This window comes from Nitrincola tibetensis (assembly GCF_003284585.1).
GTDB classification, from domain to species: Bacteria; Pseudomonadota; Gammaproteobacteria; order Pseudomonadales; family Balneatricaceae; genus Nitrincola; species Nitrincola tibetensis.
This window is the reverse complement of the sequence record NZ_QKRX01000012.1, coordinates 56,418-114,088: the sequence shown is the minus strand read 5'-3', so window position 1 is coordinate 114,088 and position 57,671 is coordinate 56,418. Positions and strand designations below refer to the sequence as shown.

Here is a 57,671-nt window from a genome sequence, read left to right as displayed (position 1 = left end):
CCATGATAGCCATCCTTAATCACGGTAATGTCTATGTTGACGATATCACCATTTTTAAGTTTCTTGTCATTTGGGATGCCATGGCAAACCACTTGATTGACTGAAGTGCAAATTGATTTAGGAAAACCATGATAATTAAGAGGTGCAGGGACCGCTTGTTGCGTATTGACAATATAATCATGGCAAATTTGATTGAGCTCATCAGTGGTGACACCCACTTTGACATAAGGCTCGATCATTTCTAGAACCTCGGCCGCTAGGCGCCCCGCTATTCTCATTTTCCCTATTTCTTCAGGCGTTTTAATGGTAATGCTCATGGTGCTACAGATGCTCCGAATCTCACAGACATAAAGTTGCTAATACTCTATTGTAGCTAAATTCAGGAGTGAGTGATAACTCTTCATTAGGACGATGGCCTTAGTGATGGGGTTGCATGATTTTTTGAATTGAAATTTAGTGCAGGCACTTTAAAAAAAAGCCATCTTGTGCTATAAAATGCCCTCCCAAAAATCGTGCGTAAAGCACATTTAACACACACACTTATCGGCACATACTTTCTGGGTGCTGCGCTTGCAGTGGAAAGATGGGATAGGTGGAGGTTAAACCCACTTTTACAGGAATAGATACAATGGCAAAAGTTTCAATGCGTGACTTGCTAAAAGCAGGTGTTCACTTCGGTCACCAGACTCGTTACTGGAATCCAAAGATGAACAAGTTTATCTTTGGCGCGCGTAATAAAATTCATATCATCAACTTAGAGCATACTCTGCCTGCGCTTAACGGTGCGTTAGATGTTGTGCATAACATGGCATCCAACAAAAACAAAATTATGTTTGTTGGAACCAAGCGTGCAGCGAGCAAGGTTATTAAGGAAGAAGCGCAACGCGCGGGCATGCCTTATGTTAACCACCGCTGGTTGGGTGGTATGTTGACCAACTATAAAACAATCCGTCAGTCGATCCGTCGTCTGCGCGAATTGGAAGCGATGTCACAAGACGGTACTTTCGATAAGTTGACCAAGAAAGAAGCATTAGTGCGTACTCGCGAAATGCAAAAGCTTGAATTGTCAATCGGTGGTATCAAGGATATGGGCGGTTTGCCTGACGCGCTGTTCGTTATCGATGTTGATCATGAGCGTATTGCTATCAACGAAGCTAACAAACTGGGTATTCCTGTTATCGGTATCGTTGATACGAATAGCAATCCAGATGGCGTTGATTACGTCATCCCTGGTAATGACGATGCGCTGCGCGCTATCCAGATCTACGCACAGTCTGTTGCAGATGCGTGCATTGAAGGTCTTGGTCAAAACGCAGGTGCGGTTAGCGAATTCGTAGAAGTCGAAGAGCAGGCTGCTGAGTAATCAGTTTGTCACACTCGCAGGATTAACTTGATTGATTCGCAAAGAGGGGAGCGCGGCTCCCCTTTTTTCGATTCAGATAAACGTAAAAATTTGAGAGGAAATCGACATGGCTAACATCTCTGCAAGCCTGGTTAAAGAGCTTCGTGAGCGTACTGGTTTGGGCATGATGGAGTGCAAAAAAGCACTCGTTGAAGCGGAAGGCGACATCGAAAAAGCGATTGACGATCTTCGTAAATCATCAGGAATGAAAGCAGCGAAGAAAGCAGGTCGTACTGCGGCTGACGGCGTTGTCGCAGTTAAGGTTGCCGATGACAATAGCTACGCTGTTGTGTTGGAAGTGAATTCTGAAACTGACTTCGTTGCTCGTGATGACAACTTCCTTGGCTTCGTTGAAAGCGTGTTAGCGAAGGCGTTTGCTGATAAGCAAACCGATATCGAAGCATTGATGGCAGGTGATCTTGAATCAGCTCGTGAAGCATTGGTTCAGAAAATCGGTGAGAATATCAGCGTTCGTCGTGCCTTTTTAGTTGAAGGCGCCGTTGTTGACGCGTACGTTCATAGCAATAACCGTCTGGCTACTGTTGTTTCATTAACGGCTGGTGATGCAGAAATTGCGCGCGATGTAGCAATGCACGTCACGGCTGTAAACCCACGTGTTGTTCGTCCTGAAGATATGCCTCAGGAAGAACTGGATCGTGAAAAAGATATTATTATGGCTCAGCCGGATATGGAAGGTAAGCCACAAGAAATCAAAGAAAAAATGGCTGTTGGTCGTATCAAGAAATACCTTGCTGAAAACAGCTTGGTTGAGCAGGCATTTGTTAAAAACCCAGAGCAGACTGTTGGTCAATTGGTAAAAGCAGCTGGTGCTGATGTTGTTGCGTTTGTACGCATCGGTGTCGGTGAAGGTATCGAAGTTGAGAAAAAAGACTTCGCTGCTGAAGTTGCAGAGCAGCTAAAAGGCTGATCGTGTTCAGTAGTCCTCGCTCGCAGGGCTGCTTCTGTCGCGCTGAAAAAATCAGCGCGACGTCTTCGTTTTTCTTGTACACTACCTCATCTTATTAGAGCGGAGAAACTACTCATGCCCAGCGCAGACAAACAATCAAGATATAAACGTATTTTGCTGAAACTGAGTGGTGAAGCATTATTGGGCGAAGAGAATTTTGGTATAGACCCAAAAGTGTTGAACCGCATGGCGCTAGAGATAGGTCAGTTGATTGGTATAGGTGTTCAGGTTGGTATAGTGATTGGAGGGGGAAACCTTTTCCGTGGAGCGGCACTGAATGCAGCTGGTTTGGATCGTGTGACAGGTGATCACATGGGAATGTTGGCGACGGTTATGAATGCTCTGGCGATGCGTGATGCGCTTGAACGTTGTAATATTGCTACCCGAGTGATGTCAGCTATCCCAATGAGCGGTGTGGTTGATCATTATGATCGTCGTAATGCGATGCGTTATCTGCGCCAAAATGATGTGGTTATTTTTGCTGCAGGTACCGGAAATCCGTTCTTTACGACGGATTCAGCTGCGTGTTTACGCGGAATTGAAATTGAAGCGGATGTTGTTCTTAAGGCGACAAAGGTTGACGGTGTCTACACCGCAGACCCGATGAAAGATCCAACCGCCACTCGCTATTCGCACCTGAGTTTTAATGAGGTGTTAGAAAAACAATTAGGTGTAATGGACATGACGGCGATCTGTCTCACTCGCGATCACAACATGCCTGTACGTGTGTTTAATATGAATAAACACGGTGCTTTGGTGAATGTGGTTATGGGTGGAGATGAAGGTACGTTGATTGATGCTGGTCCTGAAGCAGGAGGTTCAAATGATTAATGAAATTATCCGCGATGCCGAAGTTCGTATGAAAAAGAGCACGGAGTCGCTTGTAGACAATTTTAAAAAGATTCGCACAGGTCGTGCGCATCCAAGCATATTGGATAGCATTCAAGTGCCCTATTATGGCTCGCCAGTTCCTATTCAGCAGGTTGCAAACGTAATGGTTGAAGATGCGCGTATGCTCACCATTATTCCTTGGGAAAAGAAAATGGTGCCAGAAATCGAAAAGGCCATCATGAAGTCGGATTTGGGTATTAATCCGAATACGTCGGGTGATGTTATTCGAGTTCCAATGCCTGCATTAACTGAAGAAACCCGTAAAGGATATACGCGTCAAGCGCGTGCAGAAGCAGAGAACGCTAAGGTTGCTATCCGTAATATCCGTCGAGATGCAAACTCAAGCTTTAAGGACTCTCTCAAGAATAAAGAAATAAGCGAAGATGATGATCGACGCGGTCAAGATCAAATTCAAAAACTAACCGATAAATATGTGGCTGAAGTGGACGCATTACTGGCTCATAAAGAGTCAGAGTTAATGGAAATATAACAACTATTTATGGACGCGAGGTGTTAAGCCTCGCTGACGTCTACTATGTCTAATCAAATGACTCTTACATCGATTCCGAATGCGAGTGTACCTCGTCATATCGCTATTATTATGGATGGCAATAATCGTTGGGCAAAGCAGCATCGCTTGCCTGGATTGGCTGGTCATAAGGCGGGTGTAGCAAGTGTGCGTAGTGTAATAGAAGGATGTTTAGAGGAAGGTGTAAGTGTTCTAACCTTGTTTGCATTTAGTAGTGAAAACTGGAAACGTCCTGAGCCTGAGGTCAGTGGGTTGATGGAATTGTTTTTTATCTCTTTAAATCGAGAAGTTAAAAAACTGAACAAACATGGTATACGTTTGAATATCATTGGCGATCGTTCTCGATTCTCAATGAAGTTACAAGAAAAGATGAAAGCGGCTGAAGCGTTGACTGAAAATAATACGAAGTTGATTCTAAATGTCGCTGCCAATTATGGTGGTCGCTGGGACATAACAAATGCTGCAAAATGTATTGCAGAGCGTTGTCTTGAAGGTCAGATGACTCCATCTGAAATTAACGAAACCACTTTCCATGATTTTACTTCACTAGCCAATTTCCCAGATCCCGATCTTTGTATACGAACGGGTGGGGAAAAACGAATCAGTAATTTTTTGATCTGGCAAATGGCCTATGCTGAGCTTTATTTCAGTGATTCATACTGGCCAGATTTTGATAAACACCACTTATCAAGTGCAATTAAGGACTATAGCCAGCGTCAGCGTCGATTCGGTAAAACCGGTGAGCAGATAGAGGCTAATCACATTGCTTAAACAACGACTCATTACAGGCCTTATTTTAGGCGTAGGGATTTTGGCCACTGTCTGGTGGGCGCCGCTATGGCTGTTTTCTTTGATAGTGGGGGCGGCAACCGTATACGGTGCTTGGGAGTGGTCAAACTTTTGTCGCTTTAAGTCGGTTGGGCGTGTTGCTTATGTCGCCATGTTGGCAATCTTAATCGTATTGTTATTCGTAGGAATGGATGATGCGCTGGCTGCCATTATTACAATTTCTGCAGTTGCTTTTTGGTTAGGGGCTTTGGTGTTAGTGTTGCGCTACCCCTCTGAAATCAAATGGCGAGCACGTGGGCATAAGCTCATTATTGGGATGTTTGTCCTAATACCGGCTTGGTTGGCTTTGGTGCGCTTGAAAGAGATGCCCAATGGAGAAATGTTGATACTGCTATTGCTTCTCTTGGTTTGGGGGGCCGACACCGGTGCTTATTTCGCAGGTCGGGCGTTAGGGAAACATAAGTTGATGCCCAATGTAAGCCCAGGGAAAACCATTGAAGGGTTTGTTGGTGGTTTGGCTGTTTGTATGTTTATTGCGCTCTCATTCTCAATATGGAACGAACTAACTGGAGCTGCGTTGGTCTATTTGGTGCTCTTGTCAATTGTGACCGCCATGGCCTCGGTTTTAGGGGATTTGTTCGAAAGTATGTTTAAGCGAGAGCGAGGGATTAAAGATAGTGGTACATTGCTTCCTGGGCATGGAGGGGTTTTAGATCGAATTGACAGTTTGACGGCCGCCGCTCCTGTATTTTTATTCGGGTTACAAATGGCACCCCCTTTTTAAATGTAAATAATTTGAGAGACGGTTAATGGGCGTATTGCAGACACTTTTAGCAACCTTAGTCACGTTGGGAATACTGGTGACTATTCACGAGTGGGGCCACTATTGGGTCGCTCGGCGTTGTGGTGTTAAGGTGCTGCGTTTCTCTGTTGGTTTTGGTAAACCCTTGTTTAGCTGGAAAGGTCGCGATGATACCGTCTATGCGGTTGCTATGATCCCGTTGGGTGGATATGTCAGCATGCTGGATGAGCGTGAAGGGAATGTTCCATCTGAGTTGAAAAATCAAGCATTTAATAACAAACCTGTTATGCAGCGCATCGCGATTGTTGCGGCTGGCCCCATTGTGAATTTATTGTTTGCTGTGTTGGCTTACTGGTTTTTATTTGTAGTTGGGACTCAAGCCATTGTTCCTAAAGTGGGCGATGTGCGCCCTGGTTCACCGGCTGCAATGGCTGGCATAAATTCGGGTGAAGAAATTCTGAGTATCGATGGGCATAAGGTTGTTTCCTGGGATCAGGTTAACCTTCGGTTGGCAGCTAGGATAGGCGAAACTGGGCGAGTGGTTGTGACGGCGGTTGAGCCCGGTCGCAGCGAGCGAGTATACCAAGTTGAGTTAAACAACTGGCGTGTAGATCTTGAGCGTGAGTCACCGGTTACTGCAATGGGTTTTATGCCTTGGCGTCCTGATGTTGCGCCTGTTTTGGGGCAGTTGTTAGACGATGGTCAGGCTGCGTTATCGGGTTTGAAAACAGGGGATCGCATTGTTGCGGTTAATGATGAATTGATTGAAAGTTGGCAAGTGCTTGTTGAGAAGGTGCAAGCAAGCGCTGGTGAACGCCTAGATGTGTTGGTTGAGCGTAACGGCGAACGTCTGCACTTTGAGGTTGTGCCAGCTGCCCGTCAAAGCGAGCAAGGAGTTGTAACGGGATACATAGGTGCGGGTGTGGCAGCAACCACCTGGCCAGATGATATGATTCGAGAGGTTCGTTACAATCCAATTGTTGCATTTAAAATGGGCGTTGAAAAAACAGGTCAGATGATAATGCTGACCTTAGACTCCATTCGAAAGATGATTGTCGGTGTTATTTCTGTAAAAAACTTGAGTGGACCGATTACCATTGCTAAAGTGGCGGGGGATTCGGCAGCATCAGGTTTGGAAACCTTTATTAGCTTCCTTGCTTACCTTAGTATCAGTCTCGGAATCTTGAATTTACTTCCAATACCGATGCTAGATGGCGGTCATCTGATGTATTATATGGTTGAACTGATTAGAGGTAAGCCCGTTAGTGAGCAAGTGCAGATGTTTGGTCTGAAGATAGGGATGTTCCTACTTTTCAGTCTTATGGCGCTCGCAATCATTAATGACATTGCTCGTCTTTAACGCATAGAGACTACTTTAACTGAAACTATCAAAAAGAATTTTTGGCATGAAACGCACGCTCACATTGTTTTTAGTTTCGCTCCTTTGGGTTGCACCTGCTCACTCAGACAATGTCTTTGTGGTCAATGATATTCGAGTCGAAGGATTGCAACAGGTCGACGCAGGCAACGTCTTCCGTAATTTTCCTATCTCTACAGGAGATCAAGTAGACGGTCCCGCCCTTGCTGCCGCGACTCGTCAGCTTTTTCGTTCAGGATTTTTTGAAGATGTGCAGTTAGTGCGTGAAAATGACGTGCTTGTACTTGTTTTGCGTGAGCGGCCTGCCGTTGCGATTATCCGTATCGAGGGCAATAAGGCTATCAAGGAAGAGCAGTTGCGCGAAGGTTTGAAGCAGTCAGGCCTTCAAGAGGGCGATATCTTCCGCCGTGCAACACTCGATCAAATCGAACTTGATTTAATGCGCGTTTACACCACGCAAGGTCGTTATGGTGCCGATATTACCACTGAAGTAGAAAACCTTCCGGGCAATCGTGTGGCATTGAATATTAATATCACCGAAGGCCGTGTCGCTAGCATTAGCCATATTAATATAGTCGGTAATACCGTCTTTACTGATAAAGAGCTGACCGATCTATTTACACTTCAATTACCGAACTTTTGGTCGTTTTACACTAAGTCTGATCAGTATTCACGTGAAAAACTCTCGGGTGACCTAGAGCGTCTTCGCTCCTACTACTTAGATCGTGGTTATATTAACTTCTCGATTGATTCGACTCAGGTCTCTTTATCACCGGATAAGCAAGACGTATTCATCACGGTTGATATCAGCGAAGGTGAGCAATTTAAAGTTGCCGATGTTGTGTTTGTTGGGAATCTTGTTGTATCAGAAGATGTGCTTCAATCCAAGTTAAGCATGACAGAAGACGATGTATTCTCGCGCAGAGAAATGACCGACTCGCAAGAGCGTCTCGTACGCTTGCTCGGCGATCAAGGCTACATGTTTGCTAATGTGAGCCCTATCCCCGAAGTTAATGACGATAATACAGTGTCGATTCGCTACTTTATCGAACCTGGTAAACAAACTTATGTACGTCGTATCGGTATACGGGGTAACACACGTACCGCTGATGAAGTGATTCGTCGTGAAGTCGAACAGATGGAAGCCGGTGTGGTATCAAGTGCTGCTATCGAACGTTCGCAAACCCGAATCGAGCGTACTGGGTATTTCCGTTCAGTAAATGTTGAAACGCGTCCAGTTGCAGGCACCGATGACCAGATTGATTTAGAGTTTATCGTTGAAGAGCAGCAGTCAGGACAGTTAAGTGCCAGCGTCGGCTTTTCGCAAAGTGAAGGGATCATCTTACAACTGGGTGTTTCGCAAGAAAACTTCTTGGGTTCAGGTAAAAGTGTTGCGTTTAATGTCTCTAACAGCTCAACATTAACTGAATATAGCTTTAACTACTTAGATCCGTTCTTCACGGTAGATGGTGTGAGCCGCGGGTTTAACGTATTTTATAGAGAAGAAAACTTTGACGAAGATGATCGCGGTGATTACAACACGGATTCGTTCGGTGGTGGTATTACCTTTGGTTATCCTATAGATGACTTTCAGCGCTTGAGCTTCTCAGGCGATGTAGAGTTCCTTCGTCTTAAAAATAACTTAGCGCTTCAGGGTACAGAGGTGTTTGATGTTATTAATCGCTTCACTCAGGACAATGGCGATGAGTACCTCAACTGGAAGTTGACAGCAGGCTGGAGCGACAATCGTCTGAATCGAGGCTTTTTCCCAACGAAAGGTCGTTCGCAAGGAGCTAGTTTGGAGGTTTCCATTCCGGGTAGCGATCTCGATTATTATCGTGCCCAGTACAACAACCGTTTTTACTGGCCAATCAATAGTGATGAAACCTGGATTGCCTCGTTGAGAAGCCGTGTTGGTTATGCCGATTCCTATGGTGATAAAGACTACCCCTTCTTCAAAAACTACTTTGCAGGTGGTTTGACCTCTGTGCGTGGTTTTGAAGCGAATAGCTTAGGCCCTCGTTATAGCCGTGGAAATGTGAGCAGTGCTCAGCGTTCAATGGGCGGTAATGTATTAGTATCGGGTAGTGCTGAATTGATTTTTCCAATGCCCTTCTTAAAAGATAAGACTGCATGGCGTCCCTTGGTGTTTATGGATGCGGGTAACGTATTTACAACCAAATGTTTGAAGGGGGCGACTCAAAATACATGCAAAGAGGGCGTTGATTTTGGAGATTTGCGTTATTCAGCAGGCGTTGGCTTAAGCTGGCTTACTCCTGTAGGTCCCTTATCAATCTCGCTGAGTAAGGCATTAAATAGTAAATCTGGTGACGAAACGGAAGTGTTCCAGTTCGCGCTAGGTCAGTCATTCTGATTTAAGGGGAAGCAATGAAAATTAAAGGTACTTTACTACTGTTGATGCTTGTGTTCAGCAGTCAGGTGTTTGCGGATAGATTTCGTGTCTTGGGAGTGCAAGAAGCATTATTGAGCTCTAAAGCAGCTGAAGATTTTAGGGCGTCTATGGAGCGAGAGTTTGCTGCCGAAGAGCGTGCTTTGATTGAGCTAGAGCGCCAAGCTGTCGCAGTTCGAGATCGTATTCAGCAAAATCAAGGCCTTATTCCTGATCAGGAAATGGAACAGCTTCATTTGCAATTCCAAAAAGCATTCACCGAGTATCAAACACGTGGTGAAGCGATGGCAGAAAAGCAAATTGAGCGTGAGCAAGAGTTCCTGTCATCTATGCGTCCTAAGCTGGATCAGGCAATTCGCTCGTTGATAGAAAATGAAAATATTGATGTTGTGTTTGCAAAGCAAGCAACTGTTTATGCCAGCGGTACCATCGATATCACACCTCGTGTGATCGAAATCTTAAACAGACAGTAAGCGACAACTGATGACATCAGAGGTCGGCTTTTCTCTGCAGACTCTTGCCTCTATTGTTGAAGGGAAGATTCAGGGTGATCCAGCGATGATAATCAATGGATTGAACACCCTGAATCTTGCTGGCAGAGGTGAGCTTTCTTTCTTTTCGAATCCTAGGTATATCCATCAGCTTAGCGAGAGTGAGGCTGCTGCAGTTTTGGTATCAAGCGATTATGCCCACCTAGTCAAGAATACGGCGCTGATTGTAGCGGATCCTTACCTAGCCTTTGCAAAACTGACACATCACTATGATTGGCGTCGGCCAGCTCAGCCTGGTGTTTCATCTCAGGCTATTGTGGATCCAACAGCCGTTATTCACGAATCAGCGCAAGTTTGTGCAAATGTTGTGATAGAAGCGGGTGTTAGTATTGCCGCCAACGTCTACATAGGTCCGGGCTGTGTGATAGGTTCTTATTCAACAGTAGGGGAAACTTGTCGCTTAGAGGCGAATGTCACTCTGTACCCTAATGTTCATTTGGGGCAGCGAGTGTTAATTCACAGCGGAAGTGTTTTGGGTGCCGATGGATTTGGCTTTGCACGAGAACAAAGGCAATGGATAAAAATCTGCCAGCTCGGTGGTGTTAGAGTCGGTGATGACGTTGAAATAGGTGCAAGTGTTACGATTGACCGAGGTGCCTTGGCTGACACAGTCATAGAAAAAGGTGTCAAGCTCGATAATCAAATTCAGATTGCTCACAACGTTAGAATAGGTGAGCACACCGCAATTGCAGGCGGAACGGCCGTTGCTGGCAGTACTCGTATAGGGAAATATTGCACGATTGCCGGAATGTCAGGTATTACAGGACATCTAGAAATAGCGGATAATACGCATATCACGGCCATGACGTTGGTCAGTAAATCAATCAATAAAGCAGGAGCTTACTCATCTGGAACGGGTCAGGAGCCTCATCAGCAATGGAAGCGAAACGTAGTGCGTTTCCGGCAGTTAGATGAGCTGGCTAAACGGGTACGTAAGCTTGAACAGACACTAGCAGAAGACAACGAATAAGGTTTAATATCAAATGATGGATGTAAAAGAAATCCGTAAATATCTACCGCACCGCTACCCATTTTTGTTGGTGGATCGTGTGCTTGAGCTAGTGCCTGGTGAGTCTATTGTTGCAATTAAAAATGTAACCGTGAATGAGCCCTTCTTCAATGGACATTTTCCTGAGCATCCCGTTATGCCAGGCGTGCTCTTGGTTGAAGCCATGGCGCAAGCGGCGGGTATTTTGGGTTTCAAAACGATGGATAAAACGCCAGAAGATGGATCCATTTACTATTTTGTTGGTGCGGATGATTTACGCTTTAAGCGCCCTGTTGTGCCTGGAGACCAGGTTAAATTAGAAGCACAGGTTTTGTCTGAGCGTCGCGGTATTTGGAAATTTGCAGTTAAAGCAACAGTTGATGGAGCTATCGTCTGCAGTGCAACGATTTTATGCGCAGATAGGAAGGTGTGAGTTTGATTCATCCGACGGCAATTATCGATCCGAGTGCAAAGTTAGCAGTCAACGTTAAAGTTGGACCTTGGTCCTACATTGGGCCTGATGTTGAAATTGGCGAAGATACGCAGATTGAGTCACATGTTGTTATCAAAGGTCCAACGCGTATTGGCAAAGGCAATCGTTTTTTTCAATTCGCCAGTATTGGGGAAGAGTGCCAAGATAAAAAATACCGTGGTGAGCCTACGCGTTTAGAGATTGGAGACTTCAATGTCTTTCGGGAAGGCTGCACGGTTCATCGTGGCACAGTTCAAGATCAAAGTTTGACCTTAATCGGCAGTCATAACTTACTCATGGCCTACGTGCACGTTGCGCATGATTGCAGGGTGGGCGACCATGTTATCCTTGCCAATAATGCAGCGCTTGCTGGGCATGTGAAAGTTCAGGATTATGCGATACTTGGCGGCTTTACGGCCGTACATCAGTTTTGCCAAATCGGTGCACATGTAATGTGTGGTGCCGGAACCGTCGTTTTAAAAGACATTCCCGCTTATGTTATGGCTAGCGGCAATTCTGCAACCCCTCATGGCATTAATACTGAGGGCCTAAAGCGCAGGGGATTCAGTAGCGAAACCCTTGCCGAAATACGCAGAGCTTATAAAGTGATCTATCGACAAGGTTTGACCTTAGATGAAGCGATTGCACGTCTTCAGTTAAGCGCTCAGGCAGAGCCTGCGTTGAATTTGTTGATTGATTCTTTAGAGCTGTCAGAGCGAGGAATCATCCGTTAGGGATGTGGTAAAACTAGTGAATTCACAAAGGGTTAAAATTGCTATCGTCGCAGGAGAAGCATCGGGAGATATTCTTGGTGCGGGTCTTTTGCAAGCACTAAAATCTCATTTTCCCTCTATGGACGTTGAGGGGATTGGGGGGGATTTGATGCTTGCGCAGGGTCTACACAGTCTCTATCCAATGGAGCGTTTGTCCGTGATGGGGCTAACGGAGGTTCTCGGGCGTTTACCTGAGCTTCTAAAACTGCGAAAGCGTTTGGCTGAGCACTGGAAGCAAAACCCGCCAGATGTGTTTATTGGAATAGATGCCCCCGATTTTACCCTAGGTCTTGAAGAGCAATTGAAAGCTGCAGGTATTGCAACCGTTCATTATGTCAGTCCTTCTGTTTGGGCATGGCGTAAAAAACGCATTTTCAAAATTAAACGCAGCACAGATCTGATGCTAACTTTACTGCCGTTTGAAGCTGCATTCTACGAAGAGCACCAGCAAAGAGTCGCGTTTGTTGGGCATCCGCTTGCTGATGACATCCCTCTGGTTCCTGATGTCCAAACTGCGAAATCTCAATTGAATATTGCATCAAGTAAGCGTGTCGTGGCCTTGTTGCCAGGGAGTCGGAAAAGTGAAGTGTCGCAGCTTGCGAGAGTGTTTTTGCAAACAGCGCAGGCGCTTCATAAGCATGACCCCGACCTTGTTTTCTTGTTGCCTGCTGCCAATCAAAAGCGATATCAAGAGCTGAAAACCCTCATAGCTGAAGAGTTTGCTGAGCTGGATGTCCAATTGCTGCTCAAGCAGTCCCAAATAGCGATGGAAGCCAGCGATGCTATCTTAATCGCTTCGGGTACGGCCACACTGGAGGCGATGCTTTACAAAAAACCGATGGTTGTTGCCTATCGCATGTCATCTTTAACCTATTGTATATTATCAAGAATGATTACGAGTCAATGGGTATCATTGCCCAACCTTTTGGCACAACAGACGTTGATTCCAGAGCTACTGCAGCAGAAGGCTACACCTGCTTTGATGACTGAGGCACTTTTGAATGCGTTAGACAATACAGGGTATCGGGAATCACTTGTTGATCGTTTTACCGAAATACATCTCCGTCTTCGTCAGGGAGCGAGCGAAAAAGCGGCAGATGCAGTCTTATCCTTGATGCACGATAAAGGTCTGATGCCTGCGGATCTTGAGGTTCACAATGTCTAGAATTGCAGGAGTTGATGAGGTAGGTCGAGGCCCTTTGGTCGGCAATGTTGTTACAGCGGCTGTAATATTGGATCCGGAGCGCCCGATTATGGGTCTGCGAGATTCTAAGAAACTCACCGAAAAAAAGCGAGAAGCGCTGTTTGACGAAATTTGTGAAAAAGCGCTGTGTTATGCAATTGCGTGTGCTACACCTGAGGAAATTGATACGTTAAACATCTTGCAGGCAACAATGTTGGCCATGACTCGGGCCGTTGAAGGGCTTTCGATGGCACCTGATCTTGTACTCATTGATGGCAATCGCTGTCCAGATTTGCCCTACGAGAGCAAAGCAATTGTGGGTGGCGATGACCAAATTCCAGAAATCAGTGCAGCATCCATTTTGGCTAAAGTGGTGCGAGATCGTGAAATGCAAGAATTGGATGGCCGTTATCCCATGTATGGGTTTGCGCAGCATAAAGGCTATCCAACTAAGGCACATCTTATGGCGCTGAGTGAGCATGGCCCCATCGCAGAGCACCGTCGGAGCTTTAAGCCAGTACGTGTCCTGCTCAAATCATAATGCTGAGCGCCTTGCTCTATTCGCTTTAACTTTGATTCACGTGTTCAATACGGGAAAATCGAAATGTCTACACCCTCTTTTGTGCACCTGCGCGTCCATACGGAATATTCGCTTTACGACGGTTTAGTACGCATCAAAAAATTGGTCGCCCAAGCACAAGCAGCTGGCATGCCCGCGGTAGCCGTTACGGATCAAACAAACCTCTACGCGCTAATTAAATTTTATAAGGCTGCTTTAGGGGCCGGAATCAAGCCCATTTGCGGTGTCGATTTTTGGGTGGTTAACCCTCAGGATGATCGAGCAGATCCCTTTCAATTCACCTTGCTGATTAAAAATCGTAAAGGCTATAAAAATTTAATGGAGTTGGTATCAAGGGCCTATTCTGAAGGACAAAATTTATTCCCCGGTAGAGCGGTTGTTCGCCGAGAGTGGATTGCGGAAAAAGCAGAAGGTCTGATAGCACTATCTGGTGCAACGAAGGGTGATGTTGGACGCGCCGTTTTGGCGGGTAATTCGGCATTGGCTGAAGAGTCGCTTCAGTATTGGATGAGCATTTTTCCGGATGCCTATTATCTAGAAGTGCAGCGTACTGGTCGTCCAGGAGATGAAGAATGGCTTCATGCCAGTGTAGCACTTGCTAATCAATATGCCTGTCCGTTGGTTGCTACCAATGAAGTCATGTTCTTGAAAGCAGATGATTTTGAAGCGCATGAAGCAAGAGTCTGTATTAACCAAGGGCGAGCACTCGATGATGCCACACGTCCCAAAGATTACTCGGATCAGCAGTACTTTAGAAGCGCGGATGAAATGGCGCGTTTATTCTCTGACCTGCCAAGCGCAATAGAAAACACCCTTGAAATCGCACGTCGTTGCAGTATCGACGTTGAGCTAGGAACCTACTATCTTCCCGAGTACCCCATTCCCGAAGGGATGACGATGGATGACTATTTTAGAAAAGTCTCTCAGGAAGGGTTGGAAGAGCGTCTTTCGTTTATCTTACGAAAGGACGATCCTGAGTATGATTCCAAGCGGCAAGTTTATTTCGAACGTTTAGATTTTGAGCTGAACATCATTATTCAGATGGGATTTCCGGGTTATTTTTTAATCGTTATGGACTTCATCCAGTGGGCAAAAGATAACGGTATTCCTGTCGGCCCTGGTCGTGGTTCGGGTGCGGGTTCACTGGTTGCCTATGCTCAAAAAATCACAGACTTGGATCCACTTGAATACGATTTGCTTTTTGAGCGCTTTTTGAACCCAGAACGTGTTTCGATGCCCGACTTTGATATCGATTTTTGCATGGATAATCGAGACCGGGTTATAGATTATGTGGCAGAAGCCTATGGACGTGAAGCCGTTTCGCAAATCATTACCTTCGGAACGATGGCGGCTAAGGCGGTTGTTAGGGATGTAGCAAGGGTGCAGGGTAAACCCTTTGGCATGGCAGATCGGCTATCAAAGCTAATTCCATTTGAAGTGGGCATGACGCTGGAAAAAGCCATTGAGCAAGAGCCTGCTCTTAAAGAGTATATTGAATCGAGTGAAGATGTTGCCGAAATCTGGGAAATGGCGCTAAAGCTTGAAGGGGTTACCCGCAACGTAGGCAAGCACGCTGGTGGTGTTGTCATCGCGCCGACCAAGCTGACCGACTTCTCTGCGACCTATTGCGATGAAGAAGGGCAGGGCCTGGTTACACAGTATGATAAAAACGACGTTGAGGAAGCGGGGCTTGTCAAGTTTGACTTTTTAGGCTTAAGAACGCTGACCATCATCGATTGGGCGCTTAAAACCATTAACACGTTAAGGCGCAAACAAGGGAAGGACGACTTACGGATTGAAGGAATCGACCTTGAAGATCAAACGGTCTTTAAGTTATTGCAACGGGCAGAAACGACCGCTGTGTTTCAGCTTGAGTCGAGTGGGATGAAAGACTTGATTCGTCGTCTTCAGCCTAGCCGGTTTGAAGATATTATCGCGTTGGTTGCTTTGTTCAGGCCCGGTCCTTTGCAATCAGGCATGGTAGACGATTTTATCAACCGTAAGCATGGTCGAGCGGCGCTTGCGTGGCCTCATCCTGATTATCAATTGGACAGTCTCCAGCCAGTACTTGAGCCTACCTACGGTATTATTCTTTACCAAGAACAAGTCATGCAGATTGCCCAGGTTATGGCGGGCTATTCGCTCGGCGAAGCTGACTTGTTGCGCCGTGCAATGGGTAAGAAAAAACCTGAGGAGATGCAAAAGCAGCGTCAGTTCTTTTTGGATGGCTCGGCTAAACAGGGGATAGATGCAGGGCTTGCCGGAAATATTTTTGACTTGGTTGAAAAGTTTGCAGGCTACGGTTTTAACAAGTCACACTCTGCAGCCTATGCTTTAGTGTCCTATCAGACGGCTTGGTTGAAAACCTACTACCCTGCGCCATTTATGGCGGCGGTTCTCTCTTCAGATATGCAAAACACTGACAAGGTTGTTGTGTTTATTGAAGAGTGTCGACAGATGAAATTGACGCTACGCTTACCGGATGTCAATACCAGCGAATTTATGTTTACGGTAAATGAAGCGGGCGACATTATTTATGGTCTAGGTGCCGTAAAAGGGGTGGGTGAAGGGCCAGTAGAGGCCATCGTTACGGCGCGTCAGCAGGGTGGCCCTTTTGCCGATATTTTTGATTTTTGTGCTCGCGTAGGTGCTAAAAAGTTAAATAAACGAGTGATGGAAGCGCTTGTGCGCTGTGGTGCATTAGATAGTTTAGGGAAAGTTGGACGTGCCGTATTATGGAATGCGATCAGTCCAGCCCTTCAAGCCGCCGATCAGGCCGCGCGTAATCAAGATGCGGGTATGTTTGATTTATTTGGAGAAGTCGAGGCGGAAACCCCGAGTGATCCGTATGCCGATTATCAAAAGGTCCGTGAGTGGACAGATAAAGAGCGCTTGCTTGGTGAAAAAGAAACCTTGGGGCTATATGTAACAGGGCACCCGATTGATGAGTATGAAAAAGAACTATCGCGTATGATTAGTAAGCGCTTGGTTGAAATTCAACCACAAAAGGGACGCTCACAAAAAATGGCAGGCTTGGTTGTTGATCTACGTTTAAAGAAAACGAAGAAAGGCGATACTCTATGCTTTGTAACACTCGATGATCGTAGTGCGCGTATGGAAGTCACGCTCTTTGGTGATGCGTATGAAGCCGCTAAAGCCTTTGTTGCCAAAGATAAAGTACTCATTATTGAAGGTGAGGTTGCTAATGATGAGTATAATGGCGGCATTAAAGTGCGTGGGCAAACGGTAATGAGCATCGTGCAAGCCCGAGCTAAGCAAGCACTAGCATTGCAAGTTTGTTGTGATGAGCGGGTGCTGCATCGTCAAACGCTTCAGTATTTGAAAACACAAATGGAGCAAAATCGATATGCTCCTGTGCGAATTCCTGTTCATCTTCGTTTCTCGCGCGATGATGCTGAAGGCGTACTCGTGCTTGGAACTGACTGGCAACTGGAGCCAAGTGATGAGCAATTGCTTGCGCTTAAAGAAATATTTGGTAATGATGCGGTCGAATTGCGTTGGCCGTAAGGGACAGTATTAGACTGGAGATCAGATGAATCTGCAGGTAAAATCCTAAAACTGTTTAAATTTTTCAACCTTAATTAATGTAGAACTGAAGCGCATGAATCCTAACTACCTCGATTTTGAACAGCCCATCGCCGAGCTGGAGGCCAAAATCAATGAGTTACGCCATGTTGGTGCCAATAATGCGGATCTCAATCTGTCAGAAGAAATTGATAATCTGCAGGAGAAGAGCCGTAAGCTGACTCGCTCAATTTTCTCTGATTTGAGCGCATGGCAAGTGTCACAGCTATCTCGTCACCCTCAGCGTCCTTATACCTTGGATTACATTGCGCTGGCGTTTGATGATTTTGATGAAGTGCATGGTGATCGGCATTTTGCTGATGATGCCGCAATCGTCAGTGGTATAGCACGTCTTGATGGTGAGCCTGTTGTTCTTATCGGCCATCAAAAAGGGCGTGATGTGAAAGAGAAAGTGAAGCGTAACTTTGGTATGCCTCGCCCAGAAGGCTACCGAAAAGCCTTGCGTGTGATGGAAATGGCCGAACGCTTTAAAATGCCACTGTTTACGTTCATTGATACGCCTGGTGCGTACCCTGGTATTGATGCTGAGGAAAGAGGGCAGTCTGAAGCCATTGCCTTTAATCTTGCGCGCATGTCACGTTTAAATACACCCATCATCTCTACCGTTATCGGTGAGGGCGGTTCGGGTGGTGCATTGGCAATAGGTGTTTGCGATGAGTTGCTGATGTTGCAGTATGGTACCTACTCAGTTATTTCACCTGAAGGCTGTGCCTCTATCCTTTGGAAAAGCGCAGAGCGCGCACCCGATGCCGCTAAAGCCATGGGGATTAACTCTGAACGCCTTCATGAGCTGGGCTTGGTTGATCAAATCATTCCTGAACCCTTAGGCGGAGCCCATCGTGATCCTGCCGAGATGGCGAAGCGGGTGAAAGAAGCACTACAGTCCAGTTTAGCTCGACTTCGCTCGTTAGATCAGGACCAACTCCTAGAGAGACGTTATGCTCGTTTAATGTCCTATGGGGCAGATAAACTCTGATTTTTGGGTTGTAGAGTATGAGCCCAGTGGTTGCTTTGCAGGCGTTAGCCAAGGCAAATCCTGATATCAGGCGCTGGGTGATTGCGTACAGTGGTGGTTTAGACTCAGAAGTTTTGCTCAGTGCTGCCACTCAAGCCTTTCCTGTTTCGACGCTCCTAGCTATTCACGTTAATCATCAACTTCAAGAAAATGCAGCGGGCTGGTCTGAGCATTGCCGCAAGCGTTGTGCTGAACTTAATGTTGCGTTTGTAAGCGTGAGTGTCTCACCGCTCTCGTCCTCAGAGCTAGATGCACGAAATGCACGTTATCAAGCATTTGCAGATCATGTGTATGAGGGCGATGTGCTGCTAATGGCTCATCATGCCGATGATCAGGCCGAAACACTGTTATATCGGCTTGTGCGTGGGGCTGGTGTGCGTGGTTTGGCTGCGATTCCATTTGAGCGGTCTTTTTGTTCGAGTAAAATAATACGTCCTTTCTTATCGATGTCGCGAAAAGCGCTTGAAGCTTGGGCGTATGAGCAGCGCTTGACTTGGGTCGATGATCCATCCAACAAGCAAGATGATTACGCACGAAATTATATTCGGCTGCGAGTGCTACCTGAGTTGCAAAAGCGTTGGCCTCAAGTGGTGGGGCGGCTTGCTAAAACGGCAAGTTACATGTCAGAAGCTGACAAAGTCTTAGTTGAAGTAGCGCAAGGTGATTTGCAAACCCTATTAGGTAAGTGTGAATCCATCGACGTTTTATCCCTGTTGCGTTTATCCATTCCTCGCCAACACAATGTATTGCGTTATTGGGTTAAGCAGCAAGGGGGGGAATTAGATGAGTCGAGTCTTCAGACCATAAGGAAGCAGTTGCTGTGTGAGCGTCCTTCATCATCGGCCTATGTTCAAATTTCCAAGACTCATCGGATTGGCTGTTATCGGCAGAATTTGTTTTATTTACCCCTTTCTTTGCCATCTATTGAGGTGTTTGAGCGTCAATTGGATTTGGTAGCAGGGACTTATGCTCTAGAAACGGGTATTCTAACCGTCGAAGGTGAAAGCTTGGATATCGGTTCTGTAAAGCTCGTCTATCGCCAAGGCGGTGAAAGGCTGCGGCCACTTGGACGAGGGGGATCGGTTAGCTTAAAGCAGTTATTACAAGAAAAGGGTATTCCACCGTGGTGGAGAGAAAATTGGCCCTTATTGATGATGGATACTACGCTAGTAGCCGTGCCAAGTGTCTGTTTTACAGATAATTGGCCAAATGAATGCAATCTTCGCTTGATATGGCATCCTTTTGGATTGTCTGAAGAGCCTTTTTTTGCTACTGTGTAATACCATCTTTACCCCTCCAAACATCATGATTTTTACAGGTTTTGCATGACGCGCTATATATTCGTCACCGGCGGTGTAGTGTCCTCTTTGGGCAAAGGTATTGCTTCAGCCTCACTGGCAGCCATTCTTGAAGCACGTGGCCTAAGGGTTACTATGTTAAAGCTCGATCCATATATTAATGTGGACCCGGGTACTATGAGCCCCTTTCAACACGGTGAGGTGTTCGTTACTGATGATGGCGCTGAAACAGACTTAGATCTGGGTCACTATGAGCGTTTTATTCGGACAACGATGACTCGCCGTAATAACTTCACAACAGGTCGTGTTTATCAACATGTTCTGAAAAAAGAGCGTCGTGGTGATTACCTCGGCGGTACTGTGCAAGTTATTCCTCACATCACAGATGAAATTAAACGACGTGTTGTTGAGGGTGCAAGCGGTGCTGAGATAGCACTGGTTGAAATCGGCGGAACGGTTGGCGACATAGAGTCACTGCCATTTCTAGAAGCGGTTCGCCAGCTTAGAATCGAAGTAGGGGCTGCAAATGCAATATTCATGCATTTGACACTCGTTCCTTATATCGCCACAGCTGGAGAAACGAAAACTAAGCCGTCTCAGCACTCTGTCAAAGAGTTGCGTTCGATTGGTATTCAGCCTGATATTTTGGTTTGTCGCTCCGAGCAGCCTTTGCCTGTGTCGGCAAGACGTAAACTGGCGATGTTCACCAACGTTGAAGAGCGTGCTGTTGTTTCCTTACCCGATGCAAAATCTATTTACACCATTCCTCAGTTGTTGGCTGAGCAGGGCGTGGACGATATTGTGATCGATCGCTTTCGTTTAGACTGTCCTCCTGCTGACTTGAGTGAGTGGGATCGTGTTTCTGACAGCTTCCTAAATCCTGATGGTGAAGTCACCATTGCGATGGTAGGTAAGTACATGGAGTTGTTGGATGCTTATAAGTCGTTGATCGAAGCTATTACGCATGCAGGTATCGCGCTGCGTCATAAAGTTAAAATACAATACATTGATTCTGAACGTGTTGAGCGTGAAGGGGTGGATATATTAAAAGGCGCCTCCGCTATTTTGGTTCCAGGCGGCTTTGGCGAGCGTGGAGTCGAAGGTAAAATCCTTGCGGCCCGCTATGCTCGAGAAAATAAAGTGCCTTATTTAGGTATTTGTCTTGGAATGCAAGTGGCTGTTATTGAGTTTGCCAGACATGTTGCAGGCCTTAAAGGCGCGAACTCAACCGAGTTCAATAAGCAGTCCGCTCATCCAGTGGTAGGATTAATAACAGAGTGGGTTGATCTTGATGGTAACGTTGAGCAGCGAACCGCTGATACTGATCTAGGTGGAACCATGCGTCTAGGTGCGCAAGTCTGCCATCTGATCCCAGGTTCTAAATCTGCAGAAGTATATGGAGCAACCGAAATTCGTGAGCGCCATCGTCATCGTTACGAAGTCAACAATCACTATGTTCCATTATTAGAAGCTGCTGGATTGACGATTGCTGGCCGTTCTGCAGATGGAGAGTTGGTTGAAGTCGTTGAGGTTCCAGACCATCCATGGTTTGTTGCGTGCCAGTTCCACCCGGAGTTTACTTCAACTCCACGTTATGGACATGGCTTGTTTACAGGGTTTATTAAAGCCGCTCTGGAATACCAGTCGCAGGATTAATTTTCAGTTAAAACAAAAACCGGAGAAAGATACATATGGCAAAGATTGCTGATATCAAAGCGCGTGAAGTGCTTGATTCGCGTGGCAACCCAACAGTTGAAGCAGATGTGATTTTAGCGTCTGGCGTTGTGGGTACTGCTTGTGCTCCTTCTGGAGCGTCGACAGGGTCACGCGAAGCGCTTGAGTTGCGTGATGGTGATAAGTCACGCTACATGGGCAAAGGTGTCTTAAAGGCAGTTTCTGCTGTGAATAACGCTATCCGTGATGCTTTGCTGGGAATGGATGCAGCTGAACAGCGTGCCATCGATAACAAAATGCTTGAACTCGATGGTACGGAAAATAAATCCGTTTTGGGTGCAAATGCTATTCTGGCCGTTTCGTTAGCTGCGGCGAAAGCGGCTGCTACAGAGAAAGGCATCCCACTCTACGCGCATATCGCTGAAATAAATGGCACGCCAGGCCAGTTCTCCATGCCTGTACCTATGATGAATATTCTCAATGGCGGCGAGCATGCTGATAATAACGTTGATATTCAAGAGTTCATGGTTCAGCCAGTTAATTTCACTTCGTTTAGTGAAGGCCTTCGTTGCGGAACGGAAATCTTTCACTCATTGAAAGCCGTTCTTAAAAATCGTGGTTTGAGCACAGCGGTTGGTGATGAGGGTGGTTTTGCACCTAACTTAGGCTCAAATGAAGAGGCTTTAGTTGTCATACGTGAAGCGATTGAAAAAGCTGGTTATGAACTGGGTAAGGATGTCACACTTGCGTTAGATTGTGCCGCTTCTGAGTTTTATAAAGCAGGTCAGTACGACTTATCAGGCGAAGGTAAAATCTTCGATTCATCAGCCTTTGCTGATTATCTACAGTCTTTGTCAGAAAAATACCCAATCGTTTCGATTGAAGACGGTATGGATGAGTCTGATTGGAGTGGTTGGGCTGACCTAACCCGTAAAATTGGCGATAAAGTGCAACTTGTTGGTGACGATTTATTTGTTACCAATACTAAGATCTTAGCTGAAGGTATTGAAAAAGGCATTGCTAACTCAATCCTGATTAAGTTCAATCAGATCGGTACTTTGTCTGAAACCCTAGATGCAATCCGCATGGCAAAAGCGGCGGGCTTTACGGCTGTTATTTCTCATCGTTCAGGTGAAACTGAAGACACTACCATTGCTGATCTTGCTGTAGGGACTGCAGCAGGACAGATTAAAACGGGTTCTTTATGTCGCTCTGACCGTGTTGCCAAGTACAATCGCTTGCTGCGTATTGAAGCTGAGTTGGGTGATAAGGCTGTTTATAAGGGCCTCGCTGAGATTAAAGGACAAGCTTGATTTATCCTGGGATAAACCGAAAAGGGAAGGGGGCTTAGCCCCCTTTTCTGTGGTTATTTAAATAGACTGAGGTCATTTGTGTTTCGTTGGCTGTTAATAATACTGGTGTTGATGCTAGCAGGATTGCAGTACCGCCTGTGGCTCGGAGATCCCAACCTGCGTCAGGTGTGGTATCTTGAGGAGCAAATACAGAAACAAAAACGTGAAAATCAGCAATTGACTGAGCGTAACCATCGTCTAGAAGCAGAGGTTGCTGATCTTAAGTCAGGCTTACGCGCGATTGAAGAGCGCGCTAGAAGCGAAATGGGATTGATCAAAGAGGGTGAAACCTTTTTTCAGTTAATTGAACCTCGCCCAGAACAGGTGCGTAAGCGATGAGCCTTCTCCCGCAGTTATTATCTAAACCTGAAGCTTGGTTGTGGGGAAAACCCACTTCGGCTGCACGAATCCGAGAGTTGCCCAGTGATTTTTGTGTTGAAGAAATATTAGGATTTGAACCTGATGGAGAAGGAGAGCATGTGTTTGTTCTTATTCAGAAAACAGGTGAGAATACGGAATGGGTAGCAAGGCAGTTAGCAAAGTTCACAGGTACCAATCCCCGCGACATAGGGTATGCAGGTAAAAAAGACCGGCATGCAATTACCCAGCAATGGTTTAGTTTTAAGCACCCTATTAAAGCTCCGCCCATTAGGTGGTCCTTGTTCGAAACGTCAACAATTAAAGTACTTCAGCATACTCGGCATGGCCGTAAACTTAAAACAGGAGTTTTGCAAGGCAATCGTTTTGAATTGTTGTTGCGAAATGTGACAGAGCCTTTAGCGCTAGTCGAGCGCTTCAAACACATACAGAAAGACGGGGTTCCCAATTACTTTGGAGAGCAGCGTTTTGGTCAGGCCTATGGCAATATCACTCAAGGTGAAGCCTTATTGGCTGGAGTTCTAAAAGAAAGACAAAGCCATAAGCGCGGACTGTATATTTCGGCTTTACGCTCTGCGCTTTTTAACCAAATAGTATCTGAACGTGTTCATCATCGTCGCTGGGAAACTGTTCAGGTCGGCGATGTGCTGATGTTGGCCGGAAGTCAAAGTTGCTTTGTGATGGAGCAAGGGATGACAGATGTAGCTGATCGCTTGGCCACGGGTGAATTGAGTCATACGGCCCCTATGTGGGGGGTGGGAGAACTCATGACGCAAGGCCCCAGTGCTGATTTCGAGCGAAGCATCGCAAACGAGTGGAAAGGGTGGGCGGATGCGCTTGAGACCTTAGGCTTGCGTCAAGAAAGACGGCGTGCACGATTAATGCCTGAATTCGCTGAACTTAATCAGGTTACAGAAGATCAGTTCCGTGTTACCTTTTCTTTGCCGGCAGGTTCATTTGCAACCAGTGTGTTGAGAGAGTTGTGCCTGGTAGAGAATAGCCAGCAAGTAGAACTGGCGGAATAATAAATGACCTAAGTGTTTACAGCGGATGTGCTTCATTGCACACATGAGAGAAGTGATGAGAATATTAGTCTCAAACGATGATGGAGTATATGCTCCGGGGTTAGCATCCTTAGCCAAAGCTTTAGCAAGGGATTCTGATATTTGTGTGGTTGCACCGGATCGAAATCGAAGTGGAGCCAGTAACTCCTTAACCCTTGATCGCCCATTAGAAGCCTATCAGCACTCCAGTGGGTTTTTTAGTATTAATGGAACTCCGACCGATTGTGTCCATTTAGGGCGATCCGGTTTGTTTCAGGAAGGATTTATACCCGATATTGTGGTTTCTGGTATTAATGCAGGCGCCAACTTAGGTGATGATGTCCTGTATTCAGGCACGGTTGCCGCTGCGACAGAAGGTCGAACTTGTCGTCTACCGCCGATTGCAGTCTCTATGGATAGTTTTCATCCAAAACATTATGATACCGCCGCAGAAATAGTTCGTAATTTGGTGCAGAAATTAGATAGATTGGTTGTTGCACCAAGAACTGTTCTTAACGTCAACGTTCCTGACGTCCCTATCGATCAAATTAAAGGTATTCACGTTACTCGATTAGGACACCGATTGGCGGCTGATTTGCCTGTTGAAACCTTCGATCCAAGAGGCCGTGTAAGGTATTGGATTGCTGGAGCTGGTGCCGCAGCAGATCGTGAACCCGGAACGGATTTTTATGCAGTAGAGCAGGGGTATGTTTCAATTACGCCTGTTCAGATAGACATGACTCATTATTCGGGTATGGATAATTTGGCTTGTTGGCTTGAGGACCTTGTGTGACCGATTTAGATCTTCAGGGAATTGGAATGACATCACGAAGAACACGAGAGCGTATGATCTCTCGTCTTCGCGAGCAGGGAATCAAAGACGAGCGAGTGCTAGAGGTTCTTTTGGCAACTCCTCGTCATTTATTTCTTGATGAGGCATTAGCGCATCGTGCCTATGAAGACACTGCGCTCCCCATTGGCTTTAATCAAACAATATCCCAACCTTATATTGTGGCGCGCATGACCGAAATACTATTGGCAGCGGGCCCATTAAAAAAAGTCTTGGAGGTCGGCACCGGGTCTGGTTATCAGACAGCGGTTCTGGCAAGTCTTGTGCATCAAGTGTGTAGTGTCGAACGCATTCGCCCTTTGCAGGATCGCGCGCGTCAAAAATTGCAAAGGCTTAAGTTGTTCAATGTCATGATGCGCCATTCCGATGGTGGGATGGGGTGGCCTGAGCAGGGCCCTTTTGATGGTATTCTAGTAACAGCGGCACCTGAAGAAGTGCCCGAGGAGTTACTTGAACAGTTAGCAATTGACGGTAGACTCGTGATTCCTGTGGGTGGTAATCGACAGCAACTGAAACTGGTTATACGCAAAGAGGAGCGTGTTTTTGAAACACGTGTGCTTGAAGATGTTAATTTTGTACCGTTGTTAAGCGGAACGATACGCTGATCAGGAAGTGAGTATATGCAGCGAACAATAGCCGACTATTTAGCGTTGGTGGGAAAAGGAATGTTGATGGGAGCAGCCGATGCTGTTCCTGGCGTTTCCGGTGGAACGGTAGCGTTTATCACAGGCATTTATGAAGAGCTAATTGAGAGTATTCGTCGATTCAACCTTCAAGCGCTGTCCCTTTTATTTAAAGAAGGGCCAGTAGCTGTTTGGCGTTATGTGAATGGATCCTTCTTGATAACCCTTATTCTGGGGATTGTCCTAAGCTTGCTTACGTTGGCAAGGGTTGTTTTATATTTGCTTGAGACGCATCCTGTCTTACTTTGGTCATTTTTCTTTGGCTTAATACTTGCTTCAACTTGGAGTGTAATTCGCCATACGGGTAAGTTAGATCTTAAAGTTGCAGGCATTTTTCTACTAGGTGTTTTTATCGCTTATGTGGTGACCTCTATGTCACCTAGCCAAGTAACACCGAGTGTTTGGTTGGTGTTTTTTTCAGGAATGATCGCGATCTGTGCAATGATATTGCCTGGTATCTCTGGAAGTTTTATTTTGTTATTAATGGGTATGTACACGCCTGTTTTAACAGCGGTTAAAGATTTTCAATTGGGTTTCATAGGTTTGTTTTTAGCCGGTTGTGTGGTGGGCATTATGAGCTTCTCACGAGTGCTGAGTTGGGCATTCCACCATCACAAAATTGTGACCCTTTCGCTTTTAGGCGGCTTTATGCTGGGGTCATTGAACAAAGTCTGGCCTTGGAAATATACCCTCTCGTATAGTATAAATCGGCATGGAGAGGAAGTTCCTTTGTTGCAAAGGAATGTGCTTCCCGAAACATTTCTTGAAATGTCTGGGCAAGATCCCTATACATTGGGCGCTCTTGCTTTAATGGTACTCGGTATCGGCTTAGTGGTTCTGCTGGATCGTCGCTGAATCTTAATGGAGCAACTGTGGGAAAAAGCTTAGGTGCATTATCATTTGTTCTAATGTTAGCTCTTTTGACAGGGTGTGGTACGGGTTTTGCTCCTGTTACTGACCAGTCCCTAAGTGCTCGAGGCGCTTCAAGTGCGCAAACATCATCTCGTCCAGCTCCCCTAGCGAACCCTGGAAGTTATACAGTTAAACAAGGAGACACTCTTTATTCGATTTCATGGCGTTATGGTCTAGATTACAGAGAGGTCGCTCGTTGGAATTCAATTGATCAACGCTTTCGTATTTATCCTGGCCAAGTATTGAAATTGACCAATACAGGTTCATCGACTGCCCAAGTTGCTACATCAACTCCTTCACGTCAGGCAGCAGCTGTTGCATCGGCACCCGCTAGGCCTGCCGCGCAAACCTCGACCGGAGCTGCTTCACCGCCGCCTGCCTCAACGCAGCAAACGCCATCACAAGCATCTCCACCGCCTCAAGCATCTATGCCTCAGGCTTCGGCCAGCACCGCAGCGTCAAATGCCTCTGCAGCAACTTCAACGGCAGGTGGAATCCGCTGGCAGTGGCCTGCGACGGGAAATATTATCCGACGTTTCTCCGATCGAGAAGGCGGAAATAAAGGCGTGGACATTGACGGAAAAATGGGAGATCCCATTATAGCGGCAGCAGATGGTCGAGTAGTCTATGCCGGTAGTGGTTTGCTAGGGTATGGCAATTTAGTGATCATAAATCATAATCAACAGTTTCTTAGCGCATACGCGCATAATAGTCGCATTCTAGTGAGTGAAAATGATACTGTAAAAGCAGGAAGCAAAATAGCCGAGATGGGGAATTCGGGCACTGACCGTGTTCAGCTACACTTTGAGATCCGTCGAGATGGTAAGCCCGTAGATCCATTAACCTATCTGCCAAGACGATAACAATAACAACACAATAATGATAAACAGGTATACCCTGATTGCTGGCTTAGTAAGGATTAAAACATGGTTTCGATGAATGATAGTGATAAGTTCGATGAAGAATTTGTTTTGGACACAGATCTAGATGATAGTGATCCTGACGAAGATCTTGATTTAGACTCTAGCGATGACAGCAGCGACTTCATCGACAGCGGTCGGGGGCGAGGAACTAAGGCGCATGAAGACCTGATGAGTGCACGAAGTCTCGACGCGACACAAATGTACCTAAATGAAATTGGATTTTCACCCTTACTTACGGCGGAAGAAGAAGTATACTTTTCAAGGTTAGCTTTGAAAGGTGATGACGCAGCGCGCAAGCGGATGATCGAAAGCAATTTACGTTTAGTTGTTAAGATTGCGCGTCGTTACATTAATCGTGGGCTAACTTTGTTAGATCTTATTGAAGAAGGGAATCTGGGTCTGATTCGAGCTGTCGAAAAATTTGACCCCGAACGAGGTTTTCGTTTTTCAACTTACGCAACTTGGTGGATTCGTCAAACCATCGAGCGGGCGATCATGAATCAAACACGAACCATACGTCTCCCTATTCATGTTGTTAAAGAACTCAATCTTTATCTTAGAGCATCTCGTCAACTGGCCCAAAAATTAGATCATGAACCAACCGCTGAAGAAATCGCGGCATTGGTTGATCGTCCGGTTGAAAGTGTTGAACGCATGCTTGGTTTGAACGAGCGGGTCACTTCCGTTGATACTCCAGCTGGAGGTGGGAGTGATAAGCCACTTCTTGATACGATAGCCGACGTTGATTCCGCCGATCCTGAAGTTCTACTGCAGACCAATAACATTAGCGGCAATTTAAACCGTTGGTTGGATATGCTGCCTTCTAAGCACTCAGAGGTGTTATCAAGACGTTTTGGTTTGCGTGGATATGAAATTAGCACGCTTGAAGAGGTGGGTAATGAAATTGGCCTAACCCGCGAGCGTGTTAGGCAAATTCAAGTTGAAGGTCTGCGTAAACTTAGAGACATTGTCGAAAAGAATGGCCTTACTGAAGAAGATCTACTCCAGTAATCATGCTATTCCACTGACTCAGATTGCATAGACACATTCTGAGTCAGTTAGTGTGGTCTAGCACAATTTTTTTAGCTCATTTAATAGTACTAACGCCTCAATGGGTGTGAGATTGTTTGGGTTGATTTCAGCTAGCTTTTCTTCAACCTGGCTCTTGCTCGAAAATAAATCAACTTGGCAGGGCTCGTGAACTTTTGTGCTGGTTTGAGGCGTTGCTTGGTGAGACTTTGATTCGACCTCAAGTTGATGAAGTTTCAATCGTGCGGATTCAATAACACTGGTCGGTACCCCTGCGAGTTGTGCAACCTGCAAGCCGTAACTTTGGCTCGCAGCCCCCTCTTTGACTTCATGCATAAACACGATTCGGTCTTGATGCTCGATTGCGGTTAAATGAATGTTGGTGACCCCTGACAGTTGCTCGGCCAACAGCGTCAACTCAAAGTAGTGAGTAGCAAATAGCACGAAGGCTTTGGTCTTGTAGGCCAAATACTCCGCACAGGACCAAGCCAGCGAGAGCCCATCAAAGGTGCTCGTTCCTCTGCCGACTTCGTCCATCAAAACTAAGCTGTGTGCTGTTGCGTTATGCAGAATGTTAGCCGTTTCATTCATTTCAACCATGAAAGTTGAACGACCACTCGCTAAGTCATCTGAAGAGCCCATTCGTGTAAAAATTCTATCGACCAGGCCGATGTGTGCTGAGTGAGCAGGCACATAGCTGCCAATATGGGCCATTAACACAATTAAGGCTGTTTGGCGCATATAGGTTGATTTACCCCCCATATTCGGGCCGGTGATAATCAACATGTGACGATTGTCATTTAGATTAATTGAGTTGGCGACAAAGGGGGAGGATGTCGTAGACTCCACTACCGGGTGGCGGCCTTCTGTAATTGATAAAATACGATCTTCAGAAAGCACAGGGGCGACGTAATTGAGATGGTACGCTCTATCTGCCAAGCTGTTCAGTAGATCCAGCTCTGCCAATGCTGAGGCGGAAAGTTGAAGAGGACCTAGCTGCTTTTGCAGGAGATTCAGTAGTCCCTCATAGAGCTCTTTCTCGCGTGCCAGTGCTCGCCCCTTTGCGCTCAGAGCTTTATCCTCAAATGCTTTGAGTTCGGGGGTAATGTAGCGTTCCGCATTTTTTAATGTTTGGCGGCGAATATAATCGGCAGGTACATGTGTTGATTGATTACGACTGAGCTCAATGTAGTAACCATGAACACGGTTGTACCCAACCTTTAGACTTGCAAGCCCAGTGCGTTCTCGTTCCCGTTGCTCTAATTCAAGCAAATAGCCGCCCGCATTTTCACTTAATGCGCGCAGTTCATCGAGTTCTGCATCATACCCTTCAGCAATGACACCGCCGTCGCGAATGACAACTGGAGGTGAGTCTGTAACTGCCTTGGCGAGTAGTTCCGCTAATTCGGGGAAATCGCTGATTTGTTCAGCTAAATCTTCCAGTAAGGGCGCATCCGTTTTCTGCAGCAGTTGCTGTATGAGGGGTAAGGCTTGCAGGCTATGCCTAAGCCTTTCTAAATCCCTTGGTCTTGCCGATCCAAGGGCAACCCTGGACAGAATGCGTTCTGTATCTCCGATGGGCTTAAGCGCCTCACAGAGAGCTTCAAAGTGCAAATCCTCTAAGCACCATCTAATTGCATCTTGACGTGACCTTAATTTTGCCAAATCACGGAGAGGTCGATGTAACCAGCGCTTTAGTAAACGGCTGCCCATTGCGGTGCTAGTTGTATCAAGAATGGAGGCAAGCGTATGTTCGCGACCCCCATGCAGGTTTTGATCGAGTTCGAGATTCTTACGTGTGGCGCCATCAAGCTGAACGGCCTCGTTGCGGTGCTCTATTTGTATTCTACGAATGTGAGGAAGTTGACTGCGCTGTGTGTCACGTGCGTACTGTAATAAGCAGCCTGCCGCTGCAATGCCCGCATGCATCTCTTGGCAGCCAAACCCACTTAAATCCTTAACGTTAAATTGATCGCATAAGAGTTTTTGGCAAGTTTCGTTATCGAAGTACCAAGGTGGTTGAATTCTGACCCCTTTGCGACCTTGAATTAAAGGGAAAATTGAAGGAGTATCACTGCATAAAAGTTCGGCGGGCTGTAGTCGTTCAATTTCACTTAGCAGGCCTTCTTCGCTGTCGAGCTCAAGTAAACTAAAGCGTCCAGAGCTTAGATCCAATAAGGAAATCCCATAGCGTGAATTTTGAAAATAAACGGCCACTAATAAATTGTCACGAGACTCATCCAAGAAGGCTTCGTCTGTTAGCGTACCCGGTGTGACGATTCTGGCGACTTGTCGGTCGACTGGACCTTTGCTCGTAGCGGGATCGCCAACTTGCTCACAAATGACAACGGATTCACCTTGACGAACAAGTCTGGCAATATATCCCTCAGCCGCATGATACGGAACACCTGCCATCGGAATAGGTTGGCCGTCTGACTTTCCTCTCGCCGTTAACGATATATCAAGCAAAGCAGAGGCGCGTTTAGCATCATCGTAAAAGAGTTCATAAAAATCACCCATGCGATAAAACAGTATTTGATGAGGGTGTTCTGCTTTTATACGCAGATACTGTTTCATCATAGGCGTATGATTATCTGAAATGCTTGCTGGGAGTGAAGAAGTCATTTTGCCCTTAAAAGGTTGAGAAAACAAAAAAGCGTCTATAAACGAGTTAAGTCCCTATTCTAAGATAAAAGTTTAACAGAGCGTATAGGAGAGAAAACGGATGCATATAAAAAAACTAGCTGCCGAGGTTGGAGATTTGCTTCGCGAGTATCGGGCTCATGTTTCAACAGCCGAATCTTGCACAGGTGGAGGTATTGCCGAAGCGATTACATCGATCCCAGGTTCTTCAGCTTGGTATGAGTATGGCTTTGTTACTTACTCAAATACGGCCAAAACGGAACTTTTAGCTGTTAATGCAGCATTAATTGAAGCAAAGGGTGCTGTGAGTGAAGATGTTGTCAAAGCCATGGCGGAAGGCGCATTGCATAAAAGTGGTGCTGATATTTCGGTAGCCGTTAGTGGTGTTGCTGGGCCTGATGGTGGAACGCCCCTGAAACCCGTGGGGACGGTATGGTTAGCTTGGGCGATTAAGGGGCAGCCAACGAGAACCTGTCTTAGTTTTTTTCAAGGGGATCGTGATAGTATCCGTGAGCAAACGATCATTCAGGCATTGGAAGGAATTCTCGCTTATTTGCCACGATGACTTGCAATCTTGAAAAGTTATGAAATAATACTGTTCAGATATACAGTATTTTAGATTAAGCATCCTTACATGAGGTTCGCAATGGACGAAAATAGAAAGAAAGCCCTTGATGTCGCACTGTCTCAAATTGAACGTCAGTTCGGAAAAGGGGCGGTGATGCGTATGGGTGATCATCCAAGAGAAGTGATCCCTAGTGTTTCAACGGGTTCATTAGGTTTGGATATCGCATTAGGACTTGGAGGTCTGCCTTATGGACGTATTGTTGAAATTTATGGTCCCGAGTCTTCAGGTAAAACAACGCTAACATTACAGGTTATCGCTGAAGCCCAAAAGCAGGGTAAAACCTGTGCTTTTGTGGATGCCGAGCATGCCCTTGATCCTATCTATGCTGAAAAGCTTGGGGTTGATGTTGATTCCTTACTGGTTTCTCAACCAGATACTGGCGAGCAAGCGTTAGAAATTACAGACATGTTAGTACGCTCAAATGCGGTTGATGTCATTGTTGTTGACTCAGTTGCTGCGTTAACTCCAAAAGCTGAAATTGAAGGTGAGATGGGCGACTCTCACATGGGCTTGCAAGCACGCTTGATGTCACAGGCCTTGCGTAAGTTAACGGGGAGCGTTAAAAACGCGAACACCCTGTTAATTTTCATTAACCAGATTCGTATGAAAATTGGCGTTATGTTCGGCAGTCCAGAAACAACCACAGGTGGTAATGCACTTAAGTTTTATGCATCGGTTCGCTTAGATATTCGTCGTATCGGTTCGGTTAAACAGGGTGAGGAAGTCGTAGGCAGTGAAACGCGCGTCAAAGTGGTTAAAAACAAAGTGGCGCCTCCCTTTAAACAAGCTGAATTCCAAATCATGTACGGTAGTGGTATCTATCATATGGGTGAGGTTATCGACTTGGGTGTAAAAGAAAAGCTGATTGACAAAGCGGGTGCTTGGTACGCGTATAAAGGCGATAAAATAGGACAGGGTAAAGCCAATGCTGCTCGTTATCTTGAAGAACATCCCGAAATAGCAGCCGAAGTTGAAGCTGAAATACGCCGTCGCTTGCTTACTGGAGCGGATATCAAGCAGTCGGATATGGATACCGAAACAGAGGCTGATTTAGACTCTTAATGTCATACGCTAGAACATATGTCGGTTCTAGCGTTGATCGCTTCACACCTCTTCAGACAGGAGGCAGGATATGTCCTCGGAACTCAACGCACAGGAATTGCGTTACAAAATTATTAGCTTGCTGGCTCGCCGTGAGTATTCACGCGCTGAGTTAAGCAAGCGCCTTCAGTCGCAAACTTCCGATATTCACTTGTTAAATTCCGTATTAGATCAATTGGCCGAAGATGGCTATCAAAGTGACTATCGCTTTACAGAAATGTTTATTCGAAACCGATTGGGTCAATATTATGGTGAGGCACGTATACGTTATGAACTTCGACAGAAAGGAATAGAGGAGGAGTTGGTTGACTCGATTCTAGGTGCGTTTGAACCTGATTGGTACGAGCTTGCAAAAACTTTAGCGAATAAACGGTTTACACTTACCGAAAATCTACCCGCTAAAGACTATGCTAAATGCATGAGGTACCTTTTAAATCATGGGTTTAGTTACGATCAGGCGCGGGAAGGTTTGAAAAGTCAAGTAATTGACTAGGCTTTTAAAATTTATCGTACATTTTAGAAGGATTCGATATAATATTGGGTCTTTTTGAAACCGTACCCCAGGCAGCGGATCAGTTACTATGAAATACATGACCAGCGCAGAGATACGTCAGGCGTTTCTTGAATATTTTAGTCAGCAAGGGCACACCATTGTTCCCTCTAGCTCGCTTATACCGGGTAATGACCCGACATTGCTTTTTACAAATGCGGGTATGGTCCAGTTTAAAGATGTCTTTTTAGGCACTGATAAACGTGATTATGCTCGTGCTACCACTTCTCAACGTTGCGTTCGAGCGGGTGGTAAGCACAATGATCTTGAGAACGTTGGATACACGGCTCGCCATCACACATTTTTTGAAATGCTAGGCAACTTCAGTTTTGGTGATTACTTTAAGCAGGACGCGATACGTTTTGCATGGACATTTCTAACGGAAGTGTTGCAGTTGCCTAAAGAGAAACTTTGGGTAACCGTCCATCATAGTGATGATGAAGCAGAGCATATCTGGAAAAATGAGATCGGTGCGGATCCTCAGCGCTTCTCCAAGTTAGATGAAGATAATTTTTGGTCCATGGGTGATACTGGGCCGTGCGGTCCTTGCACCGAAATATTCTTTGATCATGGACCAGATGTTGCCGGTGGGCCACCTGGAAGCCCAGACGATGACGGTGATCGTTACATTGAAATCTGGAATATTGTATTCATGCAATACAATCGGTCTGCCGATGGCAACATGACGCCCTTGCCAAAGCCATCCGTAGATACTGGAATGGGCCTTGAGCGTGTTGCTGCTGTATTGCAGCAGGTTCACAGTAATTATGAGATTGATTTGTTTGTAGCCCTATTACAGGCTGCCGCAAGCGCTGTTGGTACTGAAGATCTCCAGCAAAAGTCATTGAGAGTGATTGCGGACCATATACGTTCAGCATGCTTTTTGATTATAGACGGTGTTGTTCCTTCAAATGAAGGACGCGGCTACGTGTTGAGACGCATAGTGCGCAGAGCCATTCGTCATGGTAATAAGCTGGGTGCGAAGGATGTTTTCTTTCATAAGTTGGTGGCGGCTATGGCGAATGTCATGGGCGATGCTTATCCAGACTTACGCACACAGCGAGCCAATATTGAAAAAATTCTGTTAAAAGAAGAACAGCAGTTTGCACGTACCCTAGAAAACGGTATGTCGATCCTAGAGCAAGCTATTGCTTCATTGACAGGGCAGGTTTTGCCTGGTGATGTTGTTTTTAAACTCTACGATACCTATGGGTTTCCAGTCGACTTGACGGCTGACGTTGCGAGAGAGCAAAGCTTAACCCTTGATATGACGGGGTTTGAGGCAGAAATGGAGCAGCAGCGTCAAAGAGCACGTGCAGCTGGTCAATTTGCTGTTGACTATAATGAACAGATTCATCTCGAAGGTGAAACTCAGTTCACTGGGTATGAAGCTCTAGAAGATCGCAGTAAAGTGGTCGCTTTAATCTTCAAAGGAGAAAAAGTAGAACAACTGTCGGCAGGTCAGCAGGGTATCGTTGTATTAGAAAATACAAGTTTCTATGCTGAATCCGGTGGTCAGGCGGGCGATTCTGGACGATTGCTTTGGGATAAAGGTGAGTTTACAGTTCAAGACTGCACCAAAGATAGCAAGCACCATTTGCATCATGGCATCTTAAAAGAAGGTGTTTTACGTTTAGGTGATTATCTTGTCACCGAGGTCGATCAGGCTAAGCGCCAAGCAACGGCTTTAAATCACTCCGCTACGCATTTACTTCATGAAGCATTGCGTCGTGTTCTTGGTGAACATGTAATGCAAAAAGGCTCTTTAGTAAATGCTGAGCGTCTTCGCTTCGACTTTGCTCACTTCGAGTCTGTGACGTCCGATGAGCTGGCAAAAATTGAAGCGATGGTTAACCAGCAGATATTAAATAACTCAGTTGTAACCACTGAGCTGATGGAGCTAGAGGCTGCAAAAGCGAAAGGCGCTATGGCACTGTTTGGCGAAAAGTATGATAGTGAAGTTCGTGTTCTCGCAATGGGAGATGGTTTTTCCACCGAGCTCTGCGGTGGGACCCATGTAAAGAGAACTGGTGATATTGGGCTGTTTAGAATCATATCTGAAAGCGGCATTGCTGCTGGAGTTCGGCGTATTGAGGCTCTTACAGGGTTGAATGCGCTTGCGTATATCTCTGAGACTCAAAAAGCGTTAGATGATATCGCATCGATGCTAAAAGCATCACGTCCGTTGGTGGTGGAAAAAGTTAAAGCGCTTTTTGATCGTCAGCGAGTTGTTGAAAAAGAGCTTGAGCGTTTGCAGGCTAAGTTGGCAACTGCCCAGAGTGGAGATTTACTTGAAAAAGTAATAGATGTTCAGGGTGTGAAAGTTCTGGCAACTTTAGTTGATGGGGCTGATCCAAAGAGTCTTCGTGATATGTTGGATAAGCTTCGTAATAAGCTTGAAAGTGGCGTTATTGTTCTCTTTTCTGCTGCGGATGGTAAGGCTAGCGTGATTGCAGGTGTCAGTAAAGATCTGACAAGTCGTATAAAAGCGGGTGATCTTGTTAAGGAAATTTCAGCAGACCTTGGCGGTAAAGGAGGCGGACGCCCAGATATGGCTCAGGGAGGCGGCGCAGATGTTGAAGCAATACCTTCAGTTGTTAAGCGAGTACCCGCTTTAGTTGAGCAGGCGATAAGCTAAGTTTTGTTGGCCTATACCTGCGCGGTGCGCAGGTGTTACCGGAGAAATTTGAAATGGCGTTATACGTACAGAAATACGGTGGGACTTCAGTAGGTTCAATTGAGCGTATCGAAGCTGTAGCGGATAAGGTCAGCTCATTTCGTCAGCGTGGCGACGATGTTGTCGTTGTGCTGTCAGCAATGAGCGGTGAAACCAATCGCTTGATTGGTTTGGCTAAGAGTATTACGTCTGAACCCGATCCGCGAGAGTTAGACGTGTTGGTGTCAACTGGCGAGCAGGTGACAATTGCACTTTTGTGCATGGCATTACAAAAGCGCGGTGTTGATGCCCGTTCGTACACTGGGGCACAGGTAAAAATTCTAACAGATCGAGCTTACAGCAAAGCGCGTATTCAGGATATCGAAACAGAAAGAATGCGCTCTGATCTTGCTGCTGGGCGAGTAGTTGTCGTGGCAGGATTCCAAGGCGTTGACCCTGATGGGAATATTACTACACTTGGAAGAGGCGGGTCCGATACCACTGGTGTCGCATTGGCTGCTGCATTAAAAGCGGATGAGTGCCAAATTTACACGGATGTTGACGGTGTATACACGACAGACCCAAGAGTGGTGGAGTCGGCACAGCGTCTTGAGAAAATCACCTTTGAAGAAATGCTCGAGATGGCCAGCTTAGGCTCAAAAGTCCTGCAGATTCGAAGCGTTGAGTTTGCGGGTAAATATAAAGTGCCCCTGCGTGTGCTTTCAAGTATGGTTGATGGCCCAGGCACACTGATTACAACAGAGGATGAGACTGACGTGGAAAAACCGGTAATTTCAGGTATCGCTTTTAATCGTGATGAGGCTAAACTGACTGTAGTAGGGGTGCCTGACATCCCAGGTGTTGCATCGCGCATTTTGGGGCCAGTCAGTCGTGCTAATATTGAAGTTGACATGATTGTGCAAAACGTAGCCGGTGATAAAACGACAGACTTTACCTTCACGGTTCACCGTAATGATTACGATAAGACCAAGAAAATTCTTGAGAAAGTCGTATCTGAATTAGGTGCACGTCAGTGCTCTGGCGACAATAAAATTGCAAAAGTATCGATTGTCGGCGTAGGGATGAGATCCCATGCCGGTGTTGCTAGCAAAATGTTTGATACGCTGGCAAATGAAAATATTAATATTCAGATGATCTCAACATCTGAAATTAAAGTATCAGTAGTGATCGCAGAAAAATATCTTGAGTTGGCGGTGCGTGCACTCCACTCATCATTTAATCTTGATGCTACTGATACAGTGTCTGAGTGAATGTAGGATGCGTCATCCAGCAATCACTTTATCAGCTTAAACAAAGGACGAAGGAGATTCACATGCTGATTCTAACAAGACGTGTAGGGGAGACTCTAATGGTGGGTGACGATGTCACCGTTACAGTATTAGGGGTTAAAGGTAACCAAGTTCGTATCGGTGTGAATGCACCCAAGGATGTATCTGTTCATCGCGAAGAGATTTATCAACGAATCCAACGTGAAAAACAGGAAGAAGAAAATTAATTTAACTTTTTGTTAAATAAAGCTTCCCAAAGAGAAGTTTTGCTAGTATTATTTGCGCCGTTGTTAGGTGAGTTGGCCGAGTGGCTGAAGGCGCGCCCCTGCTAAGGGCGTATAGGGGAAACTCTATCGAGGGTTCGAATCCCTCACTCACCGCCATTTTGATAATGCGCCCGTAGCTCAGCTGGATAGAGTACCTGGCTACGAACCAGGCGGTCAGAGGTTCGAATCCTCTCGGGCGCACCATCAAAATGAAACGACGGCTTTAAATGNGCACCATCAAAATGAAACGACGGCTTTAAATGTGCGCCCGTAGCTCAGCTGGATAGAGTACCTGGCTACGAACCAGGCGGTCAGAGGTTCGAATCCTCTCGGGCGCACCACTAAAGTCCATATTCTATACTTGGTTGGTATTAAAGCCCCAAGCCCCAAGCCCCAAGCCCCAAGCCCCAAGCCCAAATTAACATCCTTTCTCTCATTATTGTCTTTTCTCTAAACTGTTTTTAGGTTGCCTTTGATTAGCTGCTGTAGCCTATATTCATCTGATTCAGATGCCTTTGCTTACTTTCTAACTCTTTTTCCTCCATTGTCTAAGGTATCACTTTTTCGTCATTTTTTTGTGTGACGTGTTTTCGTATAAATTATGTAAAAAAACTACATAATCTCCTTGCTGTTGCTGCATGTATTATTTTTAGATTTAATAGCGATACCATGTTGTCGCCTAGCGTTAAATCAGTTTTAATGCGGGTCGATAAAAATAATAAGAGGTTGTGTCTTTAGTACTTTTCGTTTTTTTAACGAAATTAAAAGACACAATCATCGTTTACGCTACTACAGGAGTGAACAAATGGACGAACTACTATCGGAAGGCTTATCACTTATGGTCTATGGTATGGGTTTTGTCATCGTCTTTCTGACCCTATTGGTGATAGCCACCTCGGCTATGTCTAGGATCGTAATGCGTTTTGAGCCAGCACCTCTGCCTAAAGCAGCTCCAAAAGCCAAAACCATGTCCTCAAATCCTGCTGACGATGCTCAGTTGATCGCCGTCATGACAGCCGCGATTCATAAATTTCGTAATGACCGTAAAGGTCAATAATTCAATTTTATCAGTCAGAGAAAAGGTTAGCCTATGTCAGTCGTAAATAAACCGCTTGGCATCACCGAGCTTGTATTACGTGATGGTCATCAATCGCTATTAGCAACACGTATGCGTCTTGATGACATGCTTCCTATCGCCGCTAAGATGGACCAGGTCGGTTATTGGTCTGTTGAAAGTTGGGGTGGTGCAACATTTGACTCTTGTATACGTTATTTGGGTGAAGATCCTTGGGTGCGTATCCGTGAGTTGAAAGCCGCTATGCCTAACACGCCTCAACAAATGTTACTCAGAGGTCAAAACTTGTTGGGATATCGTCATTATGCAGACGATGTGGTGGCTAAGTTTGTTGAAAGAGCAGCGACCAACGGTGTTGATGTTTTCCGTATTTTTGATGCTATGAATGATCCGCGCAATTTAGAAGCGGCGATTAAAGCTGTAAAAAGTGCGGGTAAGCATGCTCAAGGTACGATTTCATACACGACCAGTCGTGTTCATACGATTGACATGTGGGTAAGCTACGCGAAAACACTTGAGGATATGGGCGCAGATTCGATTGCGATTAAAGATATGTCCGGTATTTTGACGCCGTATGATGCCTATGACCTCGTTTCTCGTCTTAAAGCACAAACTGATCTTGAAGTTCAGTTGCAGTCACATGCAACGTCTGGTTTGGCTGATATGACCCTTTTAAAAGCCATCGAAGCGGGCATTGATCGCGTCGATGCTTCGATTTCTTCAATGTCGATGACCTATGGTCATACTGCAACAGAAACCGTTGTGGCCGCTTTGCAAGGTCAAGGACGTGATACAAACCTGAATTTACAGCTGCTTGAAGAAATAGCCGCTTACTTTAGAGACGTTCGTAAAAAATACGCTAAGTTTGAAGGTTCACTCAGAGGAACAGATTCACGCATTTTACTTGCGCAAGTGCCGGGCGGAATGTTGACCAATATGGAAAGTCAGCTTAAAGAGCAGGGTGCTGCTGATAAGTTTGATGAAGTGTTGGCTGAAATCCCTAAAGTACGAGAAGACTTAGGGTTAATCCCCTTAGTGACACCGACTTCTCAGATTGTTGGGACACAAGCAGTCATCAACGTTTTGATGGGCGAACGTTATAAAACGATTTCAAAAGAAGTTCAGGCTATCCTAAAAGGTGAGTATGGTTCAGCTCCCGCACCGTATAATGCAGAACTGCAAGCAAGAGTCTTAGAGGGCTCAGCGCCGATAACGTGCCGTCCGGCCGATATGATTGCCGACGAAATGGATAAGTTGACAGCCGAATTGAAGTCAACAGCAAATGAAAAGTCTATTAAGTTGGAAAGTGGTGATCGTTTAGTCGATGATGTTTTGACTTACGCGCTTTTCCCTCAGATAGGTCTTAAGTTTTTAGAAAATCGTGGCAATCCAGATGCATTTGAACCCGCGCCAACAACAGAGGCGCTAGTTGTTAAAGCAGATGAAAGCAAGTCTAATACGCCTAAAGTGAGTGGTGGTTCAGAGGTTTACACTCTCGCGGTCAATGGACAAACCTATGTCGTGCAAGTGACTGAAGGTGGCGATATCACTTCTGTGACACCTGTTGCATCTTCTGCACCTATGGCCGCATCAGCTGCACCTGTTGCTGGGTCTGGTGATCCTGTGCCTGCACCTCTTGCAGGAAATATCTGGAAGGTAGAAGTCTCTACTGGCCAGCAGGTAAAAGAGGGCGATGTTCTGGTTATCCTTGAAGCGATGAAAATGGAAACTGAAGTACGTGCCGCGAGGTCCGGTACAGTGGTTTCTGTGGATGTCAAAGAAGGTGATACTGTCCAAGTGGGCGATAGCCTTATATCTCTTGCGTAACAGGGGCCATTAATGGAAGCTTTATTAAGTATTTGGCGTGACTCAGGCCTTAGCAATTTGACTGTTGGTCAGGTTGTGATGATTTTCGTGGGTTTCATCCTGCTATATTTGGCTATTAATAAAAAGTTTGAGCCGCTACTGCTAGTGCCAATTGGCTTTGGGGGTATTCTTGCTAATATCCCTCAAGCAGGAATTGCCTATTCAGCTGTAGAAAATGCATTTTATTTTGGTGGTCCTGAGGTGCTGACTGAGTTGTCACATCTTTTAGGTAGTGCTTCAGGAAATATAGCTGAAATGAAAGTCCTATACGCGGATGCTGCAGCTTCTTTAAAGGCAGCGGCTACCTTCGTGGCACAAGATAACGGATACAATAATGGCATGCTATACAATTTTTATAGTATTGCTATTCTATCGGGAGCTGCGCCTTTACTTATTTTCATGGGTGTAGGTGCAATGACTGATTTTGGGCCATTATTAGCAAATCCAAGAATGATGTACTTAGGAGCGGCTGCGCAGTTTGGTATTTTTGCTACTGTTATCGGCGCTGTTGGCTTAACGACTATGGGCATTATGGATTTTTCTATCCAAGAAGCAGCTGCGATTGGCATTATCGGTGGTGCTGATGGACCAACTGCGATATGGGTATCGACTATGTTAGCGCCGCATTTATTGGGGGCAATAGCTGTGTCTGCATATGCATATATGGCATTGGTTCCGATGGTGCAACCGCCAATTATGCGTTTATTAACCACTGAGCGTGAACGTAAGATTGTGATGAGCCAGTTACGTCATGTGTCCAAGCGCGAAAAAATTATGTTCCCAATAGTTTTACTCTTATTGGTAGCACTATTGTTACCGGCTGCTGCACCCTTATTGGGAATGTTTTGCTTCGGTAACTTGATGCGCGAATGTGGGGTAGTAGATCGCTTAAGTGATACAGCACAAAATGCTTTGATCAACATAGTGACGATCTTCTTGGGCTTGTCAGTGGGTTCTGTCCTAGTTGCTGATAAGTTTTTGGATTTGCAAACGCTTGGTATCATGATTCTAGGTATCATTGCTTTCGCGATAGGAACGGCTTCTGGTGTCCTGATGGCGAAAATCATGAACTCGATGATGGGTGGAAATGCAATAAATCCATTGATTGGGTCGGCGGGTGTTTCAGCTGTGCCTATGGCAGCAAGGGTGTCTAACAAATTAGGCCTTGAGGCAAATCCACAGAACTTCTTATTAATGCATGCAATGGGTCCCAATGTTGCTGGTGTTATAGGTTCTGCAATCGCTGCAGGTGTTATGATTAAGTTTGTTGGTTGAGATGTAAAAAGTAACAAAAAAGGCAGTTCCTTAGAACTGCCTTTTTTGTTGGGACAGTTACTTCAAATCGAAGTATTTGGCACGAGCGGCCAAGAAAGCTTGGTCTACTGTTTCGGTTCTTGTGCGGAGAATGTTGAGAGAGGAGATGTAACTCTCTGCTGTTTTCTTCGTTAGCGCATCACCACTTTCACGTAGCTCAGTTAGAATTTCTTTAGCGGCAACAGCGCCAGCTTGAAGAATTTCATCTGGGAATTGATGAACTCGGACGCCGTGTTGTTCTACAAGTGTTTTCAAGGCAATCGGATCGTTCGCATAAAACTCTGATGCCACTTGGTCGTATTCGGCTTGGCATGCAGACTCTACAATTGCTTGTAAATCCTTCGGCAATGCTGAAAATTTATCTTTATTCACAACCAGTTCAGTGGCAAGGCCTGGCTCGATAAAGCTTGGGAAGTAGTAGTCTTTGCAAATTTGGTGGAAGCCAAGGGCTAAATCGTTATATGGACCAACGAACTCAGCCGCATCAAGTGCTCCTGATTGAAGCGCTGCATAGATTTCACCGCCAGCCATATTAACGACAGTCGCCCCCAGTTTTTGCCATACCTGACCACCAATGCCTGGTGTGCGGAAACGTAGCCCTTGAATATCACTGAGGCCTGTGAGCTCTTTACGGAACCAGCCGCCAGCTTGTGTACCTGTGTCACCTGAAAGGAAGGCTTTAACGCCAAACTGATCGTAGACTTCGTCATAGATTTCTTGGCCGCCCATGTAACGCATCCAAGCTGCTAATTCACGCGAGGTCATTCCGTAAGGAACACCAGTGAAGAAAGACGTTGCACGACTTTTGTTTTGCCAATAATAAGCTGCACCATGGCTCATTTCAGCAGAGCCTTCGATAACAGCATCAAAGGTGCCTAGAGCTGGAACAAGCTCGCCAGCGGAGAAAACCTGAACGGTTAAACGTCCATCGGACATATTGGTAATACGATCAGCAAGACGTTGAGCGCCAGTACCCAGCCCAGGGAAGTTTCTTGGCCAAGTGGTCACCATGCGCCAGGTGATTTTGCGTTGTGCAATGGCTGGGGCAGCAACAGAGGCTGCCGCCACACCAGCACCGATAGCTGCACCTTTAATAAAATTACGACGCTTCATACATATACTCCACTTTGTTATTGTTTGTCTGTCAATAAGAACGTTATTCAATATAGCCTGTAATGTCTATCCGTAGTACTACGGATAGACATATCTTTGTTTTATCAATGATTACGGGTGAACACGTTTATGACTGAGTCGCGTCGCCATCGCAATACCACTAAAGATTAATATCATCCCGACCCAATGAAAAACGTAGAGTTTTTCATTCAAAAAAAGACTAGCCAGCAATATGCCCCAAACAGGAATGAGATGGATGAAATAACCCGTTTGGTTCGCCCCTAAAACCTGGACACCTTGATTCCAGAATAAAAAAGCTAGGACAGAGGCAAAAACGCTGACATAAATAAGCGTTGAAACGCTAGTGGTATTGAATGCTATATGACGTTGTTGAATGAAATGCTCATACAGGTAGAAGGGTGTAATTAGCGCAAGTCCGAGAATAGCGGTTATAGAAAAGAACTCTAAACCAGTCAACTCGGCACTTCGTTTACGCAACAGAACAGAATACAGTGCCCAACTGAATACGGCTGCTAAAATCCAGAATCGACCTTGGTTGCCTGATAGGAGGGCGCTAAAATGACTTATAGATCCTTCGGTAATAATGGTCATCACGCCAATGAGTGACAACGCAACGCCCATGATTTGCAGGTAAGAGATACGCACACCAAAAATGAATCTAGACAATAGCAATATCATGACGGGGCATGCGGATAGCAGCAACAAAGCATCGGTTGCGGGTGATGTTTGCAAACCCAGGTAGACAAAACTATTGAAGTTGCAAACGCCTAGAAAAGAGACGAGGAGTAAATACAGCCAATCTCTGCCCAGAATGTGTCGTTTCTTCCAAAGCAAATGTGCGCTAAATGGGAGAATGATGACCAATGCAAACGTCCAGCGCCACCAAGACAAGGCTAAAGGTGGTATTTCGGCGGATACTGCACGCCCCACGACAAAGTTGCCGCCCCAGAAGAGTGTTGTTGCGATTAATAGTAAGTAAGCAATTAAAATGCTGCGGGTTTTCATAAATGTACAGTTCTGATTGGTGTATTGGCTTTTTGCTCTATTTTGACCTGTATGTCAACTTTGTTTGAGTTTTGCTTAAACAAATGAAGAATTGACCGAGGTGGTTTAGATGCGTATAACGCTTGCCAATAGAAGAATTAAAATCTGAGCTGGAACGAGGCTATGTTGGAGTGGAGTGTTTTAATACTTGCGGGGTATTTGGCGGGGGTATTAAATTCAATAGCAGGTGGTGGGAGTTTCTTAACCTTTCCGGCATTGGTGTGGGCGGGAGTGCCTCCTATAGCGGCGAATGCCACCAGTGCAGTGGCTGTGTTACCGGGATACCTCGGAGGAGCTCTGGGGTTTCGTCAAGAGCTTCGTGAGATTTCGTTGAAACGTCATCTGCTCTTATCCTTAATCGGGCTGATAGGCGGTTTAACAGGGGCTTTACTCTTGTTGATTACACCTGCGCATGTCTTTGGTTTTGTCATTCCTGTGCTTTTATTGTTAGCCACTTTAATGTTTGCGTTGGGGGCACGTTTACTTGCCTATGTGCGTACCAGCGGCTTGCCTTTACCACTTTTGCCTGGCCTGTTTTTAGTGGCTATCTATGGCGGCTATTTTAATGGTGGCTTAGGAATCATGTTGTTAGCTTTGTTTGCGGCGGCGGGCATGACGCAAATGAACTTAATGAATGGTTTAAAAAATCTGCTTTCCTTTACGTTATCATTTGTCTCGGTGGCGGCGTTTGCAATAGCAGGAAAGATTCTTTGGTCTGAAGGCCTTGTCATGATGGTGGCAGCAACGATTGGCGGTTATCAAGGTGCGGCTCTAGCAAGACGCTTACCCGTTCATTGGGTTCGGTACGTAGTGATTGCCGTCGGGTTAGTGATGACAGCTGTGTTTTCCTATCGCGTAATTTAATCTGGAGCAGGCTTGGTTTGAAGTAATCGAGCCGATGAGTAGTTTTATCGGCTATCAGATAAGCTGGTGCTCAAGTGCAAATTTAGTTAAGCCAGCCGTGCTTTGAATACCAAGTTTTGTCTTGAGTTTTTGACGATGAGTTTCAACAGTGCGAACGCTGATGTGAAGGGTTTGCGCGATTTCTTTGTTAGAGTGGCCTTCAGCCAAGAGTTTCAGAACTGTGATTTCACGTTGACTAAGTTCTTCATTTAAAATGCTTTGTGTTGGAGTGGGAATGCTTCTGAATAAAGCGTCAGATGCGCCAGCACTGAAATAGGTGTTGCCGGAGTGAACTGTCTCTATCGCTTTAATGAGCTCATTCGATGAGACATCTTTCAAAACATAGCCAGAGGCGCCAGATTGTATCAGCGATAAAATGTACTCGCGATCATCATGCATGCTGAGCATCAGTATGCGTATGTCGGGTAATTCACTGCGAAAGCGTTTAGTGGCATCGAGTCCATTTAACACTGGCATGGAAACATCCATAATGACGACGTCAGGCTGTAAACGACGAGCCGCTTCTAGTGCCTGCTCACCATTATTTGCGGTCCCTACAATGTCTATATGTGTTTCGAGTCCTAATCGTGCCTTAAGGCCGTCTAAGACCAGTAAATGATCATCAACCAAGAGTATTCGAATGGGAGCTTGCATGGCTGTTTAACGCCTTTTGTTATTATAAAATGCAGTTGGTTAGCAGAGTTTGGTTTTAGTATAACAGTCTTTTGGTGATGTTGACTGCAGATCTTCGCAGTGCCTTTTTGTCATTTACAGGGCAACGAAGCCATTATATGAGTGCCATTGTTAATTTCAGAATGTAAAACAAACTGCCCACCAATAACTTCAACTCGCTCTTTCATGTTGACTAGCCCTATACCCTTGTTTTGAGCTGTCTTGAGATTAAACCCTTTACCATTATCGGATACCTCAAAGTGTATTTCTTTGTCAGCGGAATAGAGACGTAGTTTGAGGTGACTGGCGTCCGCATGCTTTTCAATATTGGTTAAACATTCCTGTGCCAATCGATAAAGTGTTGTGCCCACATCATCGGGTAAATCGACTTTGCAGAGGTCGTATTCCAATTTAACCTGAATGCTTGTGCGCTCAGAAAATTGATCCAATAGCCCTCTGAGTGCTGATTCTAATCCTAAGTCATCCAGTAACACTGGGCGTAAATTGTGAGAAATTTGTCGGACTTCACGTATGGTTTGATTTAAAATTTGCTCGGTTTTCTGCAAATCTTCAATGGCTGGATGTTCAGGTGTTTGATTTTCAAGCTTTTTGCAGGCGAGTTCAATTCTGAACTTCATTGACACCAATTGCTGGTTGATTCCATCGTGTAACTCTCTTGAAAAACGTCGACGCTCGTTGACTTGTAGCCGCATAAATTTTTTCACCAGTTGCCGAAGGCGGTCATCGGCTAAACGGTGTTCATGCAGATTAATGGCCAGACCTAAAATGACAATCAGAATAACGGTGAAGAGTAATACCAGCATAACCGTGAGAAAACTATTGCGAATATTGTCATCAATCGCTTGCTTAACCTGGCTGATGTCGGCGTAGATAGTGTCTAAATACAATCCAGTGCCAAACATCCACTCCCATTCTGGAATGAGCATGGCATAGCCCAGTTTATCTTCTTGTTGCATAAGAGGAGGGCGTTCCCAAATATAGCGGTGATAGCCGCCGCCACTATTTGCGGCGTTGAGTAAATGCTGGATCAACAGGTTGCCGCTGCGATCCTCAAACTCGAACAGGTTTTGTCCAACGAATGCTGGAATCGTGGGGTGAACCAGGTTGATGCCTTGTTGGTCGTATGCAAAAAAATAGCCATCCTCACCGAAGGTCATGCGGCTTAATAGCGCAATAACCTCTGATTTCGCTTCTTCTTCACTCAGCGTATCATTACGTTGAACATGTTCAATGGCAGAAAAGGCCAGTTCAACTTGCTCTTTAAGCGCTTGTTTTTTCGATTCAATGAGGTTTTGTTCGTATACACCTAAAATCTGTGTCGCTAAACTATGTGCATGGGTCAACCCTAAATAAGATAAAATGCCTGCAGCCGAGAGCAAGGGTAAAATGGCGAGTAAAAGTATCTTGGCTTTTAGATTCATTGAAGCGCCTCAGACTGTGTGATTTGCATCCGTAAAACTACTGAGTTCATTGCGTAGTTCTACGCATATTTTCGGTATTCATACGAATAGAAAAATACGTCTCTAGAGTAGATGATGTAAACTGTAAAAACAGCCTTAAGGCGCATAAAAATAATGTTGAGGAATGCTATGTTAGTTGTCTCATTCTTAGTTCGACTCATTTGTCGGATTAACCTCATCTTGGGCAATATCTTTTCTTGGTTTTCATTAGGAATTGTATTGACCTGTTTCACCGTTGTAGTACTTCGCTACTTCTTCTCAACGGGCTATGTCTGGATGCAAGATCTATACGTCTGGCTAAATGGCATGATGTTTATGGGCATTGCTGGCTTTACTTTGATGCAGAATGGCCATGTCCGGGTTGATATTTTTTATCGGCCTGCAAATGCAAGGCGAAAAGCCATTATCGATATGATTGGCTGCATTGTATTCGTTACGCCCTTTCTATACATCGTAACAACCTACGGCTTGCCATACGTGCAACGCTCTTGGCGCTTTATGGAGGGCTCTTCCAATTTTGGCGGAATGCCAGGTCTGTATATCGTTAAGTCCTTCATCTTAGTGTTTGTGGGTGTAGTTGCTTTGCAAGCCATCGCGATGGTGATGCGCAGTGTGTTAATTCTATCAGGACGGGAAGATCTCGTGCCTGAGCATTATCGTTATAAAGAAGGGGGTTAAGCATGGATCCAGTGTTCTTGGGTGAGATGCTCTCCCTATTAATGTTCTTTACCATCATTGGTGTGTTGATGATGGGGTTTCCGGTTGCTTTCTCGTTAGCCGGTACGTCGGTTATCTTTGCAACCCTTGGGCATATGTTAGGTGTGTTCGATTTATCTAACTTTTCGAGTCTGGCTCCACGCTATATTGGCGTCATGCTGAATGAGGTTTTAGTTGCTGTTCCCTTATTTATTTTCATGGGGATGATGCTTGAACGATCCGGTATAGCCGAACAACTTTTGATTACCATGGGACGTTTGTTCGGTAAGCTGCGCGGTGGTTTGGGGCTATCGGTCATCATAGTGGGCGCTTTACTCGCCGCCTCTACAGGTATTGTAGGCGCAACGGTCGTTACCATGGGGCTGCTATCGCTTCCCGCGATGATGCGTGCAGGCTATGACCCTAAGCTTGCTACGGGTGTTATCTGTGCTTCCGGAACATTGGGGCAAATCATACCGCCATCAACTGTACTGATTTTTATGGGTGATATGTTGGCGGGTGTTAACCAACAAGTGCAAATGTCCAAAGGTAACTTTGCACCGACACCCGTGTCCGTTGGCGATCTGTTTGCAGGTGCTTTTATTCCTGGACTTATGCTAGTGGCGATCTATATGGTATTTATGATTTATAAAGCCGTGCGCCATCCAGAAACCTGTCCTGCACTTGAAGTGACAGCCGAAGAGCGTGCACGTTTATTCAAAGATGTTATCTTTACACTCTTACCACCTTTATTGCTGATAATTGCTGTGTTGGGCTCGATTCTAGGTGGCGTTGCAACCCCTACTGAGTCCGCTTCAGTCGGTGCGGTTGGTGCGATGATTTTGGCAGCGATTAAGCGTAAGTTGACCTTTGCCAATTTGCGACACGTGATGTTTGCCACCGCTAATACAACCGCAATGATCTTCATCATCTTGATTGGGGCTTCGGTCTTCTCGTTGGTATTTAGAATGATGGGCGGTGAAGAGCTCGTCAGTGATTTCCTCAACAGCTTACCGGGCGGTAAGATGGGGGCAATCATTTTTGTGATGCTGTTGATGTTTATTTTAGGCTTTATTCTGGATACCTTTGAAATTATCTTTTTGGTGATTCCAATTACGGCGCCAATACTGCTGATGATGGACATAGATCCGATTTGGTTAGGGGTGATGGTTGCCGTGAATCTGCAAACCAGCTTCCTAACGCCTCCATTCGGTTTTGCGCTCTTCTATTTGCGGGGAGTGGCGCCGGATACCATTACAACACGCCATATTTATCAAGGTGCTATGCCGTTTGTCTTCTTGCAAGTCATGGTGATTGGTTTGTTGATCTTGTTCCCAGGTCTAGTGACTTGGTTACCAGATATGATTTACGGTCGTTAACTAGACGTAGATAGTGCTCATGCCCCCTAGCGCCTCATATATCAGGCGCTAGGGGGCCTTGTTTAAAAGCCTGCTAAGACTTCGAGATGTGCCTGAACACTAAATGCAAGGGATACGGGGTTGTATCCACCTTCAAGTACCGAGACGATTCGCCCTTCAGAAAACTCATCCGCAATCTGCATAATCTTTTGAGTAACCCAGCGGTAGTCTTCTTCATCCAAATTTAAATCAGCCATTGGATCTTCTTTATGAGCATCAAATCCAGCTGAAATAAAAATCATATCAGGCTTGTGTGCCCTGAGTGCGGGCAGCCATTGCTGCTCAATGGCGTCACGGAACAACGAAGCATCAGAGTGAGCCGCGAGAGGGCAATTGACAATGTTGGGGCGGTCAATAGAGCAATATCTCTCGGGGTAATAGGGGTGCTGAAAGGTAGAGCACACCAACACCTCTGGCCGGTCTTTAAAAATATCCACAGTTCCGTTGCAATGATGCACATCAAAATCGAGGATGGCTACACGATTGATTGATGAGTGCGTTAAAGCATGGCAAGCACCTATAGCTACGTTGTTATAAAAGCAAAAGCCCATGGCCATGTTGTACTCTGCATGATGCCCTGGTGGACGTACAGCACAGAATGCATTTTTGGCTTTTCCGGCTAAAACACGGTTGGTTGCGAGTATCGCACTTCCTGCCGCTAAACTGGCTGCATGCAGTGAGTCCGGACAAAGAGCTGTATCATCATCTGTGTATACAACGCCTTCTCGCGGTAGCTTCATTGCTAATTTCTTATGGTGCAGATTTGCATGGGCGAGTTTTATTTGCTCTTCTGTTACATGCACGGAAGTCAGTTGATCTAAATGATCAAGTAAACCAGTCCTGCTTAGGACTTTGTGTATGGCTTGCAGTCGAGTTGGGCTTTCTGGATGATCTGGCCCCATATTATGGAGCATGCAATCTTCATGAGTGATGTACGCCGTTGCCGTCATTATTTTTCTCCTTCAACTTCGCTATTTTAGAGTATAAAGGAATAAATTAAGGTTAGGCGAAAGTTGTAATTTCAGAAAAAACTTCAAACTTAGCTAAAGCTTGATTCAGATCAAGCTTTAGCTTTTAGTCCCGCTGTAGGATGTATTTACAGCATAGAACTGTACTTTTTAGGCGCCGATGTGTCACCCAGCATCCGGCGCTTTTCTTTTTTTCAGGGGGGCAAAACCCTGGTCAATGGGGGTTGATGACTCTGTATTGGATGAAGGTGCGCGACGTTTGCCAATCGTTTTTTTATCGCGATGACGCTCTTTCACCTTAGGTTTAGTCTCTACTTTATCTTTAAGTTCTTTTTTCTTTTTACTACCGGCTGCCTTGCCCGAACTTTTCACTTTTTCAGGGCCTTTATAATGACCTAAGAATCCTTCAATTGTGCGCTGTGTGAACGAAAGTTTTAGATAACGCTCGACACTTCTCATCAGATTCCATTCGGAAGGCGCGATCAGAGTAATCGCTGTGCCTGATTTACCTGCACGCCCTGTTCGACCAATACGGTGAACGTATTCATCACCAGATCGTGGCATTTCAAAGTTAATGACCAGATCAACTCCGTCAATATCCAAGCCTCGTGCTGCAACATCGGTGGCAACGAGAACTTGTACATGGCCATCTCTAAAAAAACGCATGGTTTTGCGACGCTCAACTTGGTCCATCTCGCCATGCAGAGAAGCCGTTCTATGCTTGTGATATTTTAAGACATTACCTAGATGTACCGAGGCAGCGCGAGTGTTGGTAAATACCACTGTTCTTTCTGGTTTTTCTTCATTTAAAATCGCGCTGATCAAACGCTCTTTATGTTTGATATCATCGGCTAAGACAATTTGTTGCAGAATGGTTGAAATTTGATCTTGTGCAGTGCTTAGAATTAATCGTTCAGGTGATTTTAACACTTGCTCAATGAGGTCTTCGATGTCACGAGTTTTCAAGGTTGCAGAAAAAAGCATTGTTTGACGATCTGCAGCGCAACTAGACGTTATGGTTGTGACGTCTTCGCGAAAGCCCATGTCGAGCATTCTATCGGCTTCATCCAGTATCAAAAACTCAATATCAGACAGAACAAGGCTGTTTAACTCTAAGTGCTCTTTTATTCGACCAGGAGTTCCCACAACGATTTCCGGGTTTTTGCGAAGTTTTGCTGCTTGTTCTTTGAAGCCACTGCCACCGCAGATTGTCAGCGCTTTGATGTGAGTGAAGGCTGCCAGTTTTATGCAAGACTGAGTGACTTGCTCGGCGAGTTCGCGGGTGGGCACTAAAATGAGTGCTCGTGTGCCACGGTTCGGTGCTGGCTGATCGAGGAAGTGTTGTAACATAGGTAATAAAAATGCGAAGGTTTTACCGCTACCTGTTTCAGCACTGACTAATAGATCTTTGCCCTGAATAGCTAATGGAATGGCTTGTGCCTGGACTTGAGTCGTTTCTTTAATGCCTTGCGCATCTAAAGCTTTTTGTAAACGTTCGTGCAAAATGATATCGGTGAACACTTGGGCGCTTCTCTGACTGATAATCTATGTTCAAATTGTACCAGAAAAAGAGATAACTGTCGGTTTGATTCGTTTGATACCCCTTCGTAACGCTTAGATATGTGCTTATTCCTTTTTCAACATGAAAAATGTGCAAGTGCAACAATTAGTACTTGTCAAATGGTGCGAAGTCGGTTTATATATCTTCTTTTATCTTTAGTAATCTGAATCTTATGCGCTCTATTTTAATTATTACACTCAGTATTGCGTTAACAGGTTGTTTTTCCAACAGTCGCAGCGTTAATCAATTGCAAATTGTTACGCCAAAGCATTCACAAGTCATACTCTCTAACACAGCTAGGCCTATAGTGCCTCAAACGACTGAAATACGTTTGGCACTAGAACAGCAATATATGAGCTGGGCAGGAACTCCATACCGTTTAGGTGGAGCTGACCGCAGCGGAATTGATTGCTCGGCGTTCGTAAGGGAGGTGTTTGGTGATATTTACAATGTTCAGCTGCCTCGTTCTACGGATGAACAGGTTACTCTAGGTAAGGAAATTGCGCGCCAAGAACTCAAACCGTCGGATTTGATTTTTTTTAAGACGGGGCGCACTCAGCGTCATGTGGGGATCTATTTAGGAGAAGGTAAGTTTTTACATGCTTCAACCAGTCGTGGTGTGATTATTTCAAAGCTTGATAATCCTTACTGGAAGCGTAATTACTGGACAGCAAGACGCGCAGAAGAGGTTGTTCAATTAGCTAGTTTATAGCGAGCAATCAAACAAAAAACCCAGCTGATGCTGGGTTTTTTGTTTTTAAGTTCTATATTTTTAAAGTCTTAGCGGCCCGCTCTGCGGATAGCTTGAGGGGTAAAGTCGTTGTAATCGAAGCGTTGGCTGAAATCATATCCAGAGCCTTCTTCATTGGTTAGAGCGCCTACGAGATAACGACCAGATTGCAAATCGTAAAAAGCCTCAGCAGCTGTCCAAGGAACTTGAACATCTCTGTATGGGAAGTGATGTGCTTCACCGACTCTCCACAGCTCACCGCGTCCATCGTAATGGTCTACTGTGGCAACTTGCCAAGTGTCTTCATCAATGAAGAACACACGCTTGGCATAGACGTGACGCTGACCGTCTTTAAGCGTCGCTTCTACTTTCCATACTCTGTGAAGTTCATAACGAGTAACGTCAGGGTTGATATGACCTGCTTGCAGCATATCACTGTATTTTAGTGAGCGATCAGCTAGTTTGAAGCTGTTGTAAGGAATATAAAGCTCTTGCTTACCGACAAGGTTCCATTCGTAGCGATCAGGAGCACCATTGAACATATCCAAGTTATCCGTGGTGCGTTGCCCGTCAGTCGCAGTACCTGGTGCATCGTAGGCTATGTTAGGGGCTAAGCGAACGCGTCGTTGTCCCGAGTTGTAAGTCCAAGCTTGTCGAGGTTGAGTGATCTGATTCATGGTTTCGTGAACCAGCAGAATATTACCCGTTAAGCGAGCTGGTGCTGTTACTTCTTGTACGAAGTAAAACAAAATATTGTCGTAGCGAGCATCCTCACTGCCTGATTTTAAATAAGAAGGCCAAGAGAGTTTTTCGTTAATCTTTACAGGGGTAAAGCTGCCATTTGCTTGTACGGGGATTTGTGCAAAGTTACGCTCTAGGGAGCCACCGCGATAACGAGTCATATGATTCCATATCACTTCGAGACCGCTATTAGGAATTGGGAAAGCAAAGGCTTCATCGAAATTTTCGATGCCATTGCCACCATCGACCAGCCGCGCATTCGCTGCATTGTGTTTAGCTTTTGCGTAGATCGAGTCTGGATAGGAGGCGGTTCGATGTGTCGGATATACTGGCATTCTAAAGGTATCGGGGTAACGCTTGAACATAGCGATTTGACCATCTGATAGACGGTCTCGATATTGATCAACGTTTGCCGCTGTAATTACGAATAATGGCTGCTCATTCGCAAACGGATTGGTGTGGCGGTCATTGCTTTGAGCGAGTCCGCCTGTCCATTCAGGTATGGTGCCTTCTGCGTTACCAGCCCGCTCAGCACCAATTGGCGTTAGATCTTGTCCAAGGCGATTGGGGTCGGCGGATAAATGCGCCGAAAGCAGTAAGGCCAGGGCAGTGCTCAGTATGAGCTTGGGTGTTCTCAAGCTTGTCATTATTATTCTCCTGCTGAAAGTTAGAACGCAACCGATGCGCTAAGTGAAATAAAATCTCGATCCTTGTCTGCGTTGAAAGACCCACCAAAGAAAGTGGTATAAGAGGCTCCAAAGCGATACTTGTTCATATAGTCAGCGGTGAGGCCTAAGTTAATGGCTTTTTCATTCTCACGGAATGCAGCACCAGGTTCAGGCCCATTCCCTTTGATACCGTGTCTAAAGTTCAGCTCAGGTGTTAAGGTGACGCCAGAAAAAACATTTGGGTACTCTAACGATCCTCTAAGTACATAACCGTAAGAGTTCTTGGTGACAAATCCCGAGGTGTCTCCAGCCGCATAGCCATAAATACCTGAACGCCCGTATTTAAGAGCGTTAGCACCTTCGTCAAGACCATGGACGTGCGTCCAACCCAGTTCAGCGATGGTGCTTAAGCGGCTAGCACCTAACACATTATCGTGGAATTTAATGAAGGTTGTTTGCGCCTGTGTTACATCAAATAGGCCGTAACCACGAATAGTGCCACCGGCACCAGCATTGCGGACTAAAGCGTCGGCTGAAGAGTTGCCAATACCACCGGGTGCAAATTGTCGAAGGATGGCGCCGACGAGAAGAGGTCCATTGACTTGAATGGGCATGTCTTGCTTGTGACTGATTTCACCCGACCACGCAATATCCCCTAGGTTCGTACTGAAGCTCAAGCCGACCAAGCGTATTTTCTCGGGGTAATCGATAAAATAGGTGCTGCCAAATGGCGCAGCTTGTGCAGCGGATGCTTGAGGTGTTAATCCTGGTGGGAAAGGAGGGCTAGGAAGTGCTGGCGGCAATCCTGCAATGTCCTGAGCGGAAATGGGTGTGTTGACACCACTAATCATTGGCAGACGGCTGTGGTATTGCGTGTAGTAGAGACCAAATTCGGTGTTGTTCAAATTTTCTGCAAAATAGCGAAGGTTTAAACCAAACTGATCTTCATTTTTCGCTTCTCGGCGTCCGTTCTGTGCGCGGTAGACAACCGGAGTGTAGCTACTGATTTCAGAAAAAATAGGATTGACTGCAGCTAAGCCTGCCAATGGGGCAAATGGATTCAGATTGTTGTAATAAATTTGGTCGTTGATACCTGCGAAGCCTGTTCCGGCACCTACACGTATCCCGTCACAGCCTTGTGGTGCAAAGTCATTACTTGAAAAATACGTACCACAACCATCAACAACCGTTGGCTCCCATTTTAGCTGATAAAAGCCCTCGATACTGAGGTTGTCCGTTAAACCCAGAGAGGCAAAAGCGCTGGCAAATGGAAGAAGTCCTTCTTTGATTTCAGCGCCAGGTCTTCTAAACGCAGCAACATCCACAGGGTTGAACGAGTTAATCCCACCTTGAATAAACGTGCTTTCACCCCAGTTGATTGCTTGTCTACCTACACGGATATCTAGTGGCATACTTCCTAGATTAAAACCGCCATAGACATAAGCGTCTAGTAGTTCTGCCCCTGCTGATTTAGCAAAATCATTAAAGTCACTGTCATTGAGTCGAGCATTTGGAGTATAGCCATTGGGCGCGTGTCCATGGGCACGGCTGCCTTTTTTCAGCTCATAATCGTACCAGTATTTGCCGCGAGCAAAAAAACCTAGATTGTTATAGCGCAGATCTAAATCATGAACGCCTTTAACAACGGTTGAAAAGGGTTTTCCTTTCTTAAAGTTTTGTGTGCCGTCATCGTAGCTACCTGATCCACGGCTTGTGCCACCATTGGGTGGTGAGATTAAGCTTTGATCTGCATCTTTTAAACGCACGCTTGTGCCAATTGAGAGGTTTGAATCAAAACGCCCTTGAATTTCCCCAAGTTGGAAATCAATGCCATGGCTCTGCGCGCTGATGGATGCAGCGACAATGCCTGCCAAGATTGAGGGAGCAAAAAAGGGAGATGATTTGGAGAAGGTGCGGGCTTTTCGCTGATAGATAGTTGCCATTTCGTTCATTCCGCCTTGTTATTATTGTGTAACGCATGCTCAGTTGTTTGAAAAAAACACTAGAATCGGTCTAATCTATGGGTTATGTAAGTAATAACCTATTCTGATCTAGTCTCAGGAAAATACTAGTATATGACAATGACAAATTGCATCATAGAAAGTAACAAATACGTGCGAACAGTGTTGTGATGAATTCAATCATCCATTTATAAATAGAATAAGAGAGGCCAGTGTGGAAAAAACTATCACCGTTCCTGCAGGATATGCAAATCATTTGCTAAGCATGGCAGCTACGCAAGGTTTTGATACTGATGAACTCCTCCGGCATGTTCAAATCAGTCGAACCGAGTTAGAAACTGGAGCGGAGTTGCCTGCTTTGAAGTTTGGGCAACTCTATCAACACATTATGTGGATTGCTCAGGATGAGTCATTCGGTATGCTCAGTGGTGGACGTGTACCCAATGGTACCTTCCGCATGATGTGCCATTGCATTATTCATTGTAAAACGTTAGAGCGTGCGCTCTGGCGTTGCAGCGACTTTTATGAAATTTGCAGAGGATCGCTGATTAAGCCTGTGCTGGTGAGAAAAGGCCGCTACGCTAAGATTTCATTTGCACCAACGGAAAATGTCACTGAAGACGATTTTCGTACGCTGATGAAGAATGAAGCGCCGTTGCGAATTCGGACATCTTTATCCATGTGGCATCATTTCATCAGTTGGCTAATTGGTCGACGTTTAGAGCTTAAGGCGGCTTACTTCGGGTTTTCGGATCCTAAAGAGCAAGAGCAGTATAAGAAATTGTTTCAATCAGAGGTTCGCTTTAATCAACATGAAAATGCTATCGTGTTTCCGGCGAAGTTTTTAGATTTGCCTGTTGCACAAAATGAAGAAACCTTACGAAGCTTTCTGAAAACGGCTCCCTATCAGTTGATTGTGATGGTCGATGACGATAAAAGTTTAAAGGCCCAAGTTGTGTCTATACTTGGTAAAGACTTTAGTCGGGAATTGCCTACGGCGGAAGAAGTTGCACACGCTTTGCATATGTCAGTATCAACCTTGCGTCGACGTTTGCTTGAAGAGGGGACATCCTATCAAAAAATCAAAGACGATGAACGTAAAGTTGCAGCGATTAACTATATGAACTCGCCACAACTTTCCATAAATGATATCGCTGGGCTCATGGGGTTCGATGAGCCTTCGGCTTTCTTTAGGTCCTTTAAAAAATGGACTGGGATGACACCTGGAGAGTATCGGAGAAGCGAAAACTATACGCAGTTGTATCAGTAGGAGGGGCAGCCTACTGATCAGCGATTTTTAAAGCAGGGAGGTTACAAATGCTGGTTAACTTTTTCGATCGTATTGTAATACCCGCATTTTTTTTAGATGTTGAGCATAAAATTATTGGGTGGAATCCAGCAATGGAAGCGCTTTCCGGGCTGAGTCGTGGCTTAATGCTAGGGTCAAAGGCCCAGTGGAAGGCTTTTTATTCCGAGGAGCGTCCAGTCTTAGCAGACCTAGTGCTGGAGCCTGATTCGAATGCACAGCTTGAGTTATATTATTCAGGGCGATACGAATACTGTGATGTTGTTCCTGGTGCGGTTAATGCGACGGATTACTTCCCTAATATGCCCCAAGGGCCGAAGTGGATGTCGTTTTCAGCCTCGGCAGTTTATGACCAGTATGGAAATATGTGCGGTGCCGTTGAGACCGTTCTTGATATCACCGAGCAAAAGCATTTTGCTGCTTTGCTAATTAAGCGAGAGCGGCATTTCCGCGAATTGAGCATTACTGATCAGTTAACAGGCGTGTATAACTCTAGATACCTCCATCGGCAACTCCAGGAAG

Annotated in this window: 51 protein-coding genes and 3 tRNA genes (2 of these 54 cut by a window edge); 44 read left to right on the top strand and 10 right to left on the bottom strand. The window is 45.6% G+C overall.

Going from position 1 to position 57,671, the window contains the following annotated elements; genetic code table 11:
• Window positions 1-317, bottom strand: partial view of a type I methionyl aminopeptidase gene (gene map, locus DN062_RS14785; protein WP_112160071.1) — the 5' end (the start) only. It extends 454 nt beyond the left edge of the window; only the first 317 of its 771 coding nucleotides appear in the window; its start codon is at window positions 315-317; its stop codon lies off the left edge, out of view.
• A 311-nt stretch (window positions 318-628) separates the two neighbouring features.
• On the opposite strand from map, the gene rpsB reads away from it, so the two are divergent.
• The 26 genes from rpsB (at window position 629) to rpoS (ending at window position 28,460) form a co-directional block, all read left to right on the top strand.
• Window positions 629-1,363 (top strand): 30S ribosomal protein S2, encoded by a 735-nt coding sequence (rpsB, locus tag DN062_RS14780; protein WP_112160070.1) that lies wholly within the window; start codon window positions 629-631, stop codon window positions 1,361-1,363.
• A 106-nt stretch (window positions 1,364-1,469) separates the two neighbouring features.
• A complete protein-coding gene (gene tsf, locus DN062_RS14775) occupies window positions 1,470-2,330 on the top strand; it encodes a translation elongation factor Ts (RefSeq protein WP_112160069.1) in 861 nt (286 codons plus the stop codon).
• A 114-nt stretch (window positions 2,331-2,444) separates the two neighbouring features.
• On the top strand, window positions 2,445-3,200 hold the full coding sequence (pyrH, locus tag DN062_RS14770; protein WP_112160068.1) for a UMP kinase: 756 nt from the start codon (window positions 2,445-2,447) through the stop codon (window positions 3,198-3,200).
• On the top strand, window positions 3,193-3,750 hold the full coding sequence (frr, locus tag DN062_RS14765; protein ID WP_112160067.1) for a ribosome recycling factor: 558 nt from the start codon (window positions 3,193-3,195) through the stop codon (window positions 3,748-3,750). The genes pyrH and frr overlap by 8 nt, the downstream gene beginning before the upstream one ends.
• Window positions 3,751-3,795: 45 nt before the next feature.
• Window positions 3,796-4,560: a polyprenyl diphosphate synthase gene (gene uppS, locus DN062_RS14760; RefSeq protein ID WP_112160066.1), complete on the top strand. Its 765-nt coding sequence runs from the start codon at window positions 3,796-3,798 to the stop codon at window positions 4,558-4,560.
• Complete coding sequence (locus DN062_RS14755; protein WP_112160065.1) at window positions 4,553-5,362, top strand: phosphatidate cytidylyltransferase; 810 nt, start codon at window positions 4,553-4,555, stop codon at window positions 5,360-5,362. Before uppS ends, DN062_RS14755 begins: the two co-directional genes overlap by 8 nt.
• 25 nt (window positions 5,363-5,387) lie before the next feature.
• Window positions 5,388-6,740 (top strand): RIP metalloprotease RseP, encoded by a 1,353-nt coding sequence (gene rseP, locus DN062_RS14750; RefSeq protein ID WP_112160064.1) that lies wholly within the window; start codon window positions 5,388-5,390, stop codon window positions 6,738-6,740.
• 46 nt (window positions 6,741-6,786) lie between these two features.
• Entirely contained in the window at window positions 6,787-9,132 is a 2,346-nt protein-coding gene (bamA, locus tag DN062_RS14745; protein ID WP_112160063.1) for an outer membrane protein assembly factor BamA, read from the top strand.
• A gap of 14 nt (window positions 9,133-9,146) precedes the next feature.
• On the top strand, window positions 9,147-9,641 hold the full coding sequence (locus DN062_RS14740) for an OmpH/Skp family outer membrane protein (protein ID WP_112160062.1): 495 nt from the start codon (window positions 9,147-9,149) through the stop codon (window positions 9,639-9,641).
• Between the two features lie 10 nt (window positions 9,642-9,651).
• Window positions 9,652-10,689 (top strand): UDP-3-O-(3-hydroxymyristoyl)glucosamine N-acyltransferase, encoded by a 1,038-nt coding sequence (lpxD, locus tag DN062_RS14735; RefSeq protein WP_112160061.1) that lies wholly within the window; start codon window positions 9,652-9,654, stop codon window positions 10,687-10,689.
• 13 nt (window positions 10,690-10,702) lie between these two features.
• Window positions 10,703-11,140 (top strand): 3-hydroxyacyl-ACP dehydratase FabZ, encoded by a 438-nt coding sequence (gene fabZ, locus DN062_RS14730; RefSeq protein ID WP_112160060.1) that lies wholly within the window; start codon window positions 10,703-10,705, stop codon window positions 11,138-11,140.
• Window positions 11,141-11,142: 2 nt separating this feature from the next.
• On the top strand, window positions 11,143-11,913 hold the full coding sequence (gene lpxA, locus DN062_RS14725; protein ID WP_112160097.1) for an acyl-ACP--UDP-N-acetylglucosamine O-acyltransferase: 771 nt from the start codon (window positions 11,143-11,145) through the stop codon (window positions 11,911-11,913).
• Window positions 11,914-11,929: 16 nt separating this feature from the next.
• Entirely contained in the window at window positions 11,930-13,117 is a 1,188-nt protein-coding gene (lpxB, locus tag DN062_RS14720; RefSeq protein ID WP_239995805.1) for a lipid-A-disaccharide synthase, read from the top strand.
• Entirely contained in the window at window positions 13,110-13,676 is a 567-nt protein-coding gene (gene rnhB, locus DN062_RS14715; RefSeq protein ID WP_112160058.1) for a ribonuclease HII, read from the top strand. The genes lpxB and rnhB overlap by 8 nt, the downstream gene beginning before the upstream one ends.
• Before the next feature lie 63 nt (window positions 13,677-13,739).
• Window positions 13,740-17,243: a DNA polymerase III subunit alpha gene (gene dnaE / locus DN062_RS14710; protein ID WP_112160057.1), complete on the top strand. Its 3,504-nt coding sequence runs from the start codon at window positions 13,740-13,742 to the stop codon at window positions 17,241-17,243.
• Between the two features lie 94 nt (window positions 17,244-17,337).
• Window positions 17,338-18,297, top strand: coding sequence for an acetyl-CoA carboxylase carboxyl transferase subunit alpha (accA, locus tag DN062_RS14705; RefSeq protein WP_112160056.1), 960 nt, complete (start codon window positions 17,338-17,340; stop codon window positions 18,295-18,297).
• 17 nt (window positions 18,298-18,314) lie between these two features.
• Window positions 18,315-19,616: a tRNA lysidine(34) synthetase TilS gene (gene tilS / locus DN062_RS14700; RefSeq protein ID WP_112160055.1), complete on the top strand. Its 1,302-nt coding sequence runs from the start codon at window positions 18,315-18,317 to the stop codon at window positions 19,614-19,616.
• A gap of 45 nt (window positions 19,617-19,661) precedes the next feature.
• On the top strand, window positions 19,662-21,290 hold the full coding sequence (locus tag DN062_RS14695; protein ID WP_112160054.1) for a CTP synthase: 1,629 nt from the start codon (window positions 19,662-19,664) through the stop codon (window positions 21,288-21,290).
• Window positions 21,291-21,325: 35 nt separating this feature from the next.
• On the top strand, window positions 21,326-22,621 hold the full coding sequence (gene eno, locus DN062_RS14690; RefSeq protein ID WP_112160053.1) for a phosphopyruvate hydratase: 1,296 nt from the start codon (window positions 21,326-21,328) through the stop codon (window positions 22,619-22,621).
• A 78-nt stretch (window positions 22,622-22,699) separates the two neighbouring features.
• Complete coding sequence (gene ftsB / locus DN062_RS14685; RefSeq protein ID WP_036508306.1) at window positions 22,700-22,999, top strand: cell division protein FtsB; 300 nt, start codon at window positions 22,700-22,702, stop codon at window positions 22,997-22,999.
• Window positions 22,996-24,063, top strand: coding sequence for a tRNA pseudouridine(13) synthase TruD (truD, locus tag DN062_RS14680; RefSeq protein WP_112160052.1), 1,068 nt, complete (start codon window positions 22,996-22,998; stop codon window positions 24,061-24,063). The genes ftsB and truD overlap by 4 nt, the downstream gene beginning before the upstream one ends.
• A gap of 55 nt (window positions 24,064-24,118) precedes the next feature.
• The gene (surE, locus tag DN062_RS14675; RefSeq protein WP_112160051.1) at window positions 24,119-24,874 is read left to right on the top strand and encodes a 5'/3'-nucleotidase SurE; all 756 of its coding nucleotides are present in this window, start codon (window positions 24,119-24,121) and stop codon (window positions 24,872-24,874) included.
• A 26-nt stretch (window positions 24,875-24,900) separates the two neighbouring features.
• Entirely contained in the window at window positions 24,901-25,536 is a 636-nt protein-coding gene (locus DN062_RS14670) for a protein-L-isoaspartate(D-aspartate) O-methyltransferase (protein WP_205126748.1), read from the top strand.
• 15 nt (window positions 25,537-25,551) lie between these two features.
• Window positions 25,552-26,469: a polyprenyl-phosphate transporter gene (locus DN062_RS14665; protein ID WP_205126745.1), complete on the top strand. Its 918-nt coding sequence runs from the start codon at window positions 25,552-25,554 to the stop codon at window positions 26,467-26,469.
• Between the two features lie 17 nt (window positions 26,470-26,486).
• Window positions 26,487-27,389, top strand: coding sequence for a peptidoglycan DD-metalloendopeptidase family protein (locus DN062_RS14660; RefSeq protein WP_239995804.1), 903 nt, complete (start codon window positions 26,487-26,489; stop codon window positions 27,387-27,389).
• Window positions 27,390-27,452: 63 nt separating this feature from the next.
• The gene (gene rpoS / locus DN062_RS14655) at window positions 27,453-28,460 is read left to right on the top strand and encodes an RNA polymerase sigma factor RpoS (RefSeq protein ID WP_112160049.1); all 1,008 of its coding nucleotides are present in this window, start codon (window positions 27,453-27,455) and stop codon (window positions 28,458-28,460) included.
• A 57-nt stretch (window positions 28,461-28,517) separates the two neighbouring features.
• On the opposite strand, the gene mutS is transcribed toward rpoS, so the two are convergent.
• Window positions 28,518-31,103: a DNA mismatch repair protein MutS gene (mutS, locus tag DN062_RS14650; protein WP_112160048.1), complete on the bottom strand. Its 2,586-nt coding sequence runs from the start codon at window positions 31,101-31,103 to the stop codon at window positions 28,518-28,520.
• 100 nt (window positions 31,104-31,203) lie between these two features.
• Here mutS and DN062_RS14645 point away from each other — a divergent pair, with 100 nt between their 5' ends.
• From DN062_RS14645 to DN062_RS14590, 12 genes are all read left to right on the top strand, one after another.
• Entirely contained in the window at window positions 31,204-31,686 is a 483-nt protein-coding gene (locus tag DN062_RS14645) for a CinA family protein (protein ID WP_112160047.1), read from the top strand.
• Between the two features lie 81 nt (window positions 31,687-31,767).
• Complete coding sequence (gene recA, locus DN062_RS14640) at window positions 31,768-32,811, top strand: recombinase RecA (RefSeq protein WP_112160046.1); 1,044 nt, start codon at window positions 31,768-31,770, stop codon at window positions 32,809-32,811.
• Window positions 32,812-32,881: 70 nt separating this feature from the next.
• A complete protein-coding gene (locus DN062_RS14635) occupies window positions 32,882-33,343 on the top strand; it encodes a regulatory protein RecX (protein WP_112160045.1) in 462 nt (153 codons plus the stop codon).
• Window positions 33,344-33,440: 97 nt separating this feature from the next.
• Window positions 33,441-36,038 (top strand): alanine--tRNA ligase, encoded by a 2,598-nt coding sequence (gene alaS / locus DN062_RS14630; protein ID WP_112160044.1) that lies wholly within the window; start codon window positions 33,441-33,443, stop codon window positions 36,036-36,038.
• Between the two features lie 53 nt (window positions 36,039-36,091).
• Window positions 36,092-37,327 (top strand): aspartate kinase, encoded by a 1,236-nt coding sequence (locus DN062_RS14625; protein WP_112160043.1) that lies wholly within the window; start codon window positions 36,092-36,094, stop codon window positions 37,325-37,327.
• Window positions 37,328-37,389: 62 nt separating this feature from the next.
• Window positions 37,390-37,572, top strand: coding sequence for a carbon storage regulator CsrA (gene csrA, locus DN062_RS14620; RefSeq protein ID WP_036508336.1), 183 nt, complete (start codon window positions 37,390-37,392; stop codon window positions 37,570-37,572).
• 66 nt (window positions 37,573-37,638) lie between these two features.
• Window positions 37,639-37,728, top strand: a tRNA-Ser gene (locus tag DN062_RS14615).
• A gap of 10 nt (window positions 37,729-37,738) precedes the next feature.
• A tRNA-Arg gene (locus DN062_RS14610) sits at window positions 37,739-37,815 on the top strand.
• Window positions 37,816-37,875: 60 nt separating this feature from the next.
• Window positions 37,876-37,952: transfer RNA gene (locus DN062_RS14605), tRNA-Arg, on the top strand.
• 464 nt (window positions 37,953-38,416) lie between these two features.
• Window positions 38,417-38,668, top strand: a complete 252-nt coding sequence (locus tag DN062_RS14600; protein ID WP_112160042.1) for an OadG family protein — start codon at window positions 38,417-38,419, stop codon at window positions 38,666-38,668.
• Window positions 38,669-38,701: 33 nt separating this feature from the next.
• Window positions 38,702-40,513: a sodium-extruding oxaloacetate decarboxylase subunit alpha gene (oadA, locus tag DN062_RS14595; protein ID WP_112160041.1), complete on the top strand. Its 1,812-nt coding sequence runs from the start codon at window positions 38,702-38,704 to the stop codon at window positions 40,511-40,513.
• 12 nt (window positions 40,514-40,525) lie between these two features.
• Entirely contained in the window at window positions 40,526-41,827 is a 1,302-nt protein-coding gene (locus tag DN062_RS14590; RefSeq protein WP_112160040.1) for a sodium ion-translocating decarboxylase subunit beta, read from the top strand.
• A gap of 57 nt (window positions 41,828-41,884) precedes the next feature.
• On the opposite strand, the gene DN062_RS14585 is transcribed toward DN062_RS14590, so the two are convergent.
• On the bottom strand, window positions 41,885-42,979 hold the full coding sequence (locus tag DN062_RS14585; RefSeq protein WP_036508343.1) for a TRAP transporter substrate-binding protein: 1,095 nt from the start codon (window positions 42,977-42,979) through the stop codon (window positions 41,885-41,887).
• Window positions 42,980-43,090: 111 nt separating this feature from the next.
• Window positions 43,091-44,005, bottom strand: coding sequence for a DMT family transporter (locus DN062_RS14580; RefSeq protein WP_112160039.1), 915 nt, complete (start codon window positions 44,003-44,005; stop codon window positions 43,091-43,093).
• A 162-nt stretch (window positions 44,006-44,167) separates the two neighbouring features.
• Between DN062_RS14580 and DN062_RS14575 the strand changes: the two genes are divergently transcribed.
• Complete coding sequence (locus DN062_RS14575) at window positions 44,168-44,908, top strand: sulfite exporter TauE/SafE family protein (RefSeq protein WP_112160038.1); 741 nt, start codon at window positions 44,168-44,170, stop codon at window positions 44,906-44,908.
• 54 nt (window positions 44,909-44,962) lie between these two features.
• Here DN062_RS14575 and DN062_RS14570 read toward each other — a convergent pair whose 3' ends face one another.
• The gene (locus tag DN062_RS14570; protein ID WP_112160037.1) at window positions 44,963-45,601 is read right to left on the bottom strand and encodes a response regulator; all 639 of its coding nucleotides are present in this window, start codon (window positions 45,599-45,601) and stop codon (window positions 44,963-44,965) included.
• A gap of 110 nt (window positions 45,602-45,711) precedes the next feature.
• Window positions 45,712-47,061: a cache domain-containing protein gene (locus DN062_RS14565; protein ID WP_112160036.1), complete on the bottom strand. Its 1,350-nt coding sequence runs from the start codon at window positions 47,059-47,061 to the stop codon at window positions 45,712-45,714.
• A gap of 168 nt (window positions 47,062-47,229) precedes the next feature.
• Here DN062_RS14565 and DN062_RS14560 point away from each other — a divergent pair, with 168 nt between their 5' ends.
• Window positions 47,230-47,778 carry a TRAP transporter small permease subunit gene (locus DN062_RS14560; RefSeq protein ID WP_112160035.1) on the top strand — a complete coding sequence of 183 codons (549 nt, stop codon included), beginning with the start codon at window positions 47,230-47,232 and terminating at the stop codon, window positions 47,776-47,778.
• 2 nt (window positions 47,779-47,780) lie between these two features.
• Complete coding sequence (locus DN062_RS14555) at window positions 47,781-49,175, top strand: TRAP transporter large permease (RefSeq protein WP_112160034.1); 1,395 nt, start codon at window positions 47,781-47,783, stop codon at window positions 49,173-49,175.
• Between the two features lie 62 nt (window positions 49,176-49,237).
• Here DN062_RS14555 and DN062_RS14550 read toward each other — a convergent pair whose 3' ends face one another.
• Together DN062_RS14550 and DN062_RS14545 are read right to left on the bottom strand one after the other, a co-directional pair.
• Entirely contained in the window at window positions 49,238-50,164 is a 927-nt protein-coding gene (locus DN062_RS14550) for a histone deacetylase family protein (protein WP_112160033.1), read from the bottom strand.
• 183 nt (window positions 50,165-50,347) lie between these two features.
• Entirely contained in the window at window positions 50,348-51,703 is a 1,356-nt protein-coding gene (locus DN062_RS14545; protein WP_112160032.1) for a DEAD/DEAH box helicase, read from the bottom strand.
• Window positions 51,704-51,915: 212 nt separating this feature from the next.
• On the opposite strand from DN062_RS14545, the gene DN062_RS14540 reads away from it, so the two are divergent.
• Entirely contained in the window at window positions 51,916-52,455 is a 540-nt protein-coding gene (locus DN062_RS14540; protein ID WP_112160031.1) for an NlpC/P60 family protein, read from the top strand.
• Between the two features lie 68 nt (window positions 52,456-52,523).
• On the opposite strand, the gene DN062_RS14535 is transcribed toward DN062_RS14540, so the two are convergent.
• On the bottom strand, window positions 52,524-53,861 hold the full coding sequence (locus DN062_RS14535; RefSeq protein ID WP_112160030.1) for a DUF1329 domain-containing protein: 1,338 nt from the start codon (window positions 53,859-53,861) through the stop codon (window positions 52,524-52,526).
• A 20-nt stretch (window positions 53,862-53,881) separates the two neighbouring features.
• Entirely contained in the window at window positions 53,882-55,825 is a 1,944-nt protein-coding gene (locus DN062_RS14530; RefSeq protein WP_112160029.1) for a DUF1302 domain-containing protein, read from the bottom strand.
• 232 nt (window positions 55,826-56,057) lie between these two features.
• On the opposite strand from DN062_RS14530, the gene DN062_RS14525 reads away from it, so the two are divergent.
• Together DN062_RS14525 and DN062_RS14520 are read left to right on the top strand one after the other, a co-directional pair.
• A complete protein-coding gene (locus DN062_RS14525; protein WP_239995802.1) occupies window positions 56,058-57,113 on the top strand; it encodes an AraC family transcriptional regulator in 1,056 nt (351 codons plus the stop codon).
• A 47-nt stretch (window positions 57,114-57,160) separates the two neighbouring features.
• On the top strand, window positions 57,161-57,671 hold the 5' portion of the coding sequence (locus DN062_RS14520) for a sensor domain-containing diguanylate cyclase (protein WP_112160028.1). 425 nt of this gene lie beyond the right edge of the window; only the first 511 of its 936 coding nucleotides appear in the window; its start codon is at window positions 57,161-57,163; the stop codon falls past the right edge of the window.

Coding starts and splice junctions, on each gene's coding strand:
- rpsB (WP_112160070.1), top strand. CDS start 629: ATGGCAAAAGTTTCAATGCGTGACTTGCTAAAAGCAGGTGTTCACTTC.
- tsf (WP_112160069.1), top strand. CDS start 1,470: ATGGCTAACATCTCTGCAAGCCTGGTTAAAGAGCTTCGTGAGCGTACT.
- pyrH (WP_112160068.1), top strand. CDS start 2,445: ATGCCCAGCGCAGACAAACAATCAAGATATAAACGTATTTTGCTGAAA.
- frr (WP_112160067.1), top strand. CDS start 3,193: ATGATTAATGAAATTATCCGCGATGCCGAAGTTCGTATGAAAAAGAGC.
- uppS (WP_112160066.1), top strand. CDS start 3,796: ATGTCTAATCAAATGACTCTTACATCGATTCCGAATGCGAGTGTACCT.
- rseP (WP_112160064.1), top strand. CDS start 5,388: ATGGGCGTATTGCAGACACTTTTAGCAACCTTAGTCACGTTGGGAATA.
- bamA (WP_112160063.1), top strand. CDS start 6,787: ATGAAACGCACGCTCACATTGTTTTTAGTTTCGCTCCTTTGGGTTGCA.
- DN062_RS14740 (WP_112160062.1), top strand. CDS start 9,147: ATGAAAATTAAAGGTACTTTACTACTGTTGATGCTTGTGTTCAGCAGT.
- lpxD (WP_112160061.1), top strand. CDS start 9,652: ATGACATCAGAGGTCGGCTTTTCTCTGCAGACTCTTGCCTCTATTGTT.
- fabZ (WP_112160060.1), top strand. CDS start 10,703: ATGATGGATGTAAAAGAAATCCGTAAATATCTACCGCACCGCTACCCA.
- rnhB (WP_112160058.1), top strand. CDS start 13,110: ATGTCTAGAATTGCAGGAGTTGATGAGGTAGGTCGAGGCCCTTTGGTC.
- dnaE (WP_112160057.1), top strand. CDS start 13,740: ATGTCTACACCCTCTTTTGTGCACCTGCGCGTCCATACGGAATATTCG.
- accA (WP_112160056.1), top strand. CDS start 17,338: ATGAATCCTAACTACCTCGATTTTGAACAGCCCATCGCCGAGCTGGAG.
- tilS (WP_112160055.1), top strand. CDS start 18,315: ATGAGCCCAGTGGTTGCTTTGCAGGCGTTAGCCAAGGCAAATCCTGAT.
- DN062_RS14695 (WP_112160054.1), top strand. CDS start 19,662: ATGACGCGCTATATATTCGTCACCGGCGGTGTAGTGTCCTCTTTGGGC.
- eno (WP_112160053.1), top strand. CDS start 21,326: ATGGCAAAGATTGCTGATATCAAAGCGCGTGAAGTGCTTGATTCGCGT.
- truD (WP_112160052.1), top strand. CDS start 22,996: ATGAGCCTTCTCCCGCAGTTATTATCTAAACCTGAAGCTTGGTTGTGG.
- surE (WP_112160051.1), top strand. CDS start 24,119: ATGAGAATATTAGTCTCAAACGATGATGGAGTATATGCTCCGGGGTTA.
- DN062_RS14670 (WP_205126748.1), top strand. CDS start 24,901: ATGACATCACGAAGAACACGAGAGCGTATGATCTCTCGTCTTCGCGAG.
- DN062_RS14665 (WP_205126745.1), top strand. CDS start 25,552: ATGCAGCGAACAATAGCCGACTATTTAGCGTTGGTGGGAAAAGGAATG.
- rpoS (WP_112160049.1), top strand. CDS start 27,453: ATGGTTTCGATGAATGATAGTGATAAGTTCGATGAAGAATTTGTTTTG.
- mutS (WP_112160048.1), bottom strand. CDS start 31,103: ATGACTTCTTCACTCCCAGCAAGCATTTCAGATAATCATACGCCTATG.
- DN062_RS14645 (WP_112160047.1), top strand. CDS start 31,204: ATGCATATAAAAAAACTAGCTGCCGAGGTTGGAGATTTGCTTCGCGAG.
- recA (WP_112160046.1), top strand. CDS start 31,768: ATGGACGAAAATAGAAAGAAAGCCCTTGATGTCGCACTGTCTCAAATT.
- DN062_RS14635 (WP_112160045.1), top strand. CDS start 32,882: ATGTCCTCGGAACTCAACGCACAGGAATTGCGTTACAAAATTATTAGC.
- alaS (WP_112160044.1), top strand. CDS start 33,441: ATGACCAGCGCAGAGATACGTCAGGCGTTTCTTGAATATTTTAGTCAG.
- DN062_RS14625 (WP_112160043.1), top strand. CDS start 36,092: ATGGCGTTATACGTACAGAAATACGGTGGGACTTCAGTAGGTTCAATT.
- csrA (WP_036508336.1), top strand. CDS start 37,390: ATGCTGATTCTAACAAGACGTGTAGGGGAGACTCTAATGGTGGGTGAC.
- DN062_RS14600 (WP_112160042.1), top strand. CDS start 38,417: ATGGACGAACTACTATCGGAAGGCTTATCACTTATGGTCTATGGTATG.
- oadA (WP_112160041.1), top strand. CDS start 38,702: ATGTCAGTCGTAAATAAACCGCTTGGCATCACCGAGCTTGTATTACGT.
- DN062_RS14590 (WP_112160040.1), top strand. CDS start 40,526: ATGGAAGCTTTATTAAGTATTTGGCGTGACTCAGGCCTTAGCAATTTG.
- DN062_RS14585 (WP_036508343.1), bottom strand. CDS start 42,979: ATGAAGCGTCGTAATTTTATTAAAGGTGCAGCTATCGGTGCTGGTGTG.
- DN062_RS14580 (WP_112160039.1), bottom strand. CDS start 44,005: ATGAAAACCCGCAGCATTTTAATTGCTTACTTACTATTAATCGCAACA.
- DN062_RS14575 (WP_112160038.1), top strand. CDS start 44,168: ATGTTGGAGTGGAGTGTTTTAATACTTGCGGGGTATTTGGCGGGGGTA.
- DN062_RS14570 (WP_112160037.1), bottom strand. CDS start 45,601: ATGCAAGCTCCCATTCGAATACTCTTGGTTGATGATCATTTACTGGTC.
- DN062_RS14565 (WP_112160036.1), bottom strand. CDS start 47,061: ATGAATCTAAAAGCCAAGATACTTTTACTCGCCATTTTACCCTTGCTC.
- DN062_RS14560 (WP_112160035.1), top strand. CDS start 47,230: ATGTTAGTTGTCTCATTCTTAGTTCGACTCATTTGTCGGATTAACCTC.
- DN062_RS14555 (WP_112160034.1), top strand. CDS start 47,781: ATGGATCCAGTGTTCTTGGGTGAGATGCTCTCCCTATTAATGTTCTTT.
- DN062_RS14550 (WP_112160033.1), bottom strand. CDS start 50,164: ATGACGGCAACGGCGTACATCACTCATGAAGATTGCATGCTCCATAAT.
- DN062_RS14540 (WP_112160031.1), top strand. CDS start 51,916: ATGCGCTCTATTTTAATTATTACACTCAGTATTGCGTTAACAGGTTGT.
- DN062_RS14535 (WP_112160030.1), bottom strand. CDS start 53,861: ATGACAAGCTTGAGAACACCCAAGCTCATACTGAGCACTGCCCTGGCC.
- DN062_RS14530 (WP_112160029.1), bottom strand. CDS start 55,825: ATGGCAACTATCTATCAGCGAAAAGCCCGCACCTTCTCCAAATCATCT.